Source organism: bacterium (genome assembly GCA_023150945.1).
Lineage (GTDB): Bacteria > Zhuqueibacterota > Zhuqueibacteria > Zhuqueibacterales > Zhuqueibacteraceae > Coneutiohabitans.
Genome location: JAKLJX010000003.1, coordinates 158,274 through 215,944 on the forward strand (window position 1 = coordinate 158,274; position 57,671 = coordinate 215,944).

Here is a 57,671-nt window from a genome sequence, read left to right on the forward strand (position 1 = left end):
ATTGATCTCACCGACGATTCGGAACTGGAAAGTCTGCCGAGCTTCTGGCATGAGCACGCCGATGAGATTTGGGGAACGCCGCACGCCGGCAACGGCAGCGACAATGCGCTGATCGAGATTCAAGAAGAGGAGGGCGAAGAGCCTGCCGCGACTGAGCAGACCCGCGCGGAAGAGACACAACCTGGCGCGCTGAGGCGGGAACCGCTGCCGCCTGCGATCCTCGGCGAAGAAGCGGAAAGCGGGGACGAAGCCGAACTGCAGCCGGCTGATTTGGATGAAATCATGTCGCGGCCGGTGGAAGTGCCTGCTTTCCTGCGCGATGAATTTGAGCCTGACAGCGCACCGCCGGAGGAAGTGATCGAATCGCAAGCCCAGGCTCAGCCGACAGAAGAATTCGTTCTTCCGCCGGCACCGAAAGAAGAACCGGCCCGCGATCGCCACGTGCCGCCGGCCGTGATCGCAAGCCCGCCGGTTGCGCCAGAGCCAACTGTAAAACCGCAAGCCGCTCCCGAGCCGCCGCCCAAACCTCAAGCTGCGCCAACTGCGAAACCCAAAGCCACACCTCCGGCGCCAGCAGCCAAGCCCAAGATTGCCACCCCGCGAGTGGCGCCTCCTGAGCCGGTGGTCGTGACAGGTGATGAGGCTTCCGCGAGCCGAATCGCGCTGGCCTTGATGCGTTTGTGCGCCTCGCGTGGTTTGGCCAAGCCCAAACTAGTCGTCATCGGCCATGAGCGCCATCACCTCTCGGCAATGGTCAGGCACTTGCTTGGTCCGGAAGCAGGTGTGCGCAAGGTCGAAAATGCCACGTTTCAGCATTTGGAGATCGGTGAGCGCATTCTGGAGAGTGGCGAGCCGCTCGAGGTGATCGGCGTGTCGATGGAGCAGCAATTCACCCAACTTTTGCAAGCCGTGGCACACGATTTGGTGGGCTATATTTTGCTGCTGGAGGCGAATCGTCGCGACGATTTGGGTTATTGCGGCTACCTGCTGAACGTGTTGAAAGCCGGTTACCGTCTCCCGTTCGGCATTGCAGTGATCCGGGAGAATGACAAGAAGAGCCTGGCGACCGCGACCGTGCGTGATTTGGTGAATGCGGAGCCGGCCGACTTCCTGCTGGACTGTATTCCTTCCGATGCCGCCACGGTGGCGGCGTTCCTGGAAGGTCTGGCAAGCGACGCCAACCTCACGCGCTGGTAGAATTCGGCTTCGCTTGGTGATGCCTCTGCTGTACCAGTCGCTACCCGCTGCCCAACCCGCGTTCGCCCGAGGAGTTGCCGGTGAGCGCGCGGGTGGCACCACCCCGAGGTCTTGCCCGCACAGCAGCCCCTGCTGGAGATTTTGAAGCGTTTGCCGAATTGCGGCACCGCAGGAATCGCGGCCGCACCCTATGGATAAATTCACGTCATCATGGATCGAAAACGAATACTGATCAATGAGAAAGAGCCGCACGAGGTCGCGGATCTGCGCAAGGCATTGGTGGCCACCGGCTATGACGTGCGCATCGCGGAAAGCTCGGCGCAAACGCTGGAGCTGATCGAGGGCTTCAAGCCCAATCTGCTCATCTCCGAAGTGCGCATGCCGGTGATGGACGGCCCGCATCTGCTGCAGGAAGTGCGCAACCGGCCGGCAACCCAGGCGCTGCTCTTTGTGATGATCGGCAAACTGCGCACGGTCGAAGAGCGGGTCAATATACTGAAACTGCCGATCGACGATTATCTGCAGAAGCCGCTCGACATCGACGAGGCGGTGGTGCGCATCGACAATCTCATCAAAGAAATCGAGCTGCTCTCGGCCTCTTCGCAGCCGCGCTGGCGCGGCTTCAACGGCCATTTGAGTGAGATGAACCTGGTGGATCTGCTGCAGACCATCGAAGTCGGCAAGAAGACCTGCGTGCTCAAGCTGCGTGCGCATGAGAAGGAAGGCCAGGTCTTCGTCACCGAAGGCCAGGTCATCGATGCCGAGTTGGGCGGCCTGGAGGCGCGGCAGGCGCTGCTGCGCATGTTTACGTGGAGCGACGGCACGTTTCAAGTAGAGCTGCGGCCGCACGAGCGCACTCGCATGCTCACCATTGCCAACCGCGATTTGATTTCGGAAGGCCTGACCCGGCAGCACCGCTGGCGGCAATTGACCGCGCAACTGCCGCCGCTGCACGCCCAGGTCATGCTCGCGCCCGCCGCCGCTCCGCCGGCGAATGAGGAAGAGCAAGCCTTGTTCAACCTACTGGAAAACGGCGCGGTCAAACGCCTGCTGGAGTTGGTGGAAGAAAACCCGGCCGATGACCTGCGCACGCTCACGGTTTTCAAGAAGCTTCTTGAGCGCGGCGCCATTCAGGCTGTGCAAACCGCCAGCGCCAACAAAAACGGCGAATCAACGCAGTGGCTCAAACGCCTACAAGATGAAGTGCAAACCCGCAGCGCCGCACCGGTGGACTCCCTGTTCAAAGCCGTCATCAGACCGGTGGAGGAAGCACCGCAGCCGCACGAACGGCGGCGCGCCGACCGGCGCCAGCAGGCCGGCCGCCGGCAATATGACCGCCGCAACGGCCTTTTGCGCAAGCTCTACCTCAACAAAAGCGAGCTGCTCATGATTCGCGAGAAATTGTCGCACTGACCCTGCCGGAGGCAGGCGTGCCACCCATTCCAGGAAACCCATGCGCATCGGCGAAATCGTCATCATCGGCCCCAACGCCAACGAAAAACAGCGTTTTTTGGCCGCCCTCTCGGATGATCTGGCACTGACCACCCCGGATTTCAGCTTCGGGCGGCTCACCATTAACAACCAGCTCTTGCTGCATCTGTATGGCATCACCCTTCATCCGGACGCCAAGCCGCTCTCCTGGGATTTGCTCGGCGCCAAGATGTTGGGCTGCATCGTTCTCTTCTCCTGGCAGGATTTGGCTTCCTTCGAGCTGGTCAAACCGGTGATCGATCATCTCACCACGCACTTCCGCACCGCCGTCGTGGTTGCGGCTCATCTCAACAACGAAAGCATGCCGGATTCGGAATTGTTTCACAACGGCGGCATCGCGCTGACGCCGGAGGGCAAGTTTGCCTTTTGCGATGTTGACGACGTCGAAAGCGCCCGGCGCGTGCTGCTGTCCTTGATCGATCTTTTGATTGACCGGATCGATTGAGTCCCGCAGCCGCCGGCTGCGCCTTTTCTCCGCTCGGCAGGCCGCAACGCACGGCCGTCCCAGTTTTTTTGACTGCGGCGGCTTTTTTTATTCTCGGCCGTTGTGTATATTGCGCCCTCGTTTTTGGCGTTGAAAGAAATCGGGAGACTCGCCGTGAACGTTTACAACAGCATCACCGAGGCCATCGGGCAAACGCCGCTCATTCGTCTGCAGCGGGTGACCGCGGGCCTCAAGTGCAAAGTCTACGCGAAAATCGAATACCTCAATCCCGGCGGCAGCATCAATGACCGCACGGCCTTGCGGATTCTGGAAAGCGCGGAGAAAATTGGAAAGATCAAGCCGGGCGGCACCATCGTCGAAGCCACCAATGGCAATGCCGGCGGCGGCCTGGCGATGCTGGCGGCGGCCAAGGGTTACCGCGCCATCTTCACCGTGCCCGACAAAACCAGTCAGGAAAAAGTGCGCATGCTCAAGGCGTTCGGCGCGGAAGTGATCGTATGCCCGACCGCCGTACCCGCGCATTCGCCGGAAAGCACGTTGGCTGTGGCGGAAAAGATCGCCAAAGAAACGCCGAGTGCCCTGTTCGCCAATCACTACGCCAATCCCGAAAACCCCGAGACGCACTATGCCACCACCGGCCCGGAAATTTGGGAGCAAACCAACGGCAAGGTGAGCGTGTTTGTGTGCGGCATCGGCAGCGGCGGCACCATCTCCGGCGTCGGTCGTTTCCTGAAAGAAAAAAAGCCGGATATCAAGATCGTGGGCGTCGATCCGGTCGGCTCGATCCTGCGCGACTATTTCTATTCGCGCCAGCTTTCCGCCAGCCAGCCTTATCTTGTGGAAGGCATCGGCAAAGACTCGATTCCCGCGACTTTGAATTTTGATTATGTCGATGAAATCCTGCCGGTCGGCGACAAAGAGTCGTTTGTGATGGCGCGGCGGCTGGCGCGCGAGGAGGGCCTGCTGGTGGGCGGCTCTTCCGGCAGTGCCGCGGTGGTGGCCCTGCGGCTGGCGCAGGAGCTGGCGGCCGATCAGCAAGTCGTCACCATCTTCCCGGACACCGGCTTGTATTATCTCTCGAAATTCTATTCCGATGAATGGATGAAAGAAAACCGCTTCTTCGATTTCGACAAGGCGTTGGTGCATCATTTGTTGGATTCGAAGAGCCGCAATCTGCCGGCGCTGTTGAGCGTGCCGCCGGACTTGACCGTGCGCGAAGCGCTGCAACGCATGGAAGAGCACAACGTTTCGCAGATGCCCGTCATCGAAGCCGGCATGAGCATCGGCAGCCTGGACGAGAGCACGCTGCTCGGCCGCGTGCTGGAAGAAGCCGCGCTGCTGGATGAACACGTGCGCAGCGTGATGGAGGCCAGCCTGCCGGTGGTGCATCATGATGACACGCTCGAACACGCCAAGTATCTGCTGGCGCGCGGCTATCCCGGCATTTTGGTGCAGGAGCAGGGCCAGCTCATCGGGATCATCACCAAGTATGATTTGATCAATTTCATTGCCTGAACGAGGCTGACACCATGCCTACCTCCTCTGCGGGCGACGGCCCCCGCGGTTTCACCTTCGCCGAGAAGTGGATCATCTGGAGCGTGTTCTGCCTGCTGCTGGCGCTGAGCACGAGCCTGTGGCTGTTGCCCGCGCTGCTGCTGCTCTCCTGGAGCGGCGCCAAAATGCGCGGGCTTTTTTCGCAGCGCGCGGCCTGGCCCCGCTATGGCGCGCCGCTGTTGGCGTTGATCATCGCAGCGGGATTGCTGTGGTGGGCCGCGCGCGGGAAAATCCCCTTGACTTTTTAGGCAAAGAGTTTATATTGCCAAACGTTTTGAATAAATCTCTGCGAATATTGTTGTTGTCAAACGCGACGCTGTGACGATGTTGGCTGTGGGAGCCGAAGACTCTTGTGCAAGAAGATTTGACCAACGTGCTGGTCTTGTAAGCAGAACGCGATCATCCGACATCCGTTTCCGACTCCCCGCAAAAGCCCCCGGTTTCTGAGGAAGCAGTCCCCCATTCAAACAATCTGATCAACATTATTGTGCAGCCGATTCTCTTCTATACGTTCGCAGTCATGGCGGTGGCCTCGGCGGTGGCGATGGTGTTGCATCGCAACCCGGTGTACAGCGCCATTTTTTTGATTGCGACCCTGTTTTCTCTGGCCGGCTTCTTCGTGTTGCTGAATGCGCCGTTTGTGGCTGCCGTTCATATCATCGTCTATGCCGGCGCCATCATGGTCCTGTTCCTTTTCGTGATCATGCTGCTCAATTTGAAGCGCGACCCGGCGCGTGAAGCGGGCAAGATCACGCGGCGCTTTCTCGGCACGGCGCTGGTGGTGGTGTTGCTGCTGGAAGTGAGCGCGCTGATCGGCGCAGCCTACTTCCTGTCCGGCAATGGCGGCAGCGGTGAGAATGCCCTGGTCGGCTTGGAGAGCGGTGTCAGCGGCAGCACGCCCAACATCGGGCGGGCGTTGTTTACCACTTACTTGCTGCCGTTCGAAGTCGCCTCGGTGCTGCTGCTCGTCGCCATGGTTGGCGCGGTGGTGCTGGCCAAGCGCAAATTCAACTAACGGCCGGCTTCCGGCCGCGGCCGGGAATCACGACGACACCTCCCGGCCAGGAAGAGCTCAACATGCCCCTTGCCCACTATCTCATTCTCAGCGCGATCCTGTTTGCCATTGGCGTTGCCGGCGTGTTGCTGCGGCGCAACGCCATTGTCATTTTTATGTCGATCGAATTGATGCTCAACGCCGTCAACGTGACCTTTGTCGCCTTTGCGGCGCACCACGGCAGCCTCGAAGGCCAGATCTTCGTCTTCTTCGTGATGGTGGTGGCGGCCGCGGAAGTCGCGGTCGGGCTGGCGCTGATGGTTGCCATCTTCCGCCTGCGCGCAACCGTGTTTGTGGATGAACTGAACTTGATGAAATGGTGATGCAAGACTACCTTTGGCTGATCCCGTTCTTCCCGCTGCTGGGGTTCATCGTGAACGGCCTGCTGGGCCGGCAGCTCGGTGAAAAGGGCGTCGGAATGCTCGGCGCCGGCGTGGTGCTCGCCAGTTTCCTCACCGCGGTTTTCATTTTCTTCGATCTCATTGCCCTGGCCCCGGACGCCCGCCTGATGACCCAGTCTCTCTATCAATGGATGGGCACCGGCGCGTTTGACATCGCCATCGGCTTTCGCATCGATCCGCTCTCGCTCACCATGGTGTTGGTGGTGACGGGCGTGGGCTTTCTTATTCACGTGTATTCCATCGGCTACATGCACGGTGATCGCGGGTTCGGCCGCTATTTCGCGTTCTTGAACCTGTTCACCTTTGCCATGCTGCTGCTGGTGATGGGCAACAACTTCCTGGTGATGTTCATCGGCTGGGAGGGCGTCGGCCTGTGTTCCTATCTTTTGATCGGTTTCTACTACGACCAGATTTTTGACAAGACCACCGGCATGACCTGCGCCCAGGCCGGCAGCAAGGCCTTCATCGTCAACCGCATCGGCGATTTCGGTTTTCTGCTCGCCATGTTTCTCATCTTCGCCACCTTCGGCTCGCTGGATTACGACCAAGTCTTCACGCTGGCGGGCAAGGGTGTAAGCGCTACCGGCGAGGCGCTGTCGCTGGGCCTCCTCACCGCCATTTGCCTGCTGCTCTTTGTCGGCGCCACCGGCAAGTCCGCGCAAATTCCCCTGTACGTCTGGCTGCCCGATGCCATGGCCGGCCCCACGCCGGTTTCGGCTTTGATTCATGCCGCCACCATGGTGACGGCCGGCGTTTACATGGTGGCGCGCTGCAGCGTCCTGTTCGCGCAATCTCCCGTCGCGCTCGAGGTGGTGGCCGTTATCGGCGTGGCAACCGCGGCCTTCGCCGGCACCATGGCGCTCGCCGCCACCGACATCAAAAAAGTGCTGGCCTACTCGACCGTGAGCCAGTTGGGCTACATGTTTCTCGCCTGCGGCGTGGGCGCGTTTGGCGCCGGAATCTTTCACCTCGTCACCCATGCCTTTTTCAAGGCGCTGCTCTTTCTGGGCGCCGGCAGCGTGATGCACGCCCTCAGCGGCGAAACCAACATCATGAAGATGGGCGGCCTCAAGAAGCATCTGCCGGTCACCCATGTCACCTTCCTGATTGCCGGCCTCGCCATCGCCGGCATTCCCGGTTTCTCCGGATTCTTTTCCAAGGATGAGATTCTGTGGAAGACGTTCAGCAGCGCCCACGGCTCAGTGGTGCTCTATCTCATCGCCCTGGCCACCGCCGGTCTCACCGCCTTCTACATGTTTCGCCTGATCTATCTCACTTTTTACGGCAGCGACCGTGTTGACCCCGAAGTCATGAACCACGTGCACGAATCTCCCAAGCTCATGACCGTGCCGTTGATGGTGCTGGCCGTGCTGGCGGTGATCGGCGGGTACATCGGCATTCCGCACGTGTTCAATCAAATCGAGCATTTTCTCGAGCCGGTGTTTACGCGCTATCGCGCGGCGGAAGCGCATGCCGAGGGCGCGCTCTCCACGGAATTGCTGCTGATGGCGACCTCGGTGGCGGTGGCGCTGGCCGGCATTGCGCTGGCGCGGCGGATGTACGTGCAGCAACCGGCGCTGGCCGACCGCGTGGCGGCGCGTTTTCGCGTGCTGCACACGCTGCTCAGCCGCAAATACTACGTCGACGAGATCTATGACGCCCTGTTCGTGCGGCCGCTGCAGCGCGTCTCGGACGGCTTTCTGTGGAAGATTTTCGATGTCAAGGGCATCGACGGCTTCGTGAATTTTCTGCCGCGCGTGTTTGCCGCTGCCGCCTCCGGGTTGCGGCGCTGGCAGACCGGCATCGTGCAAAACTACGCGGTTTCCATCATGATCGGCCTGATCCTGGTGTTGGGTTATTTGTTGATCAAGTAGCGGCTGATGCCGCCCGGCGGCGGCCGTTGCGGCGCCACCATTCACCCTGGGACGTACCAGCATTTACCTATGTTCGATAATCTGCCCATCCTCTCGCTTCTGATCTTTTTGCCGCTCGCCGGTGCGTTGCTCGTCAGCCTGACGCCGCGGCAGCAAACCGGCCTGATGCGCGGCCTCACGCTCGGCGTCACCCTGCTCGTTTTTGTGATCAGCCTGCCCTTGTTTTTCAGTTTCGACAGCAGCCGCATTGCGTTCCAATTCGAGGAACGGTTGGAGTGGATCCCCGCGATGCGCGCGACCTATCACCTCGGCGTGGACGGCATCAGCCTGCTGATGGTTCTGCTCACCACTTTCCTTTCGCCCCTGGTGATTCTCTCCTCCTGGAACGACATCAAAACCAGCGTCAAAGGCTATCTCGTCTCCATGCTGATGCTGGAAGCCGGCATGATCGGCGTGTTCGTCGCGCTCGATTTGCTGCTCTTCTACGTCTTCTGGGAAGTGATGCTGATTCCGATGTATTTCATCATCGGTGTGTGGGGCGGGCAGCGCAAGATCTACGCCGCCGTGAAGTTCTTCATCTACACCATGGTCGGCAGTTTGTTGATGCTCGTCGCCATTCTCTTCATCTACTTCTACTACGGCAAAGTGACGGGCACCCTCACTTTTGATTACGTGCAAATTCGCGAGCTGCTGTTTCCGGAAAACTATCAGGTCTGGCTGTTCCTGGCCTTCGGGCTTTCCTTTGCGATCAAAGTGCCGATGTTTCCCTTTCACACCTGGCTGCCCGATGCCCACGTCGAGGCGCCCACCGCCGGCTCGGTGATTCTGGCGGGTGTGCTGCTGAAAATGGGAACTTACGGCTTTCTGCGTTTTTGCCTGCCGCTTTTTCCCAATGCCTCGCTGCAATTCACGCCGTTGCTCTCCGTGCTCGCGATCATCGGCATCATCTATGGCGCCTGGGTGGCGATGGTGCAGCCGGATGTCAAAAAGCTGGTGGCCTATTCCTCCGTGAGCCACCTCGGCTTCGTCATGCTCGGCATCTTCACCTTCACCCAGCAGGGCTTGCAGGGCGGCTTGATTCAGATGGTCAATCACGGCCTGTCCACCGGCGCGCTGTTCTTGATCGTCGGCATGCTCTACGAGCGCCGCCACACCCGCGCCATCGCGGACTTTGGTGGTTTGGCGCGCCAGCTCCCGATCCTCACCACCTTCTTCATGATCGCCACGCTGGCTTCCATCGGCCTGCCCGGTTTGAACGGCTTTGTCGGCGAATTCCTGGTTTTGCTCGGCACGTTTCTCACCAACAAAGTCTATGCGGCCTTTGCCGCTACCGGCGTGATTTTCGCGGCAGTCTACATGTTGTGGATGTTTCAGCGGGTGATGTTCGGCAAGCTCGACAAGGAGGAGAACCGCAACCTCGTCGACCTGTCGAAACGGGAAATCGCGGTGCTGGTACCGGTGACCGCGATGATGGTGCTGATCGGCGTGTGGGCCCAGCCATTCCTGGGCAGAATGGAAACCTCGGTGGACGCCTTGATTCGCACGGTGCATTATCGCGCCGCCAAAGTGAACGATGCTCCCGGCCTGGCCCCGCTCGATTTGGGTTGGACCAAAGAGCCGCCGGCGGCAGTGGCCGGGGAATGAAGCCGGAGGCGCGTGCCACACCCCGTCCGGCTGGCGGGTGAATGTTTGACGTTGGACTTGAAAGACGGCCTAATTTCTCAACCTACGATGACAGATACCTTGACGCTCTCCCAGATTGCTTATCACTTCGCGCCGACGCTGACGCTGGTCGTGGTCGGGCTGCTGGTGCTGATACTCGGCATGCTGTTTCCGCGCATGTATCGCGAGACGCTGGCGGCGGTGGTGCTGTTCGGCTTCGGCATCGCGGTGTTCTATGCGGTGCAAAACTGGAGCGAGTCCGTGCGCCTGTTTCACGGCATGATCATCGTCGACAAATTCTCCAACGGTTTTGCCTGCCTGTTCGTGATTGCCGCCGGTCTCACCCTGCTGCTTTCGATCAACGCCCTGGAAAACACTTCACTGCTGGTGAGTGAATTCTTCGCGCTCATCATCTTCGCCACCGTGGGCATGCTGTTGATGGCCGCCAGTGCGCATCTGCTCACGCTTTTCCTGGGTCTGGAGTTGCTTTCGGTCTCCCTGTACATTCTGGCCGGCTTCCGGCGCAACGACAAGTACAGCATCGAAGCCTCATTCAAGTATTTTCTTTTGGGCGCTTTCGCCAGCGGCTTTCTGCTCTACGGCATTGCCTTGATCTACGGCAGCGTCGGCAGCGCCAGCCTCACGGCGCTGGCAGAAGCGGTGAAAGCGCGCGACCTGCTCGACACGCCCCTGCTCACCGCCGGTTTGGCCTTGATGGCGGTGGGCTTCGGCTTCAAGATCGCACTCGCGCCCTTTCACGCCTGGGCGCCGGATGTTTATCAGGGCGCGCCCACGCCGATTGCGGCCTTCATGGCTACCGGCTCCAAAGCCGCGGCCTTTGCCGCCCTGCTGCGCGTCGTGCTCGCCTCCGGCATGATGACCCAAGCCGTCTGGCAGCAGATCTTCTGGGTGCTGGCGGTAATCACCATGACGGTCGGCAACATTGTGGCGTTGCGCCAGGACAACATCAAACGGCTGCTGGCCTATTCTTCGATTGCCCATGCCGGTTACATTCTCGTCGGCGTCATCGCCAACAATGAGCTGGGCAGCTCCGCGGTGCTGTATTACCTGCTGAGTTACACGTTCATGAATATCGGCGCGTTCGGCGTGGTGGCGTTCCTCTCCAAAACCGAGGACGAGCTGGTCAATCTCAATGACTACCGCGGCTTGGCGTTTCGCCGGCCGTTCGCCGCAGTGGCCATGGCGATTTTCATGTTCTCGCTCGCCGGCATTCCGATTACCGCGGGCTTCATGAGCAAGTTCTATGTGTTCTCGGCCGCGGTGCAATCGGGCTTTCTTTGGCTCGTCATCCTGGGCGTGATCAACTCGATGATCAGCCTTTACTACTATCTCGGCGTGGTGGTGGTGATGTTCATGCAAAAGTCCGAAACCGCGGGCGAGGAGTTGGCGCTCGAGCGGCTGCCGGCCGTGGGGCTGGCTTTGATCATCGCCGTTTTTGGCACACTGCAGCTCGGCATTGCGCCGGCACGCTGGATGGAAGCCTTTCAAGATTTGGCGCGTTCGGTGATGTAAGTCCGCGATTGGCTCTGAGGCGGAAGCAGAGGAGAAGGCGCGGTCAGCTTTCTCCTTTTTTATTTGGGGAGGACGAAATCGGCCGTGAACTCTTTTGCTCTTGGAAGAGTCAAATTCTTGACAATGTCTCCGCACAACTTGCGCATTGGCAACAGCACTTTCATCTCATGGCAAACACAACGGAGGAGTCATGGAAATTACGATCAAGATCAGTGCCCCCGAAGCCGTGCCCTGCGCGGCTTTGCTGCTCATGGTGCCGCCGGTCACCGGCCCCAACGCCGGCCGCCCCTTGAATCTCCCGCTGCCTGCGCGGTATCTGCCCGCCGTGCAGCAGCGCTGCCAGAGCGGCGATTTTCGCGGCCGCGCCGATGAGATCAACTGGCTGTACCCGGAGGAAGCGCCGGCACAGCGGCTGCTATTGGCCGGTTACGGCTGGCGCGACGGCGAGGCCGAAGAGCCCAAGTCCGTTCCGCATCTGCAACAAGTGATCGCCAACGCGGTCGCCGCCTGCCGCAAGCTCAGTGTGCCGGAATTGTGCGTGCCGGTCGCCGGGGGCCTTGCGGATCAGTTCGGCATGCGCCAAGCCGGCCAACTGATCAGCGAAGCCGCGATTCTGGCGAATTATCGCTTCACCAAATACAAATCCAAACCGGCCGGCAACGACCAGCCGCTGCGCAGCCTGACGCTGGTGATCGAGAATGCCGCCGCCAAAGCCGAACTCGAAGCAGGCGTGAAACGCGGCGGCCTGCTCGCGGCCTGGACCGCCTTTGCGCGCGACCTCCAGAATCTGCCGGCCAACGCGCTCACGCCCGAGCTGTTTGCGCAGATGGCACAAATGAAAGCCGCCGAGTCCGGCCTGAGCTGCCGCGTCTTCGATGAAAATATGATTCGCGAGCTGCGCATGGGCGCGTTGCTGGGCGTGGCGCAGGGCAGCAGCAATCCCCCGCGCTTTCTCGTGCTCGAAACGCGCGGACCCGATGACACCGACACGATCGTGCTCATCGGCAAGGGCATCACCTTTGACAGCGGCGGCTTGTCGATCAAATCCGCGGAGTCGATGGAGAAGATGAAGTACGACATGTCCGGCGCGGCGGCGGCGCTGGCCGCCGCGTGCTGTCTGGCGCAATTGCCGGAGCGGCCGCATCTCGTCTGCCTGCTGCCGCTGGCGGAAAACATGCCGAGCGGCCACGCCTTGCGGCCGGGCGACGTGCTGACGGCCTGCAACGGCAAAACCATCGAGGTCGCAGACACTGATGCCGAAGGCCGTCTCATTCTGGCGGAGGCGCTGGCCTATGCCGGCCGCTTTAAGCCGCGCGCAGTGATCGATCTCGCCACGCTTACCGGCGCAGTCTTCGCGGCGCTCGGCGAGGTTGCCGCGGGGTTGATTTCCAACGACAGCGAACTGGCCGGCCGGATCAAGCAGGCGGCGGCGCTCACCGGCGAACGCGTCTGGGAGTTGCCGCTCTATTCCGAATACCTGCGCAATCTGGAGAGTGAGATTGCGGACATTCGCAATTATCCCGCCAAGAAAGTCGGCGCCGGCGCCAGCCACGGCGCGGCTTTTCTCAGCGCGTTTGTGAACGGCTATGCCTGGGCGCATCTCGACATTGCGGCGGTGGCAGTGCAGCAACGCAACACTCCGCTTTGCCCTTCAACTGCCACCGGCTGGGGCGTGCGTCTCCTGGTGCAGATGTGCAGCGAATGGCAGGCCGAGCGGCAGTCCGCTGCGCGGCGCTGAACCGATGGTTGGGAGAATCGGGTGAAGCACCGGGCCACATGCCGGGTGCTTCACCCGCTCCTTGCCGGATGATGGACACTCGTCGTTGCCTCCACCCTCTCCAACCTGCTGTGTGCCGCCGCTGCGGTATTTGCAGGCGCTCGCCCGATTTTCTGCTGCGCCGTCCGCGCAATTGCTCCTGCTTGATTTTGAGGCTGTCGCCGCTTATTTTGGCCTTTCAGAATGAACGCCTTCACCACAATCCCCGCGGCTTCCGGCACGAAGCTCGCGCTCGCCTACCCCTTCCGCTTTGCTGCCACGGAGGATTTTTCCGATTATCGCCGTGACGAAACGGGGGTGCCCACGGTCTACTATGCGCATCTGCAGCGCTGGGTCTACAATCCCATCACCATCTCCCAGTTCGGTTTGCATCAGCTCTTTCGCTTCGACCGCGAGGGCGACGTGCGCGCAGCGTTGCAGGCGCAGACCATGGCGGACTGGCTGGCCGAGAATCAGGAAGAATGGCGGCCGGGCATTGGCGCGTGGGTCTTTCGCTTTGATCTGCTTTTCTATGGTCCCCGCCAGCCGTGGATTTCAGCGCTGGCGCAGGGCCAGGCGATTTCACTACTGCTGCGCGCCGCGCAGTTGGCCAATACCGCAAAATACGAAGAGGCCTGTCGCCGGGCGGTGCGGGCGTTCCATCATTCCGTGGCGGAGGGCGGCGTGGTACAACATTTCCCCGATGGCAGCCCGGTGTTCGAAGAATACCCGACCGTCGAGCCCTCGCTCGTGCTCAACGGCCATCTCTTTGCCATGCTCGGCCTGCATGATTACGCCGAATATTTCGGCGACCCCGCGGCGGCTGCTCTCTTTGCTCAATGCCTGGCAGGTCTCAAGGCCAATCTGGCGCGCTACGATACGGGCTATTGGAACCATTACGATCTCCATCGCAGCGCGCGGCTGACCTCCGCGGACTACGTGCGCATTCATGTGCAATTGCTCAACATTCTTGCCGGCCTCAGCGGTGAGGCTTTCCTGGCCGAAACCGCGCAGCGCTGGCAGGGTTACCTGGACAGTCCCTGGTGCCGTGCTCGGTTCTGGGCCGGCAAAGTTGTCGAGAAGGTGCGGCTGCGGCTGAACAACTACCTGCCGCCGCCGCGTGCGCTGCGCCAACCTGAATGATCTGATCGGCGGGTGTGCTTTGCCTGAGTCGGCCGCAAAATCGCAAACGATCTACCTCACGCTGGATACCGACTGGTGTCACGCAGAAGTTCTGCGCGCGGCGCTGCAACTCTTCCGCGAGCATGATTTGCCGGCCACGATTTTCACCACCGGTGAGTATGCCGCGCTGTCCGCGCTTGACGACGGCCGCTGGGAAATCGGCTTGCATCCCAACTGCAGCGAGGTGACGCTGGCGGAATGCGTGAGCCGGATCGCGGCGCTGCGCCGGCTTCATCCCCGGGCCTTGGGCATTGCGAGCCACGCCATGGTGTGCAGCACGCCGCTGCTCGATTTGTTCCGGCACTGCGGCTTCCGCTATGATCGCAATCTCTTGTGTTACCGGGTGGCGGAGATGAAGCCGTTCCTGCATCACAATGGCCTGCTGCGGCTGCCGGTCTTTTGGGAGGATGACATCTGGTTCACGGTCGAAGCGGGCGCGCGCTTCAGCGCCGCCTGGCTGCCGGCCGGCGGTTATCGCTGCATTTTCAATTTTCATCCGATTCATTTGTATCTCAACACGACATCGCGGGCGCATTATCTCGCGGCCAAGCCGCTGCAGCACGATCCGGAGCAACTCGCCCGGCACGCGGCCGGCGGCTACGGTGCGCGTTCCGTGTTTCTCGATCTCGCCGCCTGCATACAGCGGCATCAGCTTGCCACCGGTTTGTTGCAGGACTTTCTGACCGCATGAGCATCGTATTCTTCGGCACCACGGACACGGGCCATCACTGTCTCGCACAAATCCTGCGCGCCGGCTTGCCCGTCAGCGGCATGGTCACCGGCTTGCCCGAGTTCGAGATTTCCTATGCGCCGGGCAAAGTCCAAAACCTGCGCCATCGTTCGTTTCAAGATCTGGCCGAGGCTTTCAGCATTCCGCAGCTCACGTTTCAACGCAAGTTCGATGAAGCAATTCTGCGGACCTTGCGGCAGTGGCAGCCGCAGTTGTTGGTGGTGATCGGCTGGTATCATCTCATACCTGCAAGCGTGCGGGCGCTGGCGCCGCTGGGCGCGGTTGGCGTGCACTGGTCGTTGCTGCCGAAGTATCGCGGCGGCTCGCCGCTGGTGTGGGCGATGCTGCAGGGCGAGGCGGAGACCGGCGCCTCGCTGTTCTATTTGGCAGATAAGGTCGATACCGGCCGCATTGTCGCGCAGGAGGCGGTGGCGATCGGCGCGGATGATGACGTGCGACAAATGATTTCCAAGCTCAACTTGCTTTCAGGCCGGCTCGTGGTTGAACACCTGCCGCGCGTTTTGCAGGGCAGCGCGAGTTCGTGGCCGCAAGATGAAGCCGCCGCCACCTATTTCCGGCCGCGCGCGCCGGCTGACGGCGAAATTGACTGGCGCTGGCCGGCACAGCGCCTCTATGATTTCATTCGCGCGCAAACCCTACCTTATCCCTGCGCCTTCACGTTTCACCGCGGCCAGCGCGTGCGCCTCGTCAAAGCCACGCTCTCGCCGCGCCGCGGTGCACATACTGCCGTGCGCGCCGGCGACGGCCGGTGGCTCGGCCTGGAAACCATTCTGGCAGAAGAGGAAACAGAAGTGAGAAACGCGCGCGATTTTTTTGGCGAAGATGAAATCGTTTTCGAAAATCCGCAGGCTGCGCAACTGAGCTGAGGGCGATCAGGCCGGTGCATAGAACAAACGCAGAATCGCATCACGCGGGTTTTGTGACAGAATAATCGGGCAGCCCACTGCTGAGAATTTCGCCCGTGCCTCATTTCGTCAAAGGTCTGGTTGAGGCAGTTCGAAGGGCTTTGGTTTTCAACTGATTTGAGAAGGCGCTGGTAGATTTCCACCATGCAAACATCCTGTTCCATCAAGAGCAAAGCCATTCTCGTAACCGGTGGCGCCGGTTTCATCGGCAGTCACTTGGTCGATGCCCTGCTGGCCGGCGGCGCCGCTGCCGTGGTCGCGGTTGACAATCTTTTCCTCGGCAGCCTGGAGAATTTGACGCAGGCGCGGCAGTCCTCGCGGTTTCATTTCTACCGGGAAGATGCCGCGGAACTCTCCGCGCTCGATCATCTCATCACCAAACATCGCGTCGAGGTGGTTTTCAATCTCGCCACCAAGGCGCTGCTGTACAGTTTCACCAATCCGGAAGGCGCCTATCTGGTGAATGTCGAGATCATGGCGACGCTGCTCTATCTGCAGCGCAAGGGCGCCTTTCAGACGTTGATTCATTGTTCGTCCTCGGAAGCGTACGGCAGCGCGCAAACGTTTCCGATGGATGAGAGCCACCCGTACGCGCCGGCCACGCCCTATGCCGCCGGCAAGGCCGCGGCGGATTTGATGGCGCTCAGCTACGCGCACACGTTCGGCGCCGATCTCGCCATCATCCGGCCCTTCAACAATTACGGTCCGCGGCAGAATTGCGATCGCGGCCTGGAAGCGGTGATTCCACTGACTGCGGCACGCCTGCTGCGCGGCGAGCAACCGGTGATCTACGGCGACGGTTTGCAGACGCGCGACTTCATTTTCGTGGCCGACACCGTGGCCGGCTTGATTGCCGCCTATGAGATTCCGGCGGCGCGCGGCCAGGTTATGAACCTGGCCTCGGGACGCGAGATCAGCATTGCCGAGGTGATGCGTGGCATTTGTGAGTATTTTGGCTATGACGGACCCATCGAATACCGGCCCGCGCGGCCGGCAGACGTGCGCCGCCATCGCGGTGACATTCGTCGCGCGCAGGAATTGCTGGGCTTCGCGCCCGCCGTCAGTTTCGAGGAAGGGTTGCGCCACACGCTGGATTGGTACACCCACGTGCAGCCGCAAGAACGTGCGTTGGCAACGCATGCCGAGTGAAGACGGTGGGATTGGCGCGGCACGGCAAGCTGCAACCACGGCTGCAATGGTCTGTTTGAAATTGAATCATCGTCCCCGATAAGGCTCCCCACTCCCTGAGGCAGGAAGAGAGACCATGAAAAATGTGACCCCGAAAGACGTGTTCATCCATGAAACCGCGGTTGTTTCCGCTCACGCCACCATCGGCGAGGGCACCAAAATCTGGCATTATGTGCATGTGCGCGAAGGCGCGAAAATCGGCAAGCACTGCGTGCTCGGCAAGGACGTTTATGTCGATCACTATGTCACCATCGGCGACGGCGTCAAGATTCAAAATGGTGTCTCGGTTTATCACGGCGTGACGTTGCAGGACGAGGTCTTCGTCGGCCCCAATGCCGTGTTCACCAACGACCTGCTGCCGCGCTCGCATCACACCACCTGGCGCGTGGTGGAAACAGTGGTGGAAAAGGGCGCTTCCATCGGCGCCAATGCCACGATCGTGTGCGGCGTACGTTTGGGGGAATACTGCATGATCGGCGCCGGTACCGTGGTGCTGAAGAACGTGCCGCCGCATGCGCTGGTGGTGGGCAATCCCGGCCGCCTCATCGGCTACGTGTGCGCCTGCGGCCATCATTTGCATCGCGACTATCACATCGCCAACACCAATCTCTTTCAATTCGTCTGCGTCTCCTGCAAGCGCGCCTATGCCCTGCCTGGCCTGGGTGAGCAGCGGCCGGAGGTGTTGCGCACCGGCGTGGACGGCATTCGCTTCGTGCACCACAATTTCGATGAGGACACCCACACGGCGGTGGCGAGCGTGCTGCAATCTGGTTGGGTGGCAGGCTGCGGCAGCGAATCCGCGCGTTTCGAGAAGAAGCTGGCGGAACTGTCACACTGCGAGCATGCGGTGGCGATGAACAGTTGCACCTCGGCTCTGTTCGCGGCGCTGCTCGCGCTGGAGATCGGCCCCGGCGACGAAGTGCTGGTGGCGGATTTTTCCTTTCCCGCCTCCGGCATGGCAGTCAGGCACGCCGGCGCCCAGCCGCGCTTCGTCGATGTTCGCCTCGACACTTACAACCTCGATTTGGACAAGCTCGAAGCGCTGCGCACGGCCAACACCAGGGCGGTGATGGTGGTGCACACCTTCGGCCAGATGGCACCGATGCGCGAGTTGCAGACTTGGTGCCGGGCGCGCGGCTTGGCGCTCATCGAAGACGCGGCCTGCGCCATCGGCGCGAACCACGGCGGCGTGGCGCCCGGCGAATGCGCCGACCTGGCCTGCTATTCTTTTCACGGCCGCAAGATCATCACCACCGGCGAAGGCGGCGCCGTGGTCACCAACAACGCCGCGCTGTACCGCCGGCTGCGGGAAATTTCCTCGCTCGGCGTCGACGCTTCGGACAAATACAAAGCCGGCGGACCGCTGCGCTATCGGTTTCATCACCTCGGCTACAACTTCAGAATGAGTGACATCAATTGCGCCATCGGGTTGCAGCAACTGCGCCATTTGCCCGCGCTGCTCGAACGCCGCCAGGAGTTTGCCGCGCTCTACCGTGAACGGCTGGCCGGCATTGCGGAATTGACGCCGCCGTATGCCGATCCCGATGCCTTTCACACTTACCAAGCTTTTGTCTGCCGGGTGAAAGAAGAAAGGCTGCGTGATCATTTGATGGCGGAGCTGAAGAAGCAAAATATTCACACCACCATCGGCACCTACGCGCAGCATAGCGAGCCGGTGTTCGCTTCGCAAGAAATTTGCCCCAACTCCCGGCAGCTTTATGAGACGACGCTGGCCCTGCCGTTTCATTCGTTTTTGGGAAAGGCGCAGGTGGAGTATGTGGCGGAGCAGGTGAAGCGCGCCGTTGCCGAGCGGGATTAGGCCATCGGGCGCTCAAAGTCAGAATAAAATTCCAAGAGATTCTTGACCACAAAGCAACCGCTTGCGCCGCGGAGAGCGCAGAGTTTCAAGATCGAGAGAGTCCTTCTCGGCGGTCTCCGCGTCTCGGCGGTGAGTTGTTGAGTTGATTGACACGGGAGTGTGCCCCAATCTTCACAAGATCCTTGCTGGATGACAACTGGATGACAGTGGTGGTGGATACCTCGTGCGAGACAACAGTGTACGAAGGGGGATTATCGCTGCCCGCGGGCTTCAGGTTTCAGCTTGTCTGATGCCTGGCGTAGGAGTTTGACTCGCTGAAATTGCAGGCAGCGCTTGGCCCTCAATGCGCGCCAAAGCAAAAGAGCCAATCACGCGAGGCAAGACCAATTTCGGAACACGGGTTCACCAGCAGGGGACTGCTCGAAGGAGAAAAGGGGGATTCGCGCCGTGCATGAGGCGAGGCGGCGATCACATTGGGAACTTGTGACCGGCCATCTGCTTCTGCCGCCTACTGCGCGATGCTTTCCTGCAATTGCCCAGGAGTTTCTTCCGTTTCATCAAATGGCAGTTGAAAGTTTCCAGCAACAACACCGGGAACTGTGATATCTTCATCCAAGGTTTCCCATCGTAACGCAAATCCATTCAATCGGAGAGTCACTTCTTGCAATTGCTCATCTGTTGCGTTCTTTAAGATCCGAAAACGATTCGCTGGAAAACCGATAATGCGTCCATCTGTAAGTTCGATATAGATGATTCGCCCTTCTGCCCACGCTCTTATGGCGGTTGGCTCAACACCAATTCCTGTTTCAACGGTGGTGGTGCTCATAATACTTTCCCATCAAAAGTTCACGATGCTGAAAAACGAGTTTTTCCATTCTCCGGATGATATGGGGCGCAACACCCTTATTCCGAGCAAGTCGGACAGGCGCTAGCCAAAATTTGCATTCACCATCGGGTGTCGCCACATGAATGTGAGGTGGCTCATTGCGTTCGTCAGAATAAAAATGAAATCGAAATGAGCCGATAATGAAAACTGTTGGTATTGTTTTGGTGATCAGAAGGCATTCGTCAGCTCAGCGGCTACTCACGCAGGCAAAGATAATGCAGAAACTATGACAATGCAAACTGTTTCTCTTTCTGGCGCATACCGGGCGCATGCGGCGGGCACCGGCAGCGCGCGTCTTTGGTCAATGCCCAGATGTTGAATTCACCTTAATCAGTCTGTTCTGTGATGATGCGCCTACTCGAGTCTATTCCGACAATCATGGACTGTGCGAAATTCCCGCTCCAATTCACCTCAATACTTCATTTTCATGTGGGGCCAAACACCGATCAACAGGAGTTCCAGCAAGCATGGCTCTTATTCGTCCTGCGACGATGTTCCTGCCCCGGCCGGAGCTCGCGGCGCGGCTGGCGTGCCCACCTTATGATGTCGTCACGACTGCCGAGGCGCAGCGCCTGGCGCAGGGCAATCCCCTGAGTTTCCTGCGCGTGGTGCGCGCGGAAATCGATTTGCCGGAGGATACGCCGCTCGATGATGAGCGTGTCTATCGCTGCGCCCGCGAGAATTTCTTGAGTTTCATCAAAGCCGGTTGGCTGTATGCCAGCGCTGGCCCGCGTCTGTTCCTCTATCGCCTGCAAACGGCGGCGCACGCCCAAACCGGAGTGGTGGCGTGTTGCAGCGTGGACGAATATGACCGCGGTCTCATATGCAAACATGAAAACACCCGGCCGGACAAGGAGAATGACCGGGTGCAACACATGCTCGCGCTGGCGGCGCACGCGGAGGCCGTCCTGATCGCCTATCGCGGCCGCGCTGAAATCGCGGCGCTGGTGGCGGCCGAGTGCCGCGCACAACCGTTGCTGGATTTTCATGCGGATGACGGCGTGCAGCACACACTCTGGCAGGCGCGCCAGCCGGAGGCGCTGGTGCAGGCATTCGCAGACGTGCCGCGGCTCTACATCGCTGATGGCCATCACCGCTCGGCCGGCGCCAGCCGGGTCCGCAGCCGGTTGCGTGAACACAATGCCGGGCACACCGGCAACGAAGAATACAATTTCCTTCCCGCCACCCTGTTTCCCGAGGATCAGCTTCGCATCCTGCCCTACAATCGCGTGCTGCGCGGCTTGTCGAACTGGCAGCCGCACGAGTTTCTGCAGCAATTGCGCCGTGACTTTTTGTTAACCGGCAGCGCCGCGCCCTCGCCTTTGCGCAAAGGCGAGATCAGCTTGTATGTTAATGGCAACTGGCATGGGCTGACTCTCAAACCAGCCACCGCGGCCGCGCCCACCGCCGGACTTGACGTCACCCGGCTGCAGGAACAAATTCTCGCGCCCTATTTCGGCATTCACGATCAGCGCACGGACGCACGCATCGACTTCGTCGGCGGCGTGCGCGGTGTCGCGGCGCTGCAGCAGATGGTCGATTCCGGCGCGGCACAGATGGCCATCAGCATGCACGCCACCAGTCTCGAAGAATTGCTGGCGGTCTCCGACGCCGGCGCGCTGATGCCGCCGAAATCGACGTGGTTCGAGCCTAAGCTGCGCTCGGGGCTGTTCGTGCATCCGTTCTGATCGTTGCGCCAGGCACACAGGCAGATGATTGCTGCCGGCTCCTGCTTGCGCGGAAGGCGGTTGCCCGCGAGGCACCCACTCCAGTTGTCATCGACCTTCGTGCAGAATTCAGGCAGGAGAAAAGGCATGTTCCGTTTGCTCATTGCAGGCGCCGTGGCCGTACTGGCAACGGCCGCGAGCCTCCCCGGCCAAGACGCCGTTTTCAACGATGATTTCAGTCAGCCGAACCTCGCCGGCTCAAAGTGGGTGTTCGGCCGGCATGCGGGCAATCTCTCCGCCGTCGAGAATGGTGCGTTGCATCTGCGCTCCACCGGTCGCACCAGCGGCTGGATTCACACCGCTCAAAAATTCTCCCTGCAAAACAAAATCGTTCAGGTAAAAGTCGTGCAACCCAACGGCGACGGCGCGCTCGGCATCTCGCCGACGGCGAATCGTGCAGCCGCCACCGGCTTCTCGGAAGAACCGAACAGCTATCGCTTCTACACCTACCGCGCTTCACCCAACGCGCCCTACAAACTCTATGTGCGTTGGAGCAAGAATCGCGAAGCAGGCGGCCGGGAGGTTGCGGAAGAAGTGACGCTCTCCGGGCCGTGCTATTTGCGGCTGCGCCTCACCGCCGAGACGATTCACTTCGAATACTCGTTTGACGGAGAAACGTGGGCCACCGCTTATGCCGAAATCTTTGCGCTGCCCAATCTCAAGCCCGCGGATCAATACTATGTCGAACTGGCGGCAGATTACACCGAAGTCAACGGCGAGTGGGTGGTCGATGATTTCAAGATACAACCCGTCGGCGCTGCCGCAACCGTGCGTGAGCAAATCGTGTTGGACGACCCTCTGCAAAACAGAACCCAGGGCACGCGCACCGGCGGGCAATTCACCGGCAGCGGCTGGAAAGTCACCGGCCCGGAAGACATGATTGTCTATGATCTCGGCAGATATATCGAAAACGGCGCGTTCACCGTTCAACTCAACAATTTCAAACCAGCCGAGCAAAACGCTTTCGAGCGCCATCACGTGCTGAGCATGTTCCGCAATCCCTGGGGTGATCACAACATCGTTGAAAATGTCGAAACGTTGTGGGATTTGCACACCGGCTTCAACTACAAGCCCGGCGTCAAAATGCTCTCCTTCACCGACAATGCCAATGAGCAGAGCACGATTGTGTGGGATGATTGGGAGCTGGAGCGAACCTACCACGTCACCGTGATCTGGCAGGGGCGGCAGTTGCAATATTTTCGCAACGGCCGGCTCGCGGCCACCCACACCCATGCCGGCCTGCTGCAATTGCGCTATCTCTTTCTCGGCCGCGATTGCACGGTGAGCGGTGATTTTCAAACCAATTTCAAAGGCAATCAATACCCGGCGATGATCGGGCCGGTTTATTCCAACCTGGTGGTGAAGGAGTTTTTGCCGGAGGCCGGCGCTGCACCGCTGGTGCTGGATGAGATCGTCACGCAAAGCCTCTACGCCAACGCCGCACGGCTGCGCTGGTCCACGAATGTGCCGGCCGTCGGTTATGTCGAGTATGGCACAACGCCGGCATATGACCGGCAAACGCCGATTCTCGGACCGCCGGCAATCTCTTTCACCACCACTTTGGCCGGACTCGCGCCCAATCAAGTTTATCATTACCGCCTCATTGCACTCGATGCATCGGGCAACCGTGCGGTATCGGCCGATCAGACCTTCACCACTTCCACGGGCGGCCTCTTTCTTTTCAAGCCGAGTGCGGATGCCACGGTGGAGGCCTCGGGCATTTTCGGTGTGACGCGCGAACTCGGCAACTATGGCGCGGTGAATCTGCTGGCTGGCAGTGGCTGGGAAAGTTACTTGCGCTTCGAGGTGACGGGCGTGACCGGTGAGATTGCGGCTGCCGTGCTGCGGCTGCACGGCCGGCAAGCGGGCCGGAGCGGCGGCAACTTGCACGTGCTGCAACAGCCGTGGAGTGAGAAAGAAGTCACCTGGCTGTCGAAGCCGGCGGTCACGACACCGTCGATCGGCCGCTTGCCTGCCGTGCAAGCCGGGCAATGGCACGCTTTCGATCTTGCTGGGGTGATCAACGGGAACGGCACGTTCGATCTGGCATTGATCGGCGCGGGAGAAAAGCCCGTGTCGTTCGATTCGCGTGAGTCCCTCAATTCCCAACCGGAGTTGATCGTGGCGACTGCCGCGGCCACTTCCGGCACTGCGCCGGTGATCAGCAACCTCAGCAGCACACTGCTCTCACCCACTTCGGCGCTCGTCCGTTGGGAGACGGCCGCGCCGGCCAGCGCGCAGATCGAGTTCGGTTTGGATTTGGAGTACGCCAACAAAACCGCCGAAGAGAACGACTTCAGCCGCCGGCACTTCATCACACTCAGCGATTTGGCCCCATCGAAAAAATACTATTTACGCGCCTGCGCGCGTGACGTGCAGGGCCGGGTGAGAGAGACCAAAGAATTCACGCTGACCACGCCACCGGACAGCGCCGGCCAGGTTGCGTTGTATGAGGTGTACGATCTCTATCTCACCGCGGCAAGCGCCGGCGAAAATCCCTATCGCGACGGTCCGGAAGTAACGGTCACTTTCACCGGTGTTTCTGGAGAAGCGCAGGGCAAGACGATCACGGTCGCAGGCTTTTGGGACGGCGATCGCACTTTTGCCGCGCGTTTCGCGCCGACCGCGGCCGGGAAATGGGCGTGGCTTGCGAAGTCGAGTGACGCCGGCCTCAACGGCAGGCAGGGGCAGTTGTATTGCCGCGGCACGCTCCCGGCCGCGCATGTTTCCAGTCGCGGCCATGTGCTGCCGGCGGCCACTGCGCCGCGCACGCTGGCGCACAGTGACGGCACGCCCTTCTTTTTGGTGGGTGATCTGCAAACCTCGTTTCGCGCGCCCGCCCTGGCAAGCCGGCAGGACTTTCAGAGGTATGTTGAAATGCGCGCGGCCCAGGGCTTCAATTTCTTGCACGGCATGGGTTATGTGTCTGCGGTTGCGATCGGCAAAGATAATCGTCTCGAGTCCGCTTTTGATGGAGATGACTGGAATCGCCTGAATCCCACTTTCTGGCAGAACCTCGATCAACGTGTGGCGTTGTTGAATGCGCGCGGCCTGGTGGCGGGACTGCCGTTGTGGCCGCTGGAAATGCAAACCGCCTCGCCCGAACAGGTGACGCGTTTCGTGCGCTATCTGGTGAATCGCTACGCCGCCTGCAATGTCGTCTGGGTGACGGCGCTCACCGCCGAGGCGGAGGCCTCCACCACCGGCCAGGCAGCCCTGGCAGCGCTGCTGGCAGCCAATGATCCTTACCATCATCCTTTTGTGAAATTGGCAACGGAATCCGATCTGGAGTTGCCGGCGACAGCGGGCAAGGCCACGCAGCCGCAGTTGCGGGCGGTGTTCGACAGCGCGGAAGCGCGCGATGATGCCGGCGTGCACCGCGCCGTGTGGCAGACGGTGATGGCAGGCGGATTTTGTGTCTATCAGGATCGCGCGGCGATTGACAAGCTGCCGGCGGCCGCTGACGGCGCGCCCAGCCACGTGATGGCGAGGTTGCGTGATTTCTGGACCAACGACAGTCACTACGAAATTCGCTGGTGGGAATTCACGCGGTTTGCCGCGCTTGGCAATGGCCGCTGGCTCGCCGGCAATCCCGGCGTCGAGTATGTGATCTATGCTGAGAACAGCGGCGGTTTCAAAGTTGAACTCCCCGAGGCCAGCGGCCAAATTCAAGGCCAGTGGTTCAACACCAAAACCGGTTTGTGGAGCGCGGTTTTCTCCGGCGCCGGCGGCGCAGCGGTGGCTTTGAAACCGCCGGCAGAGGAGTGTGTGGCGTACATCTCGGTGAAGAGGTAGGTTGACAATGTCAAGTTAATCCTCACGCTCCCTTGATGGTCATGCTGGAAACATCCTTTTCAGCATACTGCACAGTCGTTGAAATCGCTGCGACTCAGCAGTTGCTGAAACGGACTCATCCTGAGTGACACGTTTGGCAGGTGAATCCGTTGGGTTGACCTTGTCAAGGTTGTCGGTTTTCTTTTGCTGCGGACGAGTTCTTGGACAGGATTCACGGGATTTACTGGATAGCAGGCAAATCCTTTGAATCGTGTTAGTCCCGTCAATAGGTGCAGATGCGTCCGCAAAAAGTGGTCGCGATCATGCCGGGTCGCGGCCTGCGATGCCAACGGGCGGCAGAGGACTGCTCTGCCGCCCGTTTTTTGTGCCGAGGCAAGCGCCGGCCGTGTGACGCCGGTGTGTTGCCGTGTTTTCTATTGCAGCTTGGACAGACGAACAGTATATTTCGCGGCAATCAACACTACCACGTTAAGTACACTGGCTTCTCCAGAAGGCCAGCTTGACCCCGACGGGGTCACATGTGATAGCCCACGGGCAGCGCCCTGAGAACCGACAAGATCCGTCGCGCCTGGCCCTGCAGGGGCGGCATTTCTGAGCTGGCGCTGGGGCGCCATGTTGGGGCTTGGTGATCTCTCATGGTTACCGATTTTCCAGGGCGTTGCCCTGCGCTTCTACCTTTCGCCCCTTGGGGGCTGTTTGTCTGTGCACTAGAATTCGGCTCAACGTTGCTAATCAAACCGCGCGAGAACGCACCCGCAGTAGCTCGCTTCTCCGCGAATTCGTTTCCCAGATAGAAATCCAACAAACCATAAGAGCATTATGTCAGAGCAAAACGGCAATACGCAACGGGAAAGCGCCAAAGCCTTTGGCCCCAATGCCTGGTTGATTGAAGAGATGTATCATCAGTATGCCGAGCGCCCGGATTCGGTCGCAGAAAGCTGGCGCGGTTTCTTCGAGGATTATCGCCCGATCAATGCGCCGTTGGCGCCGCTTGCCACGGCTCCGGTGAGCGCACCGGCCGCGCAGGTTGCGCCCGCGCCGCCGGAATTGCCTGCCGGCGCCGTGCCGATTCGCGGCGGCTTTGCCAAGATCGTCGAGAACATGGCGGCCAGCCTGGAGATTCCCACCGCCACCTCGGTGCGCATGATTCCGGTGAAGCTGCTGGAGGAGAACCGCCGCGCCATCAATCTCTATCTGCTCGACACCACCGGCGCCAAGATGAGCTTCACCCACCTCATCGCCTGGGCGATCGTGAAAGCGGTGAAGCAACTGCCGGTGATGGCGACCTACTTTCTCGCGCACAACGGGGCGTTCTACAAAGTCACGCCTGAGCATGTCAATCTCGGCCTGGCGGTGGACGTGGCGCGCAAGGACGGCAGCCGCGCGCTGTTCGTGCCCAACCTCAAGGCGGCGGATACGATGGATTTCGCCGCGTTCTTCAATGCCTACAACGACATCGTGCGCCGCACGCTCGCCAATCAAGCCAAGCCGGAAGACTTCGCCGATACCACCATCACGCTCACCAATCCCGGCACCATCGGCACGGTGCATTCGGTGCCGCGCTTGCTGCCGCGTCAGGGCGCCATCATCGCCACCGGCGCCATCGACTATCCGCCTGAGTATCAATTCGCGGATCCCGCCACCATCGCGCGCCTGGGCATCAGCAAAGTGATGACGGTGACGAGCACGTATGATCATCGCATCATTCAAGGCGCGGAGAGCGGACTTTTTCTGCAAAAACTGCATCAGCTTTTGCTGGGGGAGGAGAATTTCTATGACGAGATCTTCGCGAGCCTGCACATTCCTTATCATCCCGTGCGCCTGGATCGTGACCGCAATCCCTCCTTCGACGGCAGCCTGGCGGACGACGGCATGGTCGAGAAGGAAGCGCGCGTCATTCAACTGATCAACATTTATCGCGTGCGCGGCCACCTGCTCGCCAATTTGAATCCGCTCAGCGCCGAAGCCCAATCCCATCTTGAGCTCGATCCGGCGCGTTACCGCCTGAGTTTGTGGGATTATGACCGGGAGTTCATCACTGACGGATTGGGCGGCCGGCAGCGGGCCACCTTGCGCGAGATTCTCGACATCCTGCGTGATGCCTATTGCCACACCATCGGCATCGAATACATGCACATTCAGGAGCCGGAGCAGAAGGCGTGGGTGCAAGAGCGCGTGGAGGGCAGCAAGCGCCGCGACTGGCTGGACGCCACGGCGAAGCGCCGTATCCTCGATAAGCTGAACTCCGCGGAGGCCTTCGAGCGCTTCCTGCACACCAAGTACGTCGGCCACAAGCGCTTCAGCTTGGAAGGCGCGGAGTCGTTGATTCCGATGCTCGACGCGCTGCTGGAGCGCGCCCTGCAGCACGGCGTGGAGGAGGTGGTGATGGGCATGGCGCACCGCGGCCGCATGAACGTGCTGGTCAACGTCATCGGCAAAACCTACGGCGCGGTGTTTCGCGAGTTCGACGACAATCCCGATCCCAACAGCCGCGAAGGTACCGGCGATGTGAAGTATCACTTGGGCGCCACCGGCCGGCACGTGAGTGCCAGCGGGCAAGGAGTCAATGTCACGCTCGCCTCCAACCCCAGTCATCTCGAGGCAGTCAATCCGGTGGTGGAAGGCATGGCGCGTGCGCTGCAGGACATGCGTGGGGAGGGCCAGCGCACCGGCGTGCTGCCGATTCTGCTGCACGGCGATGCCGCATTCGCCGGGCAGGGCGTGGTGGCGGAAACCCTGCATCTGAGCGCGCTGCCGGGCTATCGCACCGGCGGCACCGTGCATCTCGTCATCAACAATCGCATCGGCTTCACCACCGCGCCGGTGGACGCGCGCTCGAGCGTGTATGCCACCGACGTCGCGAAGATGGTGCAGGCGCCGATTTTTCACGTCAACGGCAATGATCCGGAGGCCTGCATCCGCGTCATTCAGCTCGCCGTCGATTTCCGGCAGGCGTTCAACAAAGACGTGGTGGTGGACTTGATGTGCTATCGCCGCCACGGCCACAACGAAAGCGATGAACCGAGCTACACTCAGCCGTTGATGTACGCCCGCATCAACGAAATGCGCTCGGTGCGCAAGCTCTACACCGAACAGCTCGTCAAGCGCGGCGAGATGACGCTCAAGGAAGCCGAGGCCATGCTCGACGATTTTCAGAACAAGCTCGAGACCGCTTTTCGCGAGACCCGTGAACGCGCGCCCGAGCCGGTTACTCTGCCGGCGCGGGCCTCCTCGCCGCCGCTGCTGAGCAAGACTTCGACCGGCGTGCCGCTGGCGGTTCTGGAGGAAATCAATGCCGCGTTGGTGCGCTTTCCATCCGGTTTCACCCTGCATCCCAAACTCGCCCGGCAGATGCAAGCGCGCAGCCGCATGCTCGCCGAAGACAATGTGGAATGGGGCCTGGCCGAAGCGTTCGCTTTTGGCGCGCTGCTGTTGGAGGGCATACCGGTTCGCCTTTCCGGCCAGGACTCACAGCGCGGCACGTTCAGCCACCGCCACGCCGTGTTCGTGGATTATCACAACGAAGCGGAATATACGCCGCTCAACCACCTGCGGCCGGAGCAGGCGCCGTTCATCATCTATGACAGCCTGCTCAGCGAATATGCCGTGCTCGGCTTCGAGTACGGCTATTCCGTGATGCGGGAGGAGGCGCTGGTGCTGTGGGAAGCCCAGTTCGGTGATTTCGTGAACGGCGCGCAAATCATCATCGATCAATTCATTTCGTCCGGGGAATACAAATGGGGGCAGAAGAGCCGGTTGGTTTTGTTGCTGCCGCACGGCTTCGAAGGGCAGGGCCCCGAGCATTCCAGCGCGCGCATTGAAAGGTTTCTGACGCTATGCGCGCAAAGCAACATGCGGGTGACGGTGCCGAGTACCGCCGCGCAATACTTTCACCTGCTGCGCAGCCAGATGCACGCCGGCATTCACAAGCCGCTGATCGTGATGACGCCCAAGAGCCTGTTGCGCTCGCCCTGGGCCAAGGCCGCCGCCGCCGATTTGGTGGCAGGCACATTTCAACCGGTGCTGGATGATCCTGAAACGCCGCGCCCGGCTGCCGTCATGCTGCTGTGCACCGGTAAAGTCGCGTTTGATTTAATGGAATACCGCCGCACGCATCAGCTCGAGCCGGCGGCCATCGTGCGCATCGAGCAGCTTTACCCGTTTCCCCATGCTGCGGTCGATGAGGTATTGCAGCGTTATCCCAATGCCACCGACGTGCGCTGGGTGCAGGAGGAGCCCTTCAACATGGGCGCGTGGATTTACATGCAGGCGCGGCTGCGCGATCATTTGCCTGCGACCCACCGCTTGTCGTATGTCGGCCGCATCTCGAGCGGCAGCCCGGCAACCGGCAGCCACAAGGTGCATGTGTTGGAGCAGGAAGATCTGGTGCGGCGGGCATTCGAACGCGGATGAGTTGCAGCGGGGGGAAGAGAGGGGAGAAAGAAGGAACAAAGGCAAGAGAATACCGCGCTGGTGCTGCAATCGGCCTTATTCCATTTTGCGCGCGGCGGTAGAGCCGCTCTGCCACGGATCACTGCCAGGAGAAATACCGGTCTGCGGAGATTTGTTGCGGCTGCGGACAGCCGCCTCCTCCTTCCCGCCGCGCGGCACTGCGGCCGGTTGTGCTTCACTGCTGCGGCGGCGTGTATTCCGGGGGCAGCGCGGAGCCTTCCCCAAAGAAGAAAGCCTCGGTCTGTTTGTCCAAAAACTCGCTGGCCCTCGGATCCATGAGATTGAGGCGGTACTCGTTGATCAACATGATCATTTGCTGTTTCCAGAGTTTCCAGGCCTCCTGGGAAACGTTTTCGTAAATCCGCTGGCCGAGCGGGCCTTTCATCGGCGGCTTGTCGAGTCCCACCATTTCCCGCCCGAATTTCACACATTTCACCATGCGTGCCATAGCTCACCTCGAAGTATTATCGCATTCCTGGCCGGCGAATTCCCGCGGCCGTGCACCACCGCAATTCGCTGCGGCATTTTTTCTCATTTGAAAAGGCTGGCTGGCAAAGCCGATTGCACCACTGCAATCGGCCCGCACCTGCTGGCGGCCTCAGTGTTGCGACGCAAGCTGCGCCCTGCCAATCAACAGTTTTGCGCGGGTGGCGAAGAACTTGCCTTTTTGAAAGACGCGCAGCACTTGCAGATAGCTGTCCAGCACCGCCATGGTGTCGTCGATCGATTTGGGCACGACTTCGAGATTGATCACGCCGTCATAGCGGTGCTTGCTGACGTGCGCGAGAAATTTCGCGATCGGCAGCTCGCCCTGGCCCAGGGGCAGGTGCGCGTCCTGGCCGCGGCTGCAGTCCGAGAGATGGATGCAAACCACCTGCGGCGCGATGGCGCTGAAGCGCGCGAAGATGTCCTCTCCGCGCAGGAACGCGTGCGCCGGGTCGAAGCACAAGCCGATGAGTTTTTTCTTCAGCACCCTGCGGCTCATGTCCACCAGCCGGTCGAAATCCTTCACGTTCCAGGCCTCGACGTTCTCCAGGATGATCGGTACTTCCAGCCGCTGCAGATTATCGTAGAGGAATTCCAGTGCATCATCGGCGTTGCCCTGATCATGCTCGGCCTCGGGCGGATGCGCCACGCAGTAGAGCAGGTTGAGGTCATGGCGATGGCGATTGAGCAGGGCGATGGTGTCGTCGATGCGCTCCTTGGCGTCGAAGGAGGACAAATCGAAGCCGTGCTCGCTCACCAGCGGCAGATGAAAGCCGGCCGCCATGCCGTTCATGTTGGCAATCACGGCGTCGAGATCGTTGAAAACCGTGGGATTCAGCTCGACGAAGCTGACGCCCACCCGGCGTACCAGCGCCAGCAATTCTCCGGCTTTTTTGCCGTCAAAATCACCGATGGTCAATCCGACCTGCATACTCTGCTTCTCCGTAGGTTTACTGAATGCTCGTCCGCGCGAGCAGATAGATCCAATTCAAAACAATTGCGGCGATGCCGAGGCGGCGCCAGCGCCCGGCGTCTTGCGATTGCCAAATCCGGCTCAGGTCACGGCCGGCGCCCGTCGCCGCCACCAGCACGGCTGCGCCGAGAATCAAACCGAAACCAAGCAGCACCAGCAGCGGGTTCAACGCCAAGGCCGTGGCAATTTCTCCGCGGCCGAGGGCGAGCAGCGCGCGGGTGCTGCCGCAGGTTGGGCAGGGAATGTGCGTCAGGCGGTGCAACAGGCAGGGCGGCACCGCGGCGGCGAGCGGCGCGGCCACGCGTGCGGCCAGCCAGCCGAAAAAGGCGAGCAGGAGCAGAAGCATGCCGAGGCCGGCTTGCGGCCAGAGCGATTGTGCGGGTGCGTGGCGCATGGCTCACTGCGGCAAGTTGAAGCGGGAAAGGATATCCGCGAACCGGAACAAGGCGTACGAGACCAGCCCGCAGCACAAGATCACCGGCAGCATGGCGGCCAGCGCCACACGCGGCATGGCGCTTTGATGAAACTCCCGCCAGCCGATGAGCACGATGCCGAGTTGCCAGCCCAGCGCGACCAAGCCGCCGCACACCGGCAGCACGGCCAGTAATTGCGGCCCGAAGCTGTAGCACAGCGCACGGAAAGTCGCCTCCCAGCCGCCTTGGCCGCTGCCCACCAGCAGCAGGCAGATGTGGAAAACCGCGGCCGCGAAAAAGATGACGAGCGTCATCCACAGCGGCAGGATCAAGACATAGAAGCCGTATTGCCCGCGGCCCAACTCCACGCCGAGCTCGCGTTCGAACTGCTCGAGCATGGGAAAAGACTGCATGATCTGGCTCTGCCAAAACAGCGAAATCAACCCGGAAGTCATCCAAACGATGAGCGCGAACAGCAGCGCCGAGCTGAGGTTGCCGGTTTTGGGCGCGCGGCGAAAAAAATCCGTCGGCCGCAAGGAAGCGTCGCTCCAAGTTTGACTCAACCCGCGCAAAAAGCCGGTGCGGCTGCGATCCTCCCACTCGATAGGCTCCCTGGAGGCGAAAGGCGGCGGTGGTGGTGGCGCCGGCTCTGCGGCACCGGCAGGCCGGTACGGTGTTTCTGCTGCCGTAGCCGGCGGGGCGGACCCGGCATTGAATTCAAACAGGCCCTCATCGGCGATGGCCGCGCCACAATAGGGGCAGAACTTGGCCTCATGAGTGGTAATTTCTCGCTGGCATCGTGGACAAACGGACATGGCACAGTTCCTCGCTCAGGTGCACATCACAAGGTCAAGCTGCTGGTTCTAAGCATGCCACTGAAATGGTGTTCAAGTCTGCGCGATTTTGTTGGAAATGGCAGGGGCGGAGAGAAAGTCTGGCGCGGGGACGGCAGTGAAGGCCGGCCAGGCGTTGCGCACCTGGCCCGGCACCCCGGCAGTTCTGGGCGAGCGTCTCTGGTTGAAAGCCATCAAACGAGATAGAGGCTGTTTTCCTGTGCGGTAAGCTCCCGTACTTTCTTCTTGAGCTGGCTCAAATCCGAGGATTTGACCAAATAGGCGTCCGCCGACCAACTGGTGAAATCGCTCATGTAAGTCGAGTAGGCCGAATTCAAGATCACTTTCAGCTCGCGATTCTCTTCCATCAGATCGCGCAGCACGTCGAGGCCGTTTTCGCCATTGAGTTTGATGTCAACAATGGCAAGGTCAACTTTGCAGTTGCGCGTTTGTTCGCGCGCCGACTGGCCGTCGGCGGCAGTGATCACATGATATCCCAAAGCCTTCAATTCCTGGGAATAAAGCAGGCGCAAATTCTTCTCGTCCTCGACCACCAGAATCGTCTTCATTGCCTCGTTCCTTGCATTGCTGGATTTCCTTTTCGTTTCAGGCACCCGGCCCGGGTCCTCCCACCGGCAATCTCGCCGGCCGGCCGGTTTTTCCTGAAATCGGATGGAGAAGATAAGAATCTCATCGAGAAATGCAAGGCATTCCTCTGTTTCATTTCGTAAATCTTTTTCCTATCTTGGCCGCAAACACCATTCAACCCAATTCCTGGCTGGCCCATGTTGTTGCCTCGAAGGCTGTTACTGCTGGCACTGGCTGCCACCCTGCACAGTTGTGAGCGGACGCCTGCCTCGCTCTATGAAGGCCTCCCCACTGAAATCGTGGCGATTGCGGCCTACTCGCACACCGATCCGAATTACCAGCCGGTGCCGGATTCCCTGCAACTGCGCTTCAATCGCGTGCTGCGGCTGCTGCGCATCAACGTCGTCGCCGACGGCTGTGAGCCACAACCGGCGGCGCGCGTCGTGACTGCCGGCAATGACCGCCTCATCATCCAGTTTGACATGAACAACGCCTGCGCGCCTGCCGCGCCGGCACCTTTCGATGTCGATATTCACGTCAGCCCGATTCACCCCGATGAATTCCAATTGATCGTCGAAGCGCGCGATTTTGAAAGTGACTTGCCCGGGCAAATCGTGCTGAATCGGCGGGTGGCGGTGCAGCGATTGCCCGGTTTGTGAGACTGTGGTCTGTCCGCACACGCCACCACCTGGGCGCTTCGTCGTGTGCAAGTACACATCCGCTTCGACCAGTGCACGCTGCGGGGCCGAGCGCCCGGGCGGTTTCTTCATTAATCTGGATTGACACGAGACTCTGATTCGCGGGCGAGACCAGGGGCGTATCGCCTTCTTCAACGCCCACCTTTCTCCTGCCCACCTTGTTTCATCCTGAAATCATTCTTTGGGAGTTGACATGCGATTTTTGAACCACCGCTGCACCCGGTCAATGGCGGCTGTTGCCGAGCCCCGCCGCCGGCTGGACGTGCATCAGGCAGCCGCGTCCTCCAGCACTGTGCTGCGAGTTGTCTGCACTGCGGCCCTGTTGCTCGCCACTAATCTTGGTGCCCAATCGGTGCCTGCAAAATCTGCAGACGTCAGGCCGCCGGGTTCGAAAAAATGGGTCGAGCAGACGCTGCGCCGGATGTCACTGCGCGAAAAACTCGGCCAGCTCTTCTTCTATTACCTGGACACGGATTTCAAACCGGAGGGTGATCCGGAGCTGCAGGCGATCGTACGGCTGGTCACACAGCACCAGGTCGGCGGCCTGCATCTGTGGCGCGGAGAACCGTATGCCACGGCGCACCTCACCAACCGGCTGCAAGCGCTCAGCAAGCTGCCGCTGCTGTTCACCGCTGATCTGGAGAACGGCATGGCGCGCTTTCGCGGCACCGAGTTTCCCACCAACATGGCGATTGCCGCCACCGGCAACGTGGACATGGCCTATGAGGTGGGCCGGCATACTGCCATCGAGGCGCGCGCCCTCGGCATCGGCCTCACCTTCGCACCGGTGGTGGACATCAACAGCAACCCCGAGAATCCCATCATCAATGTGCGCGCGTTTGGCGAGGAGCCGGAAACGGTTGCGCGCTTCGCCGAGGCTTTTCTGCGCGGCTGCCGGCAGGAAGGATTGTTGACCACCGCCAAGCACTTTCCCGGCCACGGCGACACCCGGCAGGATTCCCATATCGAGCTGGCATTGATCGAGGCCGACAGTGCGCGCCTGGAACAACTCGAGCTCGTGCCGTTTCGCCGCGCCATCGCGGCCGGCGTCGATTTTATCATGACGGCCCATGTCAACGTACGCGGCCTCAACCTGAATCCCTACACGCCGGCAACCCTCTCGTCTGAAATCCTCACCAAGCTGTTGCGCGAGCGGCTGCAATTCGACGGTGTGATCATCACTGATGCGATGCACATGTGGGCGATTACCAGAAGCTACACCGGGGCCTATGCCACTGCCGCGGCGCTCAACGCCGGCGTTGATGTGATCCTGGCGCAGGAGAATATTCCCGAGCTGATCGCAGACCTCGAGCGCCGCGTGCGCGCCGGTGAAATTGCCGAGGCGCGCATTGAGCAATCGGTGCGCCGCATTCTGCTGGCGAAAACCAAAATCGGGCTGCACCAACAGCGCCGGGTGGAACCCGCGGCCGTTGCCGGTTTGCTGCAGCGGCCGGAAGCCTTGCAGGCTGCGGAACAGGCCGCCGCGCACAGTCTCACGTTGCTGCGAAACGAAGGCGGCGTGCTGCCGCTCGCTGCCGGCATGCGCGTCGTGGTCGTGAATCTCTGGGATGAGCCGCGCGGCTTCAACCGCACGCCCTTTCTGCGCGAGCTGGAACGTTTCGTGCAACCGGCGGCGGTGGTGTCTCTGCATCCCAACAGCACGGCGCGCGAAGTGGAGCGCGCGCGCGCGGCCGTGCGCGCCGCGCAGATTCAGGTATTGCCGGTCTACGCGGCGATCGGTTCCTGGAAGGGGCACATTGGGTTGCCGCAAGTGATGCAGCCCATGGTCGATTCTCTGCTCGCCACCGGTGTGCCGGCCGCGGTGATCAGCATGGGCAATCCCTATGTCTATTCGCAAGTGCAGCATGCCGCCGCTTATCTCGTGGCCTATGACGACGAAAACCGGATGAGCCAGGCGGCGGCGCGTGCCGTGGCCGGCGCTACCGCGATTGCCGGCCGCCTGCCGATCACCATCCCGGGATTTTTTGCGCGTGGCGCCGGTCTCACACTCGCCGCGCGCGGCACCAAACCGCTTGACGAATCGGCCGCGCTCGCGCCTACGCTGCGCATGGCCTTTCCGGAGGAAGCCGGCATGAGCAAAGCAGGTCTCGATTCGGTGCGCGCGCTCATGCAGCAGGCAGTGCGCGACTCGGTTTTCCCCGGCGCGGTGCTGCTGGTGGCGCGCCGCGGCAAGATTGCGCTGCATGAAGCATTTGGCACGCTGGGCTACGGCGCGTTCTACCGGCCCGCGCCGCTGCATGCGATTTATGATATCGCCTCGCTCACCAAAGTCGTGGGCTTGACCACTGCCTGCATGCTGCTCTACGAGCGCGGCCGCCTCAAGCTCGACGAGAAAGTGCAAACCTACCTGCCCGAATTCACCGGCAAAGACAAGGACAAAGTCACGGTGCGCCATCTGCTCACGCATTGCTCGGGCTTGGTGGCGTTTCGCTTGTATTATCGCGACTACCGGACTCCCGATGCAATCGTCAACACCATCTTGCGGGAAGAACTCGAGTATCCGACCGGCAGCAAAACGGTTTATTCCGATTTGGGCGCCATTTTGTTGGGGAAAATTGTGGAGCGTCTCGCCGGCAAGCCGCTCGACGCATTTTGCCGCGAGGAAATCTTCGCGCCGCTGAACATGACCGACACCTTCTACAATCCGCCCGCTGCGCTGCTGCCGCGCATTGCGCCGACGGAATTCGATACCTGGACCGAAGGCCGCAAGGGAGATTTCGCGCACGGCATTGTGCATGATGAAAACGCCTGGCGCCTGGGCGGGGTCTCCGGCCATGCCGGCCTGTTCAGCAGCAGCCGCGATCTCGGCGTGTTCCTGCAAATGCTGTTGAATGGCGGCAGCTTCGGCGAGGCCAAACTGCTGCAACCGGAGACGATTGCGCTGTTCACTTCCCGCCAGGAAGTGGTGCCGGGCAGCAGCCGCGCGCTGGGCTGGGATACTGCCGACGGCGAAAACTCCGCCGGCACTTTGATGAGCCGCAAAGCCTACGGCCACACCGGTTTCACCGGCACCTCGCTGTGGACCGATCCTGAGCGCGGCTTGATCGTGGTGCTGCTCAGCAATCGCGTGCATCCCACGCGCGAGAATCGCCGCATTCTGCCGTTTCGCGCCAAGCTGCATGATGCCGTGGTGCGTGCGATCACACCGTGAGCGGGCCACGGCCGGTACATTTTGCCCCCTCGGGCAGTGGCAACCAAAAGCCGGTTGCGTTCGATTGCCATCTGTGATTTTGAGCCGGCTTGTGCCTCTACGCTTGCGCTTGCGATCGCAGACGGTGGTCGGGCTCCTGCCGGCACAAAACTCACGTCGTAATCAATGCTTTTCTCACCTTCAGGAGGTTGCTGATGAGGGATCGTCACCGCAGCAGAATTTCACTACTGTCTGTTGCGCGGCAATTCTCAACTTCTGCTCTCACTTTGAAATCCACGCGGTTCTTCATTTTTCCGTTGCTGTTGCTCACCGGATTCTACTTTCTCGAAACACCCTCACCGTTGCCCGAACCGGCGTTACGCGTGCCGGTGACCAGCGCTGCGCTCGCCGAATATCCTGATCTCGCTTTTGACGCCGGCGGCACGCTGTGGGTCGCCTATCAACAAATGCAGGACCAGGAAGAGAGCATCCGCGTGCGCGCCTATCGCAACGGCGCGTGGGCCGATTCGCTGCTGCTGGATCGCGCCCGCCTCGCCTGCAAGCCGCGCCTCGCGGCCGCGCCCGACGGCACGCTGTGGGTCAGTTGGGCGCGCGCAGAAGCCGGCGGACTCGTGCTCGTCGTGACGCCCATTGTCAACGGCCAGCCCGGCCCGCAGGAAATCATTGCGGACGGACCCTCCGCCAATTGGCAGCACGACGTGGTGTGTGATCAGGCGGGACGCTTGTGGCTGGCATGGGAACACATGAATCGCGATACCGCGCAAGTGCGATTCAGTGTGCGGGAAAATGGCCGCTGGTCGCCGCCGCGACCGGTGTTTGCCGCCGCGCACCGGCAAATGCGGCCGGCCTTGGCGGTCGGCCAGAAAGGCGAGATTTGGTGCGCGTGGGATGGTTATCTCGGCAACTACAACTACGACATCTTTCTGCGAAGACTGGATCGCGCCTCGCCAGTTTGGAATCTCACGAACTCCGCCACGCTGGAGCAATGCCCGGCGTTGAGTGTGGGCGCCGGCAATCGTCTGTGGCTCGCCTGGCAGAGTAATGCGGATGCCACCGGCAAGCCGGACATTCCGCGCTGGCTGGCGCTGCGGCAATGGGATGGCAAGACGCTGCGCGCACCGGCTGCTGCCATGCCCGATCGCAATCTTCTCGCCACCGGCATGCTGCAAAGCTGGGAGTCTCCCGAGCTGCTGGCAAGCCGGCGCGGCGCGTTGTGGCTCTTCGGCCGTCCCAGTCAGGAATTCAGCGCACAAGCTTTTCTCGGTGACCGCTGGAGCCGCCGCCAGGACTTTGCACTGCCCGGTTGGGGCGGCCGCGGCGAATTCGTGCGCGCCGCGGAAGCGCAAGACGGCACGATTTGGACCGTGCGCCGCGACATTGCGCTGATCGAGCTTTGCGCCTTTCCCGCGCTTGCCGAGGCAGCGGCCAAACCGAAGCTGCAAATTGCGCCGGAGCAGCCCGCGCCGGCCTCGCCGGCTGCGGCCGTGGCGGCCGCGAAATGGCAAATGACAGCGGAAGCCCGCGAATTTCTCATTGCCCCTGCCGAGCAGAAGTTGGTGTTTGGCGATTTGCATCAACACTCCAATCTCTCCGACGGCATGGGCACGGTGGATGATTGCTACACCCGCAGCCGCGACTTCTACGGATGGGATTTTGCCGCGCTCACCGATCACGAATGGTTCGTGCGCAATCGCATTCTGCCTTCGGAATGGGAGTATATTGCCCGCATCACCGCCGGTTTCCACGCGCCGCCGGATTTCGTGACGCTGCACGCGTATGAATGGACCGCGGCGCGCTGGCCCAATGGGCCCGGCCACAAGAACGTTTACTTCCCCGATGAGGCGCAGCCGATCCTCAGCGTGGCGGACTCCAGCGCCAATCTCACTCCCAAACTGTTTGCCCGGCTGCGAGAAACCGGCGCAATGGCGGTGCCGCATCACATCGGTTGGACTGGGGTTGATTGGCAGCATCATGATCCGCAAACGCAGCCCAACGTGGAAATCGTGTCGGTACACGGCGCTTTCGAATATCTCGGGAATGAGCCGATTACCCATCGCGGCGGCATTCCCGGCATGTTCATGCAAGACGGCCTGGCGCGCGGGCTGCGCTTCGGCGTGTTGGGCGCCTCCGATGGTCACGGACTGATCTGGCATCACGGCATCGGCCGCAAGCGTGACCCCTGGGTGCAAGGGCTGGCCGGCGTGTGGATCGAAGGCGAGTTGACACGCGAATCTCTCTTCGCCGCCTTGCAGGCGCGGCGGGTCTATGCCACCAGCGGCGTGCGCATTCTGCTGCACTTCAGCGCGGACGGCCACGCCCAGGGCAGCGAGTACGAGAGCGCGGCGCCGCCCCGCCTCGCCGTGCGCGTTGCCGGCACCGCCAAAATTCGCTACGTCTATCTCCTGCGCGACAATCAGGTGATTCACCAGCACGGCGGTGACTTTGGCGTGGGTGATATGGTGCGGTTCGAATTCAAAGACGAGCAGGCAGCCGCCGGCACGCATTGGTATTATGTGCGGGTGGTGCAAGAAGACGGCGAGATGGCGTGGTCAAGTCCGATTTGGATAACCCGGAAGGAGTAACCGGTGGCCGGCATTGCCGGAGTTCCACCCAGAGGATCACCGCGACAATGCCGGACCTGGACGCGGCAGAACCGAAAAGAAAGAATCGCGTAAAGTCGTGGAGCACGCTGAGCAAGGCTTCTGAAATGAGATTTCGCGATCACCGCGCCGGCGCGGTGCAAAGGGAGGGGAATGGAAAAAATCCGGCCCGGGTGCAAAGACGGTTGTGTTCGCCCGGGCCGGATTTCTGTTTACTGCAATTCACCGCTGGTCAAATCGCCGGCGAAGCTTTGCCCGCCGACATTGATGCTGGCCTTGCCGTTGCCAAGCACGATGGTGAAGGTGCGATTGATGTTGGTCTCGCGGTAGGAATCACCGCGCTGGAAGGTCACTTTGGCGGTGTAGGTGCCGCTCACCGTGCCGCTGATCTTGCGGGAGAGATCCAGGCGGCTGCCGCGCGGGCCTTGCACGTTGGTAAACGTCAGGCTGAGGGCGTGGTCGAGCGTGCGCACCGCGTTGCGCGTTGTGATCGTATCAACCGCGGAGCGGGCATAGGTGCCGTTGATCGTCACCAAGCGCGTGTTCACGCCAGTGGCGGTGAAGGTGCCGCTCAAACCGGTGAGTTGCTGTGACAGCCGCCGCGTGCGATGCGTGCCCGTGCCCTCCACGATGTTGAACACGATGGTGTAGGCGGTGTCGGCGCCCACACGCCAGTATTTCTGCGGCTGGCCGTTCTGGTTGAGAAACTGATAGGTGTAAGTGCGGCTGATCTCGGCATAGGGCACGCCGTTCGGATTGCCGCGCTCGCGCTGGAGCAGCAGAGTCCACGTGCCGGTGACCGGATCATAACTCGTATCGACGCTGGCGATCGCGCCGGGGTCGCTGTACTTGCCGAGCAACACCTCGGCAGGCTTTTGCAGACCGCCGGTGCCGGCCAATTCGATGACGTCGCTCACTTGATCGATGGCGCCGCCGTTGTCCGCGCCGAGCGCGCTGGCAAGCGATTCGGCCGCGTCTTCGGTGGCACTCAGGCTCGCGGAGGATGACACCGGGTCTTCATTCGAACAGGCGGCCAAAGCCAGGGCCGCGACCGCCGGGAACAACAGCCGCAAATACTTCTTCGCTTTCATGTGTGCTCCTGAAAATCTGGGAATGTGGGAAATCAAGAAGTGAGTTTTGCACGCACTGGGCCGGATTGCCGGCAACGTTGCTTCGAAGCACGATCGTCAGAACGATCCAACCTCACTGCGCTCGCTCGGGGTTTTCGCAAGCAGCATGCCAGCGCTGCGGTGAGAACAAATTCAACCGGTTAGCGCGGCAGACTGCAGACGATCATGCTATTGCCTGTTCGTGGCGGTACAGGGCAAGAGCACGCGCGCGTACACGAAACCGAGGCGCCCTTCCCGCGCGAGGCCGGTGCCGGGCGGGAAAATCCGCTTGCATGTTGAGTGATTGTCACCTATATTTTTTTCGCGTGGTGAACGCAGGTTGCGAGACACGAACAGATGCAACTCATCATACTTTTATTTTCATAAGGAGAGAGTGGGATGAAGAAAAGTTGGCTTGGCTTGATGAAGTGGAGCGCTTTGTTGCTGATCATACCGGGCATGATACTCGCCCAAAGCATGGAGAAGACCTCGGCAAAGCTCTACATTCAGCAGAAGGAGTGGGACAAAGCGATTGAATGGCTGCAGAAAGCGCTGGAGAAGAATGGGGCCGATGCCCAGACGCACTTTCTGCTCGGCCAGGTTTATGCGGAAAAAGGCCGCTTGCTGGACATGGCGCGGGAGTTCGAGGAGAGCAAAAAGCTCGACACCAAGAACAAGATGAAAAAAGAAAAGAAGCAAATGGAGGACATGGTCCGCCATTTCTCCGCCAAGAGCTACAACGAAGGCGTCGAAGCTTACAAACAGCAAAACTTCGGCAAAGCAGCGGAGAAATTCCTGCTGGCCACCCAGCTCGATCCGAACTACGTCGATGCCCACCGCAACTTGTCGGTGGCCTACCAACTGGTGGAGCAGGAAATCCTGAAAGAAGACCCCTGCGCGGATTGCGGTACCGCCACCTACACCTGGGATGCGCATGTCTTCAAATGCCTCGACAGCGCCACCGGCCAAGCCGGAAAGCTGTGTTGCTGCAGCCAGGAGGCGCTGCCGGATCTGCGCAGCCGCGTCGTCGCCACTTTGGAAACCGTGGTGAAGCTGCAGCCGGATTCAACCATCCACTTGCTGGTGCTGGCGGACTACTACAACTCCCATGATGATCATGCCCACAGCGCCGCTTTGTTCGAGCAGGCCCTGCAGAAGGAGCCGACCAATCCCAAAATTCTGGCGCGCCTAGCCGACACCTACAATATCATGGGCAAGACCGAAGAAGCGTTCAAGACCTACGATCAGGCGCTGGTGGCCGATCCCAACAACAAAGATCTGCTTTACAACTACGGCCAGCTCTACCTGACGCGCAATGATTACGCCCATGCCGTCCAGCAATTCCAGCGGCTGGTGACACTGCAGAGCGATGATTTCGGCGCCAATTTCTATCTCGGCGTGTCCTACTTGAAAATTGCCGAAGAGGCCGACAAGCGCGCACGTGAACTGCAGGATGAAGCCTCCGCCAAGAAGAAGAAACCCAACACGGCGGTCATTGATTCGCTGAAGGCCGTGGAGAAGGATCATTCCACCAAAGCGGTGCCCTACCTGGAGCGCGCCACCCAACTCGAAGGCGGCAATCAACCGGCCGTGTGGACCAACCTGGGCATCGCTTACACCCGCTCGGGCACGACCGACAAAGCCAAGGAAGCATTCGACAAGGCCGAAGCGCTCGAGAAGAACAACTGACGCCAACCGGCAATCCGGCGGGGCCGGCCGCAGCGCGGCTGTCCTCCACCCATGAAGACCAAACCCCATCACCGGCAACAACGGTGGATGGGGTTTTGTCTTGTGTTATGCGCGTGTTTCAGACGCGCTTTTTCTCGAGCAATTGCCGACGCACATTGCCCACGGCGTTGCGCGCGGCCTGGCTGAACCAGGCCTCCAGAAAAGCCTCGCGCATCGAGCCGGCATTCCTGGTCATCTGTGCCAGGGCTGCGCTGCGCAGCGAGGTCTTGATCGGGGCGCAGGCTTCGCCGGGGTGATCGGCAAACTCATGCAACCGTGTGATCGCAGTTTGCAGCAGGCTCTCCGGTGGCGTCACTTCATGCACCAGGCCGGCAGGCACGGCTTCCTCCGGCGAGAACAATCTGCCGCTGTACAACACATACGTCGCCTTGTCCGGCGGCAGACTGCAGCGCGCAATCTCCAGCGCCACGGCCGGCAGCGGCAGCCCCAGGCGGATTTCATTCAGCCCGATCACGCCGGCGCCCGCCGCCATGACGCGATAATCGCAGGCCAGGGCCAGCACGCAACCGCCCGCGGCCGCGGAGCCGTTGATGGCGGCAATCACCGGCCGGGGAAAGCTGAACAGGTGGCTGAAGACCACGTCGAAATCTTCCAGAAAGCGGCTCATCTGGTTGCGGTTCAGCTCATAGTTGGCAATCAGGTCCAGGCCGGCGCAGAAAAAACGCTCGTAACCGGTGAGCACCAGGCCGTTGAGCTTGAGTGCCTCCGCCTGGCGTAAGCCGGTTTTCAACGCTTGCAACACGCGTTCATTGAGGGCATTGGCACCGCCGGCATGCAGCCGTAATATCCCGAGGCCTGCGCGTTGCTCCAGAGTGTATGCTTCCATGCTGGTCTCCCTTGGTTTTGACGCTGGCAGAATTACATCCGTTGAACTGGTGCCGGTCCGAAAGTGCGGACTCTCAGAGAATGCTCCCGCAACGGCTTGGCCGCTGCAGCAGCATCCTCCGAGTATCACGATACGCGATGTCTTGAAAAGCCCGGCGCGGCCGCGGTTCCGGCTTTTCGGATAGACCCGAACCAGGGCGCATACTAACGCAAAAATTCACAAATTGTCAAGGGGCAACCCGACCACATGCCCAGGCTGATTCCCCCGCAGTTGGCGCGCCGGCTCTTTGTGCTGGTCACGCTGGTTGTCTGCTATCTCACCGCTGTCCCCTTTCACTTTGACCCTTCACACCCGGGCGTGGCCCGGCGGTGGGCGCGCGCTGAGTTGGTGCCCTTTCACAATGCCCAAGGCCGGCGCATGTCCGGCTCTGACACGCTTGGCAATCTGCTCTTGTTCTTGCCGGTCGGCTTCTGTTTGCATGGCTGGCGCCTCGCCGCTGGGCGTGACCGTCGGCCGCGTCTGTTGAGCACTGTCATTGCCTGTTCGCTCGGCAGCTTTGCCATCGAAAGCATGCAGCTTCTCCTCGCCGATCGTTTCACTTCAGTGAACGATGTCATGAACAACACCTTCGGCGCTGCCCTGGGCGCCGCGCTGGCGCTGCGCTTCTATGCGCCATTTGCCAATGCGCTGCAAACCGTCTGGCGCTCTCTGCGACAACGGCCGGGCGTGCTGGCTTGCCTGGGACTCGGCCTCAGTTTTCTGCTCTGGCGTCTCGCACCGTTCAATTTTACCCCGCGCCTCGACAACGTTTGGAACAACTGGCTGCACTGGCTTCATTCCGTGCGCCATCTCAGCCGTCTGGATGAAACCTGGCGCACGCTCGATTTGCGCGAGTACTGGCCGCTGGCCGGCGCAGAGAATCTTCTTTTTGGAATTGTTTTGGGCGGAATGGTGCATTGGTGCGTGCGCTGGTACTGGCCGGCGAATCCGCACCGCAAATGGGTGACGCCTCTTGCTGCGGCCGGCTTGTTGATCCTGCTCAATGGCTTTGCTTTGCTGGCGAAAACCAATCCACCTGATGTCCTGCCTGATTTGGCCTGCGTCCTCGGCATGTTCCTCGGCAGCCGGATTTTCCGGACGGCGCCGCCGCACACTGCTGCGGCCGTCCGCCGCTTGCAATGGTGGTATGTGGTTTTCTTTCTCCTCGTGCTTGGCCGGCCGGATTTCGGCGAGCTGACCCTCGCGCACAACGGCACGACAGCGCCCGGCTTGCTGGCGGAACTGGCAGCTTCGGTTCAGCCGCGCCATCTCTTCCGGCCGGACGCGCATCCGCTGCGCTTGTTCGTCAAATTCTTTCTGGCTTTTCTTCCCATTGCGTTTCTGCTGGCGCGCGGGACGCGTGCGCGGTGGAGAATTTCACTCGCGCGCCGAATCGTGGGCGGAGTTCTGCTCAGCGCCGGCCTGGGCCTGGGGCTGCAGCTTTTTCGTCATTCTGTAGTGGGAGTCAATGCGGATTTGCCTGCGGTGGTCGCATTGATCGCAGGCGCAGTAGCGGGAATTCTGCTGGAGGATTGGTGGGAACAACAAGCCTCGCGCCGGTCCGAGGCCGAAGTGAGAGGCGGTTTCCCGGCGCCCGGCTCGTCCTGAGCCGCAGCGTCAAAGCGAGAAACAATACCGGGGTGGACAGAATCTCCGAAAATCCTCTCCGGTTGCGGCCGGCCGCGGCGCGCGTTTGCTTGCGCCGGTGTTCCGGCAAGGCTTCAGAAATTGCGATTCAATCGAAACGTGACGACCAGATCGTCATAACCGCGGTCCGTGCGCTTGGCGAAATTCAACCGCACCCGGCCGTCGTTGTCGGTGACGGCCACGCCCACATCGGTTTTGAGCCGGTTCCAGGCGAGGTAGTCAAAAGCGCCGGCAAGTGAAGCGTTGCCATCGGCGAACCACGTCATGCCGGAATCGACGAACAGAATCAAGTTGAATTCGCTCACGATCGGCAGATCATGCAGCCGGCTGCGGCCGGCGTTCATGCGGTATTCGAGATTGGCCAGCAGCATGCGGTTGCCGGTGAATTCTTTGAGGCGATGGCCCGGCAGGCTGGAGAGGCCGCCGAGATCGAAGAGAAACTGCGGCGGCAACTCGCCGCGGCTGGAGCCGGTGCGCAGTCGCAGATCGAGGTTCTTGCCGTAACCGATCGGGATGTAGCGCCGTGCGTCGAGGATGATCCGGTCAAAATCATAGTCGCTGTCAAAGCCCGGGCGGCTGAATTCCGTCAGCAATTGCACGAACCAGCCGCGCCGGGGCGCCCGCCGGTGATCACGGCCATCCCAATTGAATTCGGAGAAATAGCTCACCAGCTTGCCCTCGGCGATGGCGGGGTTCTCCCGGAATTTCTTCTTGCCGCCGAACAGCGACCACACCGCGCGATTTTCCAGAGAGAGCAAATCATCGCGGCGATAGCCGGCAGTCCATTTGATATCTTCCCCGAAATTCTGGCTGCCGTACAGGCTGAAGCCCTTGCGCCGGTAGTAATCTTGAAAATCCTCCTTGAGCAGCAGCGCCGCAGCGGTGTTTTCGTCATGCGGAATGATCCACTCATCTTCGCTGTCGGTGCGATCGTGAATCTCCGCGCCGAGAATGGTGCGAAGGCGGCGGCCATAATACAGCTCGGCCCCGGCTTCGTATTGCCAGCGTTTGGCCTTGAAGCCGTAGCCGCCGGAGCCGAACATGCCGGCGTTGGCCACGCCGTAATACTTGCGCGGCAGCAGGCCGCCGAGATAGAGGCCATCGACGCGGTTGTAGCGCAGTTCCATGTCAAACGAGGTGGTGAAGCGGCGGTAGCGCCGGTTCCACTCGCGATCCCAATCGCGTTTGCCTCGGTGCCGCGCGGTGCGCAGGGAGGGTCGCGCTTCCGGTGAGGTCTCGATCTGATCCCCGCCGATGCGGCTGCCTGCAAAGCGCTTCACCCGGCCTGCCACTGCCACCACGTCGCCGGTGACCTCGGCCGTCGAGGTCAAAGTGATGTTGCCGCACACCACCAGCAGCGTGCCCTGCAGTTTGCCGGAAATCACCACGTCGCCGCCGGCCACCACCAGATCGCCGATGAGGCTGTCCGTTGCCGCCAGCTCGAAATCGCCGAAACGCTGCGCCGCGCCGGGCCCGCCGCCTTCCAGATAATCGCTGATCGCCTGCTGCACCAGGCGTTCGTCACACTCGCTCGTATCGGCTGCCGCGAGATCCGCCGGCTCTTCCTGGCGTTCCGTCGCGCCGGCTTGCGGCGACAACAGCAACCAGAAAACCATGAGCAGGGAAACAATCACCAGCACCAGAAAAAGAAGCTGCTTGGTCTGATTGCGTGTGGTATCCATATCCATCATGTTGCCACCTCCCTCGAAATTGACTATAGATGATGATTTTACCGATTGGTTCGAATCGACACAATCAACCTGCGTGCCAGCCATGCCAGCGGCGCAGGGCCTGGCTCAAACGTTTGTCGTTTATGAGGTTCAAGCCAATCAGCGGGGACTGCTTCTTTGCCTGCTTGTCCAGAGCAAAGCTGCCCGGTGAGCGTCAATCACACACGTTTTTGCAAAGTTGTGGCAGAGTACCACAGGCAAATGCAGAACACGACCCTTGCGTTCTCCCTCGCAGCGAAGACGCGCGCAGGCAAACCGCCGTCGGTCAACGCCAACGATCGCGGACGGACAAAGGCATTGCTTTCTTGTCACCCTCCTGATTAGATTGTCCGTGCACGTATTGGTATTTCTTCGGTGTGCAAACCTCGTCTGGAGGCCGCGTGCCGCAACGACTCCCTCTGTTCGGGCATGAAGCCGGCCCGCGCGAACGTGTCACCCCGCAGTCTGAAAGGCATTTGAATTCATGAGACGAACACTGCTGCTCTTGCTTGGGGGAATGGCGTGGCTGTCCGGCCTGTTGCCTGCCGCCGCACAAAGCAGCCGGTTCACTGATGCCGCTGCCGTGCGCGCCTCGATTTCCGGCGAGCGCATTTACCGCCATCTCGCCGTGCTCGGCAGCGACTCGCTCGCCGGCCGCGGCACCGGCACTCGCGGCGGCGAGAAGGCCGCGGCCTATTTGGCGCAGCAACTCCAAAGCTTCGGACTCCTGCCGGTAGGTGACGACTGCTCCTACTTCCAACAAATCCCGATGCACGCCAGCAAGCCGCTGCCCGGCTCCAAGCTGCAGCTCGTGACCAAAAGCGGATCGGTGGATTTGGTGCTGGGCGCGGATTACCTGCTTTACAACACCGGCGCGCAGACTTTCATCCCCAAACCCGTGCCGCTGGTATTCGTCGGCTATGGCATCAGCGCGCCGGAGTATGATTACAACGACTATCAAACGTTGAATGTCGTGGGTAAAATCGTGGTGTTCCTCTCCGGCGAACCGCACGCGCATGATCTTTCCTATTTTGAAGGCGAGGCTGAAACCGTGCACGCCCTGCCGGAGGTCAAGCAAAAAGTCGCACTCAGTCGCGGTGCGGTGGGCAGCATCATGATTCCCTCGCCCCGCCATCCCTTCGGCCGTGACTGGCAATATTGGTTGGATCAGTTCGCTTTCGAAGACGTCAGGCTGTTTTATTCGGCGACTGGCAACCTCAGCGTGGTGATGAATCCCGCTGCCGCCGGCCGTTTGTTCGAAGGCGCGGCATACTCCCTCGCGGACGTAGTGGCGATGGAGCGCGCCAATGCGGTGCGCAGCTTCGGCTTGCAGGTGAGCGCCTCCTTTCGCGGCAGTTTTCAACAGCGCGATTTTCTGGCGGCCAATGTCATCGGCCTGCTGCCGGGCAGTGATCCCGAGCGGCGCGATACGTTTGTGGCGATCTCCGCGCACTACGATCACCTGGGTGTGGGGCCGGCGGTGGCCGGTGATTCCATCTACAACGGCGTGTTCGATAATGCCGCGGGTGTGGCCGGCGTGTTGGAAATCGCGCATGCCTTTGCGGGCCTGTCAGAAAAACCCCGGCGTTCGCTGCTTTTTCTGTTTTTGACCGGCGAGGAAAGAGGTTTGCTTGGCTCGACCTATTACGTCGATCATCCGGTGAAACCACTTTACCGCACGATTGCCAATCTCAACGTCGATGGCCTGGCGATGTTCGATACCTTTGCGGACATCGTGGGCGTGGGCGCCGAGCTTTCCACTCTCGGCGATTTGCTGGTGCAGCTTGCCGCGGAGATGAACCTCACGGTCTCGCCGGTTCCCGCGCCGTTTGCCGAGGCCGCCTCTTTCGGCCGTTCGGATCAGGTGGCCTTTGCGCGCGGCGGCATTCCCGCGCTGCTCATCATGGAAGGCCTGCAATACCACAACACGACTGCCGCTGCCGGCTTACAGCGCATGCTCGAGTGGGGCCGGCGCTTCTATCACTCGCCCTCTGATGATCTCCACCAGCCGATGAATCTCGCAGCCGCCGCGCAGCACACGCAGATTCTCTTTGCCTTCTGCCATCTGCTCGCCAACCTGGAAGACGAGCCGAAATGGAAAAAGGGCACGCCCTATCTCAACGCGCGACTGCAGTCGCTGGCGGAAAAACGGTAGCATAAAGCCATGACCATGACCACACGGAAGCGATTTCTGTGCCTGCTGTGTTGCGGCCTGCAGGCTTGCGCTGCTTCCCGCGAGCTGGCGCCGTCCGCAACCAGCATTCGCATCAAAGGCTCGGACACCATGATCACGCTGGTGCAGCGCTGGGCGGAAGAGTTCATGCAGCGCCATCCCAGTTTCGCGGTTTACGTGGAGGGCGGCGGCACGGCAGCGGGCATCGCCGCCTTAATCAAGGGGGAAGTGGAAATCAGCGCCGCCTCGCGGCCGCTGCGCGCAGTGGAAGCGCGGCAGCTCGCGGTGCGACATCACAATGTCGGCGTGGCTTCGCTGGTGGCCAAGGATGGTCTGAGCATTTATTTGCATCCCGGCAATCCCGTGCGCAATCTCGGTCTGGCGCAGGTGCGGGACATCTACCTGGGCAAGATCAAATCCTGGCGTGAGGTGGGCGGCCGGGATGAGCCGATCGTGGCGTTGAGCCGATCGCCCAACTCCGGCACCTATCTTTATTTTCAAGAACACGTCTTGGACGGCCAGGCCTACGGCAGCCACGTGATCAGTCTGCCCACCACCGCTGCCATCGTGGCGGCGGTGGAGAAAGATTCGACTGCGCTCGGCTATGGCGGAATCGCCTACGGCCGGCAGCTCGTGCACTGCAGCATCGAGGGCGTCAGCCCGACGGTGGCAGCGGTGCGCCGGGACCTTTATCCGATCACGCGCTATCTCTATCTCTACACCGCTGAAAAACCGCGAGGCGCCGCCAAGCTTTTCATCGATTGGGTGCTGAGCAAGGAGGGGCAGAGGCTGGTGAAGGAGGTGGATTATGTGCCGTTGTTCGAGGTGCCGTGAGATTTCTTCCAAGATCGCAACGCCATATCTGATTCCTCTTCCTCCGGCAAGTTTCGCAAGATTGAAAATACTCCCGCGAATTTTCCCACAGGTGAAGAACAGCCGCTTCCCCGGCCAATTCACGTTTTACTTAACCTTTTGAAAAACCGTCGGCGCCCTCTTCACTCATGCCAGATCTCTATCTGGCACGCGAATTGTCCCGATTCGAGCGAGCACGAGGTGCTTTTTTTGGGGATGAATCCATGAGTAGTTGTTCATATAAGCAAACAAGCATAGCGAGGTGAATGGCAATGAGGATTCAAGTATTCGGGCCGGGTTGCACCAACTGCAAAACCCTCGAACAGCGCGCGCGGCGCGCGGCTGAAGAAGTCGGTGTGGCGGCGGAGTTCGAAAAAGTCACAGAGATCGAGGCAATGATCGCAGCCGGCATCGTGCGCACGCCCGGTCTGGCGATTGACGGTGAGCTGATGAGCCAGGGCCGCGTCAACACCGTCGAGGAAATCAAGAATATGCTGCGGAAGTTCACCGCAGCCGGGAGTTGAAGAGATGGCCACCTATCTTCAAGCCCTGCAGTTGCGCTGGCAGAGCTGGCTGCGCGCAGAGCCGGAAACACGGGAGGAGTGGAAGAAGTTTGTCTGGCTCCTCACTGCGTTCCTGGCTTTCTATCTCCTGCCCCTCACCTCGGCAGATGCGACCCGCGCGCTGGCTGGTGGCTTGGCGTTGCTGCAAGAGTATGCGCGCCGGCACGTGCTCACCTGTTTGGTGCCGGCTTTCTTCATCGCGGGCGGCATTGCGGTCTTTGTGAAAAAAGACTCGATTCTGCAACTGCTCGGCCCGGCGGCGAAGAAGTATATCGCCTATCCGGTGGCCTCGATTTCCGGCGGATTGCTGGCGGTATGCTCCTGTACGATTCTTCCTCTCTTTGCCGGCATCTACAAACGCGGCGCCGGCATCGGCCCGGCCGTGGCGTTTCTTTTCACCGGCCCGGCCATTAATGTGACCGCGATCATTCTCACCGCCTCCGTCATCGGCGTTGATTTCGCCATCGGGCGCTTGCTCTTCGCCATGACCATTGCCATCGTTGCGGGAATCGTCATGACACTCGTTTTCCGTGATCACGATCGCAAAAACAGCGGGGCTTTCACGACTGGCATGGGTGACGAGGCGCCGTATTCCAATCTTGCCATCGCAGCGTTTTTCATTTTGCAATTGGCCATTCTCGTAGTTTTTGGCCTCGGCATCGCCAAAGGAGTGAAATATGCGATTGCGGGTCTCGCGCTCCTTTCGCTGTTGTGGCTCGTCTTCAAACATTTTGCCGCCGAACACAATCGCCGCTGGATGGCCGAGACCTGGGATCTTTCCAAGCAGATCATGCCGTATCTGTTCGGCGGCATCTTTCTCGCCGGCGCCATCGGTGAGATTCTGCCGCAACGCTGGGTGACGGCCACGGTCGGCGGCAACTCGCTCGCCGCCAACGCCATTGCCTCGATTTCCGGCGCGCTGATGTATTTCGCCACGTTGACGGAAGTGCCGATCATCCAAAAGCTCATGCAGCTCGGCATGGGCCGCGGCCCGGCGATGACGCTGTTTCTCACCGGCAATGCGCTCAGCATTCCCAGCATGATGGTGCTGTTCAAGCTCATGGGCGCGAAACCGGCGATGACCTACATTCTCACGGTGGTCGTGCTGTCGATTGCCGCCGGGCTGCTGTGGGGAAATTTTTCTCTCTAAAAATGACGTAGCCCTCGCCCCTTGTGGGCGATTGTCATATAACAGTCTTTGACAACGATCCACAAGGGGTCGGGAATACAGATAATGGAGTGTAGCCATGTCCAAGACCGCTTATGATTTCAAAGCCGCCGTTTTCAAAGCGCTGGCGCATCCCAATCGCCTGCGCATTCTCGCGGCTTTGCGCGCTGGGGAGAAATGCAATTGCGAGCTCGGCCCGCTGCTCGAACTCGAGCAATCCAATCTCTCCCGGCACTTGCTGACTTTGGCAGAGGCGGGATTGGTTTCGGCGCGCAGAGAGGGCGTGCGCCTGATCTATCGGGTTACGGATCCAAGCGTGTTCGCGCTGATCGATCGCGCGGGTGTGATGATCAAAAAGGCGTTTGCCCAGCGCGCCGAGTTGTTGGAGATCTTGTGAGAATTTTCCACGAGGGAATTCGCTGGTATTCCACTATCGACGCCGAGAAGGATCTTCTTAATATTGAGCGCATGGTAAAACAATTGGGGCAAAACAATTGAACTTAGCTACGCTCAGCGAATTAAGAGTGATTCATGACTGATTTCGTACAGCAACTAAGCGTTTGGCAGGAAGGCTCGCCGACGATGTCAGGGGGGTGGAAATATCGCATTACCGGTGTTGCAATCGTGACGGGATTGCAATTGCTCGGTCTGTTTCAGATTTCCATGCTGAATTTTGCCGCGTTTGGACGAGAATTTGAAGAACATGTGTTGAATCAGTCCGATAAAAATTGATCAAACCAAGTCTTTGCTGACGTATTCTATGTGGGCGTATTTGGGCGTGGGATCGATGCTAACATTGCTGATGCTGCCAGGAGGTCGAATTTCACCGATGTCATAATATGGATAACTAAGACCATAGGCAACGGCGAAGCGATCGTAAAGTTGCTCATCCAGAGAATCAGCGACAAGATTGGCGGGTTTGGGAAGATCGATTATTTTGAGACCGCGCGTGGCCATTGAGGTTTGCCAGCATTCATGCAAATCATCCAACACCCGACGATAAATCGACAGCGATTTTCCCCCGCCGCAAAAGAAAATCGGCAACCCCGTTTTCCATCTTTCAGAGTTCGGATCGCGGTTCTTTTTCAATGATTTTAAAGTGCGATGGACGAGGGCCCGGCAGCGCGTATAAAACTCTTCAAGAATATCCTTCTCGGCATCAGTACCAAAATCAGCCAGGCGCGGAAAGTATTCCGGAAGCGAAGCCATAATGGGCATGGCGAGATCCTGCCGGCCGGCGAGATGGCTGAACCAGCGCGTGACATGTTCTTTGATGCGCTGAACACGATCCAGATGGCAATGATAAGCGCCCAAATGATCCAAATCGGAAGTCAAAAATGAATAACGATCTTCCCCCTCTTTGTTGTGCAATATGAATCCGGAGATATCAATCGTGCCGGCGCCGATATCAATGAGAACATGCAAGCCATTTTCCCGCAGATTGGATTTGGCATATCCCAACACTTCCGCGACAATCTCCGGCATCACATTGATGGCATCGGATTCGATGTCGATCCTGTTGTTTGGTTTCCACCTACCCTCGAAATACTGCCAGATTCTCGCCAGCGATACAGATTCTGTTCCGAGAGAAAAGCGCCAGGCATCCGCGGCTATGCATTTGAACAATTCCCGCCGGTCGTGATCGTCATAGCCGGGTGAGGGAATGCCGATATTCAGATGCCAGCGTATGCGGAAATTACCGTAGATCTTGCTTTGCGTGGTGAGAAACCATTGCCGCGCGTGTCGAAGCACCAGAGCAATGTAGGCGATCGCCAACGTCCGCGGTGTTATGGCAAAATCAGACAACGATTCGCCTATATCCGGATTTTGCAACAGCCTCAGTTTGATCCCGGAGGTGCAAAGTGAATTCAGGTCGGTTGCAAGCGAACAGTTGCCCTGCCTATCATAGTAGAGTTTCGTCGGCAGCAGATGGGAGTTGATTGGATGGCCCAGATCACCGAAGGGCACCAGCATGGCACGGCGATCGGCAAAATAGGGACTTTGCAAAACCACTTTGCTGCAGGAGGTGCCAAAATCAATCCCGATCACGACATCACAGATTTCAGCATGGTTGGTGTTTTGAAACTGAGTGGCATTCGCTGGAGGCATCGTGGTCCCCAATTTTTAATTACTCGACTTTGACGATTCCCGTACAGATCAATTCCTTGCTGTGAAAGATTTCGCGACGCTGGCGGATTTCAATCATCTTTCGTTCCACTCGATTTCTCAACTTGATCATTTTGCCTTCCGTCGCTTTGGCGAGAGAGGCTCTCCCCAATCTTGTGTGCTTTTCGAGAACGTCATTCAGTTTTGCCAGTTGATTTTTCAGGTGCCGATCCAGGGTTTTTTCCTGAATATCAGCACGATCGGCGTTTTTGTTTTGCATTTCCGTGACATACGCCTCATACAATCGGTCCGAATGAGGAAGACAATAGTTCCACGCATAGTCAGCCGCCAAATCGGGGGAGATCATGTATCGCGCCTCCAGCCAGTTGTTGCCATGGAGCGCCGCGGTCAAGACCAGTTTTTCGGCGGTTTGGTCGGGCAAGAGCCGAGCCGGAGTTTCCATGGGCAAAGCAGCAAAATGGAGCTGTTCGATCTCCTGCAAACCACGAACGCGCCATTTTTGCACTGTAAAGGTATAAGCACCCCCGGTAAAATCAGCAGGCAAATAGCTAGCATTGAGCCTGACGCTCACAGCGGGATAACTGTATTCTTCATTCTTTTCAATGGTGTGGCTGACAAACCGGACAAGTGGATGAACCTGATTGATGATTTCTGCCGGAATGAGGCGGGATACCACCAACTTGTTTTCGAAACGGCATCGAATGGGAGCCGGATCATTTCGGATGAGTACGGTTGAATCCGGATATCTCGTTTCCTTCAGGAATTGCTCCAAATCATGCTTGGCCGGGTTGGTCAATTGAATTTCATATTCCAGCTCATCTTCTTTCAACTGCTTGAACCGGCAGCCCGGGTAGCGCAATCCGAAGAAATCGGTGATGTAAATCTGAATATCTTTGGCGTTGATCCAGCGATTCAAGTCTCTGGCAGCATTGATTTGGTGCAGAATGTAATCGCCGTAGGCGACCAGTTGTGAGGCATTCTCCTCCAGTTCTCTTTCCATCCTTTGCTTGTTCTCGAGCGCGAGAGCAGCTTGATCGATGCGCGCATTTTCCTGCTCCGGAGTGAACTGCCGGCTCAACAGTTCATAAGTCAGTTTTTCGATCTCCTCACCGATCACCGGCTCCAATCCGCCCAACGCATATTCGAACACATGCAATCGTTCGAGCAATCTGGAATAGACACGTCCATCGATGGTGTCTTTGTAAAATAGATTCCAAATGAGAACTTTTTCCGCTTTTTGTCCCAATCTATCGACGCGTCCGATTCGTTGCTCGATCCTCATTGGATTCCATGGTAGGTCATAATTGACGATGATGCAGCAGAACTGCAAGTCAATGCCCTCACTGCCGACCTCGGAAGAAAGCAACACACTCGCCCCCTCTGGCCGGGCAAAATCTTTGACGATGGCGTCTTTGTCGAATTCTTTGCCTCCCATCATCAATGTAGTCGTGATGCCAGCTTTACACAACCGCTCGTTTAGATAATCGAGCGTTGCGCGAAAGCGTGAGAAAATGATGATTTTTTCATCTGGATTCTTATCGAGTATTTTGGTGAGAACCTCCCGCAGCCGGCCAAATTTTGAATCATGCGCTTCAAGTTCATCAACTCGGCCCAAATTCCCGACTTTGCTGATGATTTCGAGCACCAGCGGCCCGACGGTAACGTCTTTTTCCGGGTCGAAATCTTCATCGGTGCTGAGGCAGGAGAGAAGCTCATTTTTTCTTTTTTGCCATTCCCGCAAGGCTGCTGGCATGGAGCTGCACATCTGCAGTTGCGGAGTAACGAGCAGGAAGCCTTCGTGGCGGTCATATTTCGCGCAGAATTCACGAACGAGATTGGTGACCTTTTCATAAAACGCAGATTCCGGCGGGGAAAGCGGAATTTTCTCAGCAAAGGGTTCGCGCAGCACGCGCCATTCCGTGACTTCTCTTTTGCGCGTACGCGTGACGGCATGGCCGAGGATGTTCATCGTATCGAGACGGTACGCCAACGCACTTCGCCTTTCCGGATCACGAAGTTCTTCGTCCGTGGGTAACGCGGCAATCAACGCCTGCAATTGGCGATTTTCTGAGAGAAGTGGATGTGCCTTGGCTTGATTGAGAAGCTGTAGGAATTCCTCACGGAAGAGCTTTTTCAGCAGTACCTGTTCTCGCGCGCGGGTCAGAGGCGCATTGGCGCTGAGAATGTTTTCAAACTGCGTGGGATGGTTGAAGGTGTCTTCATCAACAAGATTCAGGAGTTGATACAAGTCGTTGCTGCGAAGATGCACCGGGGTTGCGGAGAGCAAAATGGTATAATCTGAAACGCCACGCAAGAGCCTGCCCAACGCCGCAGTTTTGCCTTCGGGGTTGCGGAGCCAAGCGGCCTCATCAATAATGAGAACATCGATCAGCGGTTGATCGTGCGCCTGTTCGGCAAGAAAACGACAAAACTCAGATGAGTGACTTCCATCGCCACTTTCTTCACGATCCCATCCTTTTCTCGGCCTGAGGCCTTGCATGCTGGCGATGATGGCGAAGGAAGCATATTGCCCTTCCTGGCGTGCATTCGCCAACGCCTGTAAGGCTTCTGCGGCATCGAGTATCTTGGCTTCAATGCCAAAGCGTTGCCGCAGCTCCAATCGCCATTTTTCCCGCAGCACTGCCGGACAAAGCACGAAGAGCCGTCTAAAATCATAACGCATCCGCAATTCTGTCCAAATCAGACCGGATTCGATCGTTTTGCCGAGGCCGACTTCGTCGGCGATCAGTATGCCATTGGTTGCAGAGTTCAAAAGCTTCAGGATGGGCTTGAATTGGTAGGCGTAGAAATCCGTGTTGGTGATTTCCATGCTGTAGATGAGATTGGCCAATCGGCCGCTCAATCGTACATGGGTTATGATCCGGCGTAGATCTTTGGCCAGACTCAGCTTTCCTTGTTCGAGCAAATCAAGCGGGTTCTCACGAAACTGCGGGGGAATCTCAAGTTGATCCTCGGGGACGTATTCCACATTGTTCGGAAACCGAACTTGAATGAGTTTTCGGTTGGCAGAAGTTTTTATCCTACCGGTCGTAACGCCACTTCTGCCTGGGTCTGACTTAAGTCGTACCAGCGTTCCTGCTTCCATGATTCTTGCTCATTGGAAAATTCTTACTCAGTCTGATACCAATGTTTCGTAACAAGCGGAGATTTTTGATGTTGTTGTCATAAACTGTAGAGTCAAAAAGTGGGATTTGCGTATTCAGCAATGCAGCGTGGCTATTGCGATGAATTGGATTTGTAATAGCTCGCAGTCCTTTGGAGGCAAGAATCTGGCAAGGTGGGATTTGAATTGGCGTGGTCGCGTTCTCGTGGGGCAAAGTCCCTTGGGCTTATGGCTCTTTGGATGTGCACATCGAGGGGGAGAATTGAAGGCGAGGCATGGCCGGCTTTCCGGCCTACTCCAACAGCACCAAATCCGCGCGAATTTTGGCATACCACTGGCGCAGCGACTCCTTGCGCCGCGCGGCATTGGCATAGGCATCCCCGCCCAGAAAACGATCGTGCGCCAGCGCCTGGGCGATTTGCGCCGCGGTCTCATCGAGCACCGCATCGAGTCGCTCGACCCGCAGAGTTGCGTCCATCAGTTCGAGCAAAATTTCGCGGTAGCGCCGGCGATACTCCGGCGCGCGCAACAGCCTCTCGCTGAACTTCGGCTCACCGAAAATCGAGCTGCGCGTCGGATGAATCTCCAGGAGATGATCGACATCCCAGGGAATGATCCGAAACGGATCTTCCGGCCGGCTCTTGTGCAGGCGATAATTGTTGATGTAACCGTCGAAGTTGTGCAGCAGCACCGACACCGCGAGATAACGCAGCCAGTTTTCCGCGTCCACCAGCGGCGCAAGGCGGGCCGGCAATTCCTGCGGCTGGCTTTCGTCGAGCACGCGAATCGTTTTTTCGAGATCGCCGAAATAGTCCTCGCGCTCGCCTTTGTTCTCGAATCCCATGCGCACGTCATAGCCCTCGGCAAAAGAGAGCAGCGCATTGGCGCGCGTGGCTTCATACAACGTGCCCAGCCGCTGGCCGCGCCGTGCAAAGAAATCTTCGTCGATCGGCTCGATCAAGAAATACAGCCCCCAATACTCGCCATTCACATAGAAGGTGACCGGCTGCACCTCCGGCGTCTGCAGGCCGGCTTGCGCAAACGCGTAGAATCCGATAATGGGATTGAAGCCGGTGGGATCACCGGATTGCGCGCTCAGGCCGTAAAAGCGATGCCCGCGAAAACGCCGTTCCTCCAGAAATTCAAACGT

At 59.7% G+C, this 57,671-nt stretch carries 43 protein-coding genes and 1 pseudogene (2 of these 44 cut by a window edge); 31 read left to right on the forward strand and 13 right to left on the reverse strand.

Annotation, left to right across the window (positions count from 1 at the left end; all coding sequences use genetic code 11):
* From L6R21_05975 to L6R21_06055, 17 genes and pseudogenes are all read left to right on the forward strand, one after another.
* Window positions 1–1,197, forward strand: partial view of a response regulator gene (locus tag L6R21_05975; protein ID MCK6558730.1) — the end only. It extends 1,317 nt beyond the left edge of the window; the window shows 1,197 of its 2,514 coding nt (coding positions 1,318–2,514); its start codon lies beyond the left edge, outside the window; it ends in the stop codon at window positions 1,195–1,197.
* Window positions 1,198–1,407: 210 nt separating this feature from the next.
* The gene (locus L6R21_05980) at window positions 1,408–2,610 is read left to right on the forward strand and encodes a response regulator (GenBank protein ID MCK6558731.1); all 1,203 of its coding nucleotides are present in this window, start codon (window positions 1,408–1,410) and stop codon (window positions 2,608–2,610) included.
* A 40-nt stretch (window positions 2,611–2,650) separates the two neighbouring features.
* A complete protein-coding gene (locus L6R21_05985; protein ID MCK6558732.1) occupies window positions 2,651–3,133 on the forward strand; it encodes a hypothetical protein in 483 nt (160 codons plus the stop codon).
* Window positions 3,134–3,286: 153 nt separating this feature from the next.
* Window positions 3,287–4,648 (forward strand): pyridoxal-phosphate dependent enzyme, encoded by a 1,362-nt coding sequence (locus L6R21_05990; protein MCK6558733.1) that lies wholly within the window; start codon window positions 3,287–3,289, stop codon window positions 4,646–4,648.
* A gap of 14 nt (window positions 4,649–4,662) precedes the next feature.
* Window positions 4,663–4,935 carry a hypothetical protein gene (locus tag L6R21_05995; protein ID MCK6558734.1) on the forward strand — a complete coding sequence of 91 codons (273 nt, stop codon included), beginning with the start codon at window positions 4,663–4,665 and terminating at the stop codon, window positions 4,933–4,935.
* Between the two features lie 239 nt (window positions 4,936–5,174).
* Window positions 5,175–5,702: an NADH-quinone oxidoreductase subunit J gene (locus tag L6R21_06000; GenBank protein ID MCK6558735.1), complete on the forward strand. Its 528-nt coding sequence runs from the start codon at window positions 5,175–5,177 to the stop codon at window positions 5,700–5,702.
* A gap of 62 nt (window positions 5,703–5,764) precedes the next feature.
* Complete coding sequence (gene nuoK / locus L6R21_06005; protein MCK6558736.1) at window positions 5,765–6,064, forward strand: NADH-quinone oxidoreductase subunit NuoK; 300 nt, start codon at window positions 5,765–5,767, stop codon at window positions 6,062–6,064.
* The gene (gene nuoL / locus L6R21_06010) at window positions 6,064–8,016 is read left to right on the forward strand and encodes an NADH-quinone oxidoreductase subunit L (protein MCK6558737.1); all 1,953 of its coding nucleotides are present in this window, start codon (window positions 6,064–6,066) and stop codon (window positions 8,014–8,016) included. Before nuoK ends, nuoL begins: the two co-directional genes overlap by 1 nt.
* Window positions 8,017–8,085: 69 nt before the next feature.
* Window positions 8,086–9,660 (forward strand): NADH-quinone oxidoreductase subunit M, encoded by a 1,575-nt coding sequence (locus L6R21_06015; protein MCK6558738.1) that lies wholly within the window; start codon window positions 8,086–8,088, stop codon window positions 9,658–9,660.
* Window positions 9,661–9,747: 87 nt separating this feature from the next.
* A complete protein-coding gene (locus tag L6R21_06020; GenBank protein MCK6558739.1) occupies window positions 9,748–11,211 on the forward strand; it encodes an NADH-quinone oxidoreductase subunit N in 1,464 nt (487 codons plus the stop codon).
* Window positions 11,212–11,401: 190 nt separating this feature from the next.
* Window positions 11,402–12,949 carry a leucyl aminopeptidase gene (locus L6R21_06025; protein ID MCK6558740.1) on the forward strand — a complete coding sequence of 516 codons (1,548 nt, stop codon included), beginning with the start codon at window positions 11,402–11,404 and terminating at the stop codon, window positions 12,947–12,949.
* A gap of 222 nt (window positions 12,950–13,171) precedes the next feature.
* The gene (locus tag L6R21_06030) at window positions 13,172–14,110 is read left to right on the forward strand and encodes a D-glucuronyl C5-epimerase family protein (GenBank protein ID MCK6558741.1); all 939 of its coding nucleotides are present in this window, start codon (window positions 13,172–13,174) and stop codon (window positions 14,108–14,110) included.
* Between the two features lie 19 nt (window positions 14,111–14,129).
* The gene (locus tag L6R21_06035) at window positions 14,130–14,840 is read left to right on the forward strand and encodes a hypothetical protein (GenBank protein MCK6558742.1); all 711 of its coding nucleotides are present in this window, start codon (window positions 14,130–14,132) and stop codon (window positions 14,838–14,840) included.
* Window positions 14,837–15,766, forward strand: coding sequence for a methionyl-tRNA formyltransferase (locus tag L6R21_06040; GenBank protein ID MCK6558743.1), 930 nt, complete (start codon window positions 14,837–14,839; stop codon window positions 15,764–15,766). Before L6R21_06035 ends, L6R21_06040 begins: the two co-directional genes overlap by 4 nt.
* 183 nt (window positions 15,767–15,949) lie before the next feature.
* The gene (locus L6R21_06045; protein MCK6558744.1) at window positions 15,950–16,954 is read left to right on the forward strand and encodes a GDP-mannose 4,6-dehydratase; all 1,005 of its coding nucleotides are present in this window, start codon (window positions 15,950–15,952) and stop codon (window positions 16,952–16,954) included.
* A 115-nt stretch (window positions 16,955–17,069) separates the two neighbouring features.
* A pseudogene (locus L6R21_06050) lies at window positions 17,070–17,561 on the forward strand (N-acetyltransferase).
* 207 nt (window positions 17,562–17,768) lie between these two features.
* Window positions 17,769–18,812 (forward strand): DegT/DnrJ/EryC1/StrS family aminotransferase, encoded by a 1,044-nt coding sequence (locus tag L6R21_06055; GenBank protein MCK6558745.1) that lies wholly within the window; start codon window positions 17,769–17,771, stop codon window positions 18,810–18,812.
* Window positions 18,813–19,320: 508 nt separating this feature from the next.
* Here L6R21_06055 and L6R21_06060 read toward each other — a convergent pair.
* Both L6R21_06060 and L6R21_06065 read right to left on the reverse strand, forming a co-directional pair.
* The gene (locus L6R21_06060) at window positions 19,321–19,638 is read right to left on the reverse strand and encodes a DUF2442 domain-containing protein (protein ID MCK6558746.1); all 318 of its coding nucleotides are present in this window, start codon (window positions 19,636–19,638) and stop codon (window positions 19,321–19,323) included.
* On the reverse strand, window positions 19,619–19,855 hold the full coding sequence (locus L6R21_06065) for a DUF4160 domain-containing protein (GenBank protein ID MCK6558747.1): 237 nt from the start codon (window positions 19,853–19,855) through the stop codon (window positions 19,619–19,621). Before L6R21_06065 ends, L6R21_06060 begins: the two co-directional genes overlap by 20 nt.
* Window positions 19,856–20,165: 310 nt before the next feature.
* Here L6R21_06065 and L6R21_06070 point away from each other — a divergent pair, with 310 nt between their 5' ends.
* The 3 genes from L6R21_06070 (at window position 20,166) to L6R21_06080 (ending at window position 29,633) form a co-directional block, all read left to right on the forward strand.
* Window positions 20,166–21,386: a DUF1015 family protein gene (locus L6R21_06070; GenBank protein MCK6558748.1), complete on the forward strand. Its 1,221-nt coding sequence runs from the start codon at window positions 20,166–20,168 to the stop codon at window positions 21,384–21,386.
* 126 nt (window positions 21,387–21,512) lie between these two features.
* A complete protein-coding gene (locus L6R21_06075; protein MCK6558749.1) occupies window positions 21,513–25,220 on the forward strand; it encodes a DUF4038 domain-containing protein in 3,708 nt (1,235 codons plus the stop codon).
* A gap of 819 nt (window positions 25,221–26,039) precedes the next feature.
* A complete protein-coding gene (locus L6R21_06080; GenBank protein MCK6558750.1) occupies window positions 26,040–29,633 on the forward strand; it encodes a multifunctional oxoglutarate decarboxylase/oxoglutarate dehydrogenase thiamine pyrophosphate-binding subunit/dihydrolipoyllysine-residue succinyltransferase subunit in 3,594 nt (1,197 codons plus the stop codon).
* Window positions 29,634–29,847: 214 nt separating this feature from the next.
* On the opposite strand, the gene L6R21_06085 is transcribed toward L6R21_06080, so the two are convergent.
* The 5 genes from L6R21_06085 to L6R21_06105 form a co-directional block, all read right to left on the reverse strand.
* Entirely contained in the window at window positions 29,848–30,120 is a 273-nt protein-coding gene (locus L6R21_06085; GenBank protein MCK6558751.1) for an oxidative damage protection protein, read from the reverse strand.
* A gap of 150 nt (window positions 30,121–30,270) precedes the next feature.
* Window positions 30,271–31,089, reverse strand: a complete 819-nt coding sequence (locus L6R21_06090; GenBank protein MCK6558752.1) for a sugar phosphate isomerase/epimerase — start codon at window positions 31,087–31,089, stop codon at window positions 30,271–30,273.
* Between the two features lie 19 nt (window positions 31,090–31,108).
* On the reverse strand, window positions 31,109–31,525 hold the full coding sequence (locus tag L6R21_06095) for a DUF2752 domain-containing protein (GenBank protein ID MCK6558753.1): 417 nt from the start codon (window positions 31,523–31,525) through the stop codon (window positions 31,109–31,111).
* A gap of 3 nt (window positions 31,526–31,528) precedes the next feature.
* Window positions 31,529–32,359 (reverse strand): YIP1 family protein, encoded by an 831-nt coding sequence (locus L6R21_06100; GenBank protein MCK6558754.1) that lies wholly within the window; start codon window positions 32,357–32,359, stop codon window positions 31,529–31,531.
* A 212-nt stretch (window positions 32,360–32,571) separates the two neighbouring features.
* A complete protein-coding gene (locus tag L6R21_06105; GenBank protein ID MCK6558755.1) occupies window positions 32,572–32,946 on the reverse strand; it encodes a response regulator in 375 nt (124 codons plus the stop codon).
* Between the two features lie 216 nt (window positions 32,947–33,162).
* Here L6R21_06105 and L6R21_06110 point away from each other — a divergent pair, with 216 nt between their 5' ends.
* The 3 genes from L6R21_06110 (at window position 33,163) to L6R21_06120 (ending at window position 39,417) form a co-directional block, all read left to right on the forward strand.
* The gene (locus L6R21_06110) at window positions 33,163–33,624 is read left to right on the forward strand and encodes a hypothetical protein (protein MCK6558756.1); all 462 of its coding nucleotides are present in this window, start codon (window positions 33,163–33,165) and stop codon (window positions 33,622–33,624) included.
* Window positions 33,625–34,015: 391 nt separating this feature from the next.
* On the forward strand, window positions 34,016–36,835 hold the full coding sequence (locus L6R21_06115) for a serine hydrolase (protein ID MCK6558757.1): 2,820 nt from the start codon (window positions 34,016–34,018) through the stop codon (window positions 36,833–36,835).
* 194 nt (window positions 36,836–37,029) lie between these two features.
* Window positions 37,030–39,417, forward strand: coding sequence for a CehA/McbA family metallohydrolase (locus tag L6R21_06120; protein ID MCK6558758.1), 2,388 nt, complete (start codon window positions 37,030–37,032; stop codon window positions 39,415–39,417).
* Window positions 39,418–39,647: 230 nt separating this feature from the next.
* Here L6R21_06120 and L6R21_06125 read toward each other — a convergent pair whose 3' ends face one another.
* Window positions 39,648–40,526 carry a hypothetical protein gene (locus L6R21_06125; protein MCK6558759.1) on the reverse strand — a complete coding sequence of 293 codons (879 nt, stop codon included), beginning with the start codon at window positions 40,524–40,526 and terminating at the stop codon, window positions 39,648–39,650.
* A 417-nt stretch (window positions 40,527–40,943) separates the two neighbouring features.
* Between L6R21_06125 and L6R21_06130 the strand changes: the two genes are divergently transcribed.
* Complete coding sequence (locus L6R21_06130; GenBank protein ID MCK6558760.1) at window positions 40,944–42,233, forward strand: tetratricopeptide repeat protein; 1,290 nt, start codon at window positions 40,944–40,946, stop codon at window positions 42,231–42,233.
* 118 nt (window positions 42,234–42,351) lie between these two features.
* On the opposite strand, the gene L6R21_06135 is transcribed toward L6R21_06130, so the two are convergent.
* Entirely contained in the window at window positions 42,352–43,119 is a 768-nt protein-coding gene (locus L6R21_06135; protein MCK6558761.1) for an enoyl-CoA hydratase/isomerase family protein, read from the reverse strand.
* 246 nt (window positions 43,120–43,365) lie between these two features.
* Between L6R21_06135 and L6R21_06140 the strand changes: the two genes are divergently transcribed.
* Window positions 43,366–44,766 (forward strand): VanZ family protein, encoded by a 1,401-nt coding sequence (locus L6R21_06140; protein MCK6558762.1) that lies wholly within the window; start codon window positions 43,366–43,368, stop codon window positions 44,764–44,766.
* A 113-nt stretch (window positions 44,767–44,879) separates the two neighbouring features.
* On the opposite strand, the gene L6R21_06145 is transcribed toward L6R21_06140, so the two are convergent.
* Entirely contained in the window at window positions 44,880–46,496 is a 1,617-nt protein-coding gene (locus L6R21_06145; protein ID MCK6558763.1) for a BamA/TamA family outer membrane protein, read from the reverse strand.
* Between the two features lie 502 nt (window positions 46,497–46,998).
* Between L6R21_06145 and L6R21_06150 the strand changes: the two genes are divergently transcribed.
* From L6R21_06150 to L6R21_06175, 6 genes are all read left to right on the forward strand, one after another.
* Entirely contained in the window at window positions 46,999–48,669 is a 1,671-nt protein-coding gene (locus L6R21_06150; GenBank protein ID MCK6558764.1) for a M28 family peptidase, read from the forward strand.
* Window positions 48,670–48,678: 9 nt separating this feature from the next.
* On the forward strand, window positions 48,679–49,521 hold the full coding sequence (locus L6R21_06155) for a phosphate ABC transporter substrate-binding protein (GenBank protein MCK6558765.1): 843 nt from the start codon (window positions 48,679–48,681) through the stop codon (window positions 49,519–49,521).
* A gap of 290 nt (window positions 49,522–49,811) precedes the next feature.
* Window positions 49,812–50,063, forward strand: coding sequence for a thioredoxin family protein (locus tag L6R21_06160; GenBank protein ID MCK6558766.1), 252 nt, complete (start codon window positions 49,812–49,814; stop codon window positions 50,061–50,063).
* 4 nt (window positions 50,064–50,067) lie between these two features.
* Window positions 50,068–51,252, forward strand: a complete 1,185-nt coding sequence (locus tag L6R21_06165; GenBank protein ID MCK6558767.1) for a permease — start codon at window positions 50,068–50,070, stop codon at window positions 51,250–51,252.
* Between the two features lie 97 nt (window positions 51,253–51,349).
* On the forward strand, window positions 51,350–51,667 hold the full coding sequence (locus L6R21_06170; GenBank protein ID MCK6558768.1) for a metalloregulator ArsR/SmtB family transcription factor: 318 nt from the start codon (window positions 51,350–51,352) through the stop codon (window positions 51,665–51,667).
* Between the two features lie 134 nt (window positions 51,668–51,801).
* On the forward strand, window positions 51,802–52,002 hold the full coding sequence (locus L6R21_06175; protein MCK6558769.1) for a hypothetical protein: 201 nt from the start codon (window positions 51,802–51,804) through the stop codon (window positions 52,000–52,002).
* Here the strand turns inward: L6R21_06175 and L6R21_06180 are convergent, their stop codons facing one another.
* The 3 genes from L6R21_06180 to L6R21_06190 all read right to left on the reverse strand — a co-directional run.
* Complete coding sequence (locus tag L6R21_06180) at window positions 52,003–53,379, reverse strand: hypothetical protein (protein ID MCK6558770.1); 1,377 nt, start codon at window positions 53,377–53,379, stop codon at window positions 52,003–52,005. It lies immediately after the preceding gene.
* Window positions 53,380–53,398: 19 nt separating this feature from the next.
* On the reverse strand, window positions 53,399–56,503 hold the full coding sequence (locus L6R21_06185) for a DEAD/DEAH box helicase (GenBank protein ID MCK6558771.1): 3,105 nt from the start codon (window positions 56,501–56,503) through the stop codon (window positions 53,399–53,401).
* 310 nt (window positions 56,504–56,813) lie between these two features.
* A protein-coding gene (locus L6R21_06190; GenBank protein MCK6558772.1) for a CotH kinase family protein crosses the window boundary here: on the reverse strand, window positions 56,814–57,671 show its 3' portion. Its footprint extends 246 nt past the window's final position; the window shows 858 of its 1,104 coding nt (coding positions 247–1,104); its start codon lies off the right edge, out of view; the stop codon is at window positions 56,814–56,816.

Excerpts from the sequence above, each read along its gene's own strand:
- L6R21_05980 (MCK6558731.1), top strand. The coding sequence starts at position 1,408 with ATGGATCGAAAACGAATACTGATCAATGAGAAAGAGCCGCACGAGGTC.
- L6R21_05985 (MCK6558732.1), top strand. The coding sequence starts at position 2,651 with ATGCGCATCGGCGAAATCGTCATCATCGGCCCCAACGCCAACGAAAAA.
- L6R21_05995 (MCK6558734.1), top strand. The coding sequence starts at position 4,663 with ATGCCTACCTCCTCTGCGGGCGACGGCCCCCGCGGTTTCACCTTCGCC.
- nuoK (MCK6558736.1), top strand. The coding sequence starts at position 5,765 with ATGCCCCTTGCCCACTATCTCATTCTCAGCGCGATCCTGTTTGCCATT.
- nuoL (MCK6558737.1), top strand. The coding sequence starts at position 6,064 with ATGCAAGACTACCTTTGGCTGATCCCGTTCTTCCCGCTGCTGGGGTTC.
- L6R21_06015 (MCK6558738.1), top strand. The coding sequence starts at position 8,086 with ATGTTCGATAATCTGCCCATCCTCTCGCTTCTGATCTTTTTGCCGCTC.
- L6R21_06020 (MCK6558739.1), top strand. The coding sequence starts at position 9,748 with ATGACAGATACCTTGACGCTCTCCCAGATTGCTTATCACTTCGCGCCG.
- L6R21_06025 (MCK6558740.1), top strand. The coding sequence starts at position 11,402 with ATGGAAATTACGATCAAGATCAGTGCCCCCGAAGCCGTGCCCTGCGCG.
- L6R21_06030 (MCK6558741.1), top strand. The coding sequence starts at position 13,172 with ATGAACGCCTTCACCACAATCCCCGCGGCTTCCGGCACGAAGCTCGCG.
- L6R21_06040 (MCK6558743.1), top strand. The coding sequence starts at position 14,837 with ATGAGCATCGTATTCTTCGGCACCACGGACACGGGCCATCACTGTCTC.
- L6R21_06045 (MCK6558744.1), top strand. The coding sequence starts at position 15,950 with ATGCAAACATCCTGTTCCATCAAGAGCAAAGCCATTCTCGTAACCGGT.
- L6R21_06060 (MCK6558746.1), bottom strand. The coding sequence starts at position 19,638 with ATGAGCACCACCACCGTTGAAACAGGAATTGGTGTTGAGCCAACCGCC.
- L6R21_06070 (MCK6558748.1), top strand. The coding sequence starts at position 20,166 with ATGGCTCTTATTCGTCCTGCGACGATGTTCCTGCCCCGGCCGGAGCTC.
- L6R21_06075 (MCK6558749.1), top strand. The coding sequence starts at position 21,513 with ATGTTCCGTTTGCTCATTGCAGGCGCCGTGGCCGTACTGGCAACGGCC.
- L6R21_06080 (MCK6558750.1), top strand. The coding sequence starts at position 26,040 with ATGTCAGAGCAAAACGGCAATACGCAACGGGAAAGCGCCAAAGCCTTT.
- L6R21_06085 (MCK6558751.1), bottom strand. The coding sequence starts at position 30,120 with ATGGCACGCATGGTGAAATGTGTGAAATTCGGGCGGGAAATGGTGGGA.
- L6R21_06090 (MCK6558752.1), bottom strand. The coding sequence starts at position 31,089 with ATGCAGGTCGGATTGACCATCGGTGATTTTGACGGCAAAAAAGCCGGA.
- L6R21_06095 (MCK6558753.1), bottom strand. The coding sequence starts at position 31,525 with ATGCGCCACGCACCCGCACAATCGCTCTGGCCGCAAGCCGGCCTCGGC.
- L6R21_06100 (MCK6558754.1), bottom strand. The coding sequence starts at position 32,359 with ATGTCCGTTTGTCCACGATGCCAGCGAGAAATTACCACTCATGAGGCC.
- L6R21_06105 (MCK6558755.1), bottom strand. The coding sequence starts at position 32,946 with ATGAAGACGATTCTGGTGGTCGAGGACGAGAAGAATTTGCGCCTGCTT.
- L6R21_06110 (MCK6558756.1), top strand. The coding sequence starts at position 33,163 with ATGTTGTTGCCTCGAAGGCTGTTACTGCTGGCACTGGCTGCCACCCTG.
- L6R21_06120 (MCK6558758.1), top strand. The coding sequence starts at position 37,030 with ATGAGGGATCGTCACCGCAGCAGAATTTCACTACTGTCTGTTGCGCGG.
- L6R21_06125 (MCK6558759.1), bottom strand. The coding sequence starts at position 40,526 with ATGAAAGCGAAGAAGTATTTGCGGCTGTTGTTCCCGGCGGTCGCGGCC.
- L6R21_06130 (MCK6558760.1), top strand. The coding sequence starts at position 40,944 with ATGAAGAAAAGTTGGCTTGGCTTGATGAAGTGGAGCGCTTTGTTGCTG.
- L6R21_06135 (MCK6558761.1), bottom strand. The coding sequence starts at position 43,119 with ATGGAAGCATACACTCTGGAGCAACGCGCAGGCCTCGGGATATTACGG.
- L6R21_06140 (MCK6558762.1), top strand. The coding sequence starts at position 43,366 with ATGCCCAGGCTGATTCCCCCGCAGTTGGCGCGCCGGCTCTTTGTGCTG.
- L6R21_06145 (MCK6558763.1), bottom strand. The coding sequence starts at position 46,496 with ATGATGGATATGGATACCACACGCAATCAGACCAAGCAGCTTCTTTTT.
- L6R21_06150 (MCK6558764.1), top strand. The coding sequence starts at position 46,999 with ATGAGACGAACACTGCTGCTCTTGCTTGGGGGAATGGCGTGGCTGTCC.
- L6R21_06155 (MCK6558765.1), top strand. The coding sequence starts at position 48,679 with ATGACCATGACCACACGGAAGCGATTTCTGTGCCTGCTGTGTTGCGGC.
- L6R21_06160 (MCK6558766.1), top strand. The coding sequence starts at position 49,812 with ATGAGGATTCAAGTATTCGGGCCGGGTTGCACCAACTGCAAAACCCTC.
- L6R21_06165 (MCK6558767.1), top strand. The coding sequence starts at position 50,068 with ATGGCCACCTATCTTCAAGCCCTGCAGTTGCGCTGGCAGAGCTGGCTG.
- L6R21_06170 (MCK6558768.1), top strand. The coding sequence starts at position 51,350 with ATGTCCAAGACCGCTTATGATTTCAAAGCCGCCGTTTTCAAAGCGCTG.
- L6R21_06175 (MCK6558769.1), top strand. The coding sequence starts at position 51,802 with ATGACTGATTTCGTACAGCAACTAAGCGTTTGGCAGGAAGGCTCGCCG.
- L6R21_06180 (MCK6558770.1), bottom strand. The coding sequence starts at position 53,379 with ATGCCTCCAGCGAATGCCACTCAGTTTCAAAACACCAACCATGCTGAA.
- L6R21_06185 (MCK6558771.1), bottom strand. The coding sequence starts at position 56,503 with ATGGAAGCAGGAACGCTGGTACGACTTAAGTCAGACCCAGGCAGAAGT.